The 57,525-nt window shown below is 70.9% G+C and carries 48 protein-coding genes (1 of these 48 only partly in view); 30 read left to right on the plus strand and 18 right to left on the minus strand.

What is annotated here, in order from left to right; all coding sequences use genetic code 11:
• Positions 1-26 precede the first annotated feature (26 nt).
• The 3 genes from ACWFR3_RS24255 to ACWFR3_RS24265 are packed head-to-tail and all read right to left on the minus strand — an operon-like array spanning position 27 to position 3,059.
• The gene (locus tag ACWFR3_RS24255; RefSeq protein WP_453736717.1) at positions 27-1,160 is read right to left on the minus strand and encodes an Mrp/NBP35 family ATP-binding protein; all 1,134 of its coding nucleotides are present in this window, start codon (positions 1,158-1,160) and stop codon (positions 27-29) included.
• 44 nt (positions 1,161-1,204) lie between these two features.
• A complete protein-coding gene (locus ACWFR3_RS24260; RefSeq protein WP_453736718.1) occupies positions 1,205-1,786 on the minus strand; it encodes a DUF1003 domain-containing protein in 582 nt (193 codons plus the stop codon).
• Positions 1,773-3,059 (minus strand): magnesium transporter MgtE N-terminal domain-containing protein, encoded by a 1,287-nt coding sequence (locus tag ACWFR3_RS24265; protein ID WP_453736719.1) that lies wholly within the window; start codon positions 3,057-3,059, stop codon positions 1,773-1,775. Before ACWFR3_RS24265 ends, ACWFR3_RS24260 begins: the two co-directional genes overlap by 14 nt.
• Positions 3,060-3,306: 247 nt before the next feature.
• On the opposite strand from ACWFR3_RS24265, the gene ACWFR3_RS24270 reads away from it, so the two are divergent.
• Positions 3,307-4,026 (plus strand): hypothetical protein, encoded by a 720-nt coding sequence (locus ACWFR3_RS24270; RefSeq protein ID WP_453736769.1) that lies wholly within the window; start codon positions 3,307-3,309, stop codon positions 4,024-4,026.
• Positions 4,027-4,050: 24 nt separating this feature from the next.
• Here ACWFR3_RS24270 and ACWFR3_RS24275 read toward each other — a convergent pair whose 3' ends face one another.
• Together ACWFR3_RS24275 and ACWFR3_RS24280 are read right to left on the minus strand one after the other, a co-directional pair.
• Positions 4,051-4,563: a hypothetical protein gene (locus tag ACWFR3_RS24275; protein WP_453736720.1), complete on the minus strand. Its 513-nt coding sequence runs from the start codon at positions 4,561-4,563 to the stop codon at positions 4,051-4,053.
• A gap of 23 nt (positions 4,564-4,586) precedes the next feature.
• Positions 4,587-5,708: a magnesium and cobalt transport protein CorA gene (locus tag ACWFR3_RS24280; RefSeq protein ID WP_453736721.1), complete on the minus strand. Its 1,122-nt coding sequence runs from the start codon at positions 5,706-5,708 to the stop codon at positions 4,587-4,589.
• A gap of 482 nt (positions 5,709-6,190) precedes the next feature.
• Here ACWFR3_RS24280 and ACWFR3_RS24285 point away from each other — a divergent pair, with 482 nt between their 5' ends.
• The gene (locus ACWFR3_RS24285) at positions 6,191-6,775 is read left to right on the plus strand and encodes a suppressor of fused domain protein (RefSeq protein WP_453736722.1); all 585 of its coding nucleotides are present in this window, start codon (positions 6,191-6,193) and stop codon (positions 6,773-6,775) included.
• 62 nt (positions 6,776-6,837) lie between these two features.
• On the opposite strand, the gene ACWFR3_RS24290 is transcribed toward ACWFR3_RS24285, so the two are convergent.
• The gene (locus ACWFR3_RS24290; protein WP_453736723.1) at positions 6,838-8,091 is read right to left on the minus strand and encodes an MFS transporter; all 1,254 of its coding nucleotides are present in this window, start codon (positions 8,089-8,091) and stop codon (positions 6,838-6,840) included.
• 184 nt (positions 8,092-8,275) lie between these two features.
• Between ACWFR3_RS24290 and ACWFR3_RS24295 the strand changes: the two genes are divergently transcribed.
• The 3 genes from ACWFR3_RS24295 to ACWFR3_RS24305 all read left to right on the plus strand — a co-directional run bounded on the left by ACWFR3_RS24295 (position 8,276) and on the right by ACWFR3_RS24305 (position 10,797).
• Positions 8,276-8,917, plus strand: a complete 642-nt coding sequence (locus tag ACWFR3_RS24295; protein WP_453736724.1) for a DUF6758 family protein — start codon at positions 8,276-8,278, stop codon at positions 8,915-8,917.
• 316 nt (positions 8,918-9,233) lie between these two features.
• Positions 9,234-10,100, plus strand: a complete 867-nt coding sequence (locus ACWFR3_RS24300; protein ID WP_453736725.1) for a PHP domain-containing protein — start codon at positions 9,234-9,236, stop codon at positions 10,098-10,100.
• A gap of 91 nt (positions 10,101-10,191) precedes the next feature.
• Positions 10,192-10,797 carry a MarC family protein gene (locus ACWFR3_RS24305; protein ID WP_453736726.1) on the plus strand — a complete coding sequence of 202 codons (606 nt, stop codon included), beginning with the start codon at positions 10,192-10,194 and terminating at the stop codon, positions 10,795-10,797.
• 153 nt (positions 10,798-10,950) lie between these two features.
• Here ACWFR3_RS24305 and ACWFR3_RS24310 read toward each other — a convergent pair whose 3' ends face one another.
• Positions 10,951-11,103 (minus strand): hypothetical protein, encoded by a 153-nt coding sequence (locus ACWFR3_RS24310; RefSeq protein WP_167829028.1) that lies wholly within the window; start codon positions 11,101-11,103, stop codon positions 10,951-10,953.
• Positions 11,104-11,311: 208 nt separating this feature from the next.
• On the opposite strand from ACWFR3_RS24310, the gene ACWFR3_RS24315 reads away from it, so the two are divergent.
• On the plus strand, positions 11,312-12,208 hold the full coding sequence (locus ACWFR3_RS24315) for an NYN domain-containing protein (protein ID WP_453736727.1): 897 nt from the start codon (positions 11,312-11,314) through the stop codon (positions 12,206-12,208).
• Positions 12,209-12,235: 27 nt separating this feature from the next.
• Here the strand turns inward: ACWFR3_RS24315 and ACWFR3_RS24320 are convergent, their stop codons facing one another.
• Together ACWFR3_RS24320 and ACWFR3_RS24325 are read right to left on the minus strand one after the other, a co-directional pair.
• Positions 12,236-13,168, minus strand: a complete 933-nt coding sequence (locus ACWFR3_RS24320; RefSeq protein ID WP_453736728.1) for an alpha/beta fold hydrolase — start codon at positions 13,166-13,168, stop codon at positions 12,236-12,238.
• 883 nt (positions 13,169-14,051) lie between these two features.
• Positions 14,052-16,265 carry a DEAD/DEAH box helicase gene (locus ACWFR3_RS24325; protein ID WP_453736729.1) on the minus strand — a complete coding sequence of 738 codons (2,214 nt, stop codon included), beginning with the start codon at positions 16,263-16,265 and terminating at the stop codon, positions 14,052-14,054.
• Between the two features lie 463 nt (positions 16,266-16,728).
• Here ACWFR3_RS24325 and ACWFR3_RS24330 point away from each other — a divergent pair, with 463 nt between their 5' ends.
• The gene (locus tag ACWFR3_RS24330; RefSeq protein WP_453736730.1) at positions 16,729-17,466 is read left to right on the plus strand and encodes a ferritin-like fold-containing protein; all 738 of its coding nucleotides are present in this window, start codon (positions 16,729-16,731) and stop codon (positions 17,464-17,466) included.
• A 217-nt stretch (positions 17,467-17,683) separates the two neighbouring features.
• Here the strand turns inward: ACWFR3_RS24330 and ACWFR3_RS24335 are convergent, their stop codons facing one another.
• The 4 genes from ACWFR3_RS24335 to ACWFR3_RS24350 all read right to left on the minus strand — a co-directional run bounded on the left by ACWFR3_RS24335 (position 17,684) and on the right by ACWFR3_RS24350 (position 19,604).
• Complete coding sequence (locus ACWFR3_RS24335; protein ID WP_453736731.1) at positions 17,684-17,956, minus strand: hypothetical protein; 273 nt, start codon at positions 17,954-17,956, stop codon at positions 17,684-17,686.
• 232 nt (positions 17,957-18,188) lie between these two features.
• A complete protein-coding gene (locus ACWFR3_RS24340) occupies positions 18,189-18,416 on the minus strand; it encodes a DUF3107 domain-containing protein (protein WP_055565193.1) in 228 nt (75 codons plus the stop codon).
• 177 nt (positions 18,417-18,593) lie between these two features.
• Positions 18,594-19,235, minus strand: a complete 642-nt coding sequence (locus ACWFR3_RS24345) for a TetR/AcrR family transcriptional regulator (protein ID WP_365860495.1) — start codon at positions 19,233-19,235, stop codon at positions 18,594-18,596.
• 144 nt (positions 19,236-19,379) lie between these two features.
• Positions 19,380-19,604 carry a hypothetical protein gene (locus ACWFR3_RS24350; RefSeq protein WP_453736732.1) on the minus strand — a complete coding sequence of 75 codons (225 nt, stop codon included), beginning with the start codon at positions 19,602-19,604 and terminating at the stop codon, positions 19,380-19,382.
• A 200-nt stretch (positions 19,605-19,804) separates the two neighbouring features.
• On the opposite strand from ACWFR3_RS24350, the gene ACWFR3_RS24355 reads away from it, so the two are divergent.
• From ACWFR3_RS24355 to moeZ, 12 genes are all read left to right on the plus strand, one after another.
• Complete coding sequence (locus ACWFR3_RS24355) at positions 19,805-20,794, plus strand: alpha/beta fold hydrolase (protein WP_453736733.1); 990 nt, start codon at positions 19,805-19,807, stop codon at positions 20,792-20,794.
• Positions 20,795-20,802: 8 nt separating this feature from the next.
• The gene (locus ACWFR3_RS24360) at positions 20,803-22,302 is read left to right on the plus strand and encodes a DUF3152 domain-containing protein (RefSeq protein WP_453736734.1); all 1,500 of its coding nucleotides are present in this window, start codon (positions 20,803-20,805) and stop codon (positions 22,300-22,302) included.
• A 91-nt stretch (positions 22,303-22,393) separates the two neighbouring features.
• Positions 22,394-22,486 (plus strand): Ms4533A family Cys-rich leader peptide, encoded by a 93-nt coding sequence (locus ACWFR3_RS24365; RefSeq protein ID WP_344520500.1) that lies wholly within the window; start codon positions 22,394-22,396, stop codon positions 22,484-22,486.
• Positions 22,487-22,634: 148 nt separating this feature from the next.
• Positions 22,635-24,362 carry an ABC transporter substrate-binding protein gene (locus ACWFR3_RS24370; protein WP_453736735.1) on the plus strand — a complete coding sequence of 576 codons (1,728 nt, stop codon included), beginning with the start codon at positions 22,635-22,637 and terminating at the stop codon, positions 24,360-24,362.
• A 20-nt stretch (positions 24,363-24,382) separates the two neighbouring features.
• Complete coding sequence (locus tag ACWFR3_RS24375; RefSeq protein WP_453736736.1) at positions 24,383-25,375, plus strand: ABC transporter permease; 993 nt, start codon at positions 24,383-24,385, stop codon at positions 25,373-25,375.
• 38 nt (positions 25,376-25,413) lie between these two features.
• Complete coding sequence (locus ACWFR3_RS24380) at positions 25,414-26,403, plus strand: ABC transporter permease (protein WP_453736770.1); 990 nt, start codon at positions 25,414-25,416, stop codon at positions 26,401-26,403.
• Entirely contained in the window at positions 26,400-28,058 is a 1,659-nt protein-coding gene (locus ACWFR3_RS24385; RefSeq protein ID WP_453736737.1) for a dipeptide ABC transporter ATP-binding protein, read from the plus strand. The genes ACWFR3_RS24380 and ACWFR3_RS24385 overlap by 4 nt, the downstream gene beginning before the upstream one ends.
• Before the next feature lie 201 nt (positions 28,059-28,259).
• Entirely contained in the window at positions 28,260-29,951 is a 1,692-nt protein-coding gene (locus ACWFR3_RS24390; protein WP_453736738.1) for a DUF3492 domain-containing protein, read from the plus strand.
• Positions 29,948-31,168 carry a hypothetical protein gene (locus ACWFR3_RS24395; RefSeq protein ID WP_453736739.1) on the plus strand — a complete coding sequence of 407 codons (1,221 nt, stop codon included), beginning with the start codon at positions 29,948-29,950 and terminating at the stop codon, positions 31,166-31,168. Before ACWFR3_RS24390 ends, ACWFR3_RS24395 begins: the two co-directional genes overlap by 4 nt.
• A 211-nt stretch (positions 31,169-31,379) precedes the next feature.
• Positions 31,380-32,333, plus strand: coding sequence for an NAD-dependent epimerase/dehydratase family protein (locus tag ACWFR3_RS24400; protein WP_453736740.1), 954 nt, complete (start codon positions 31,380-31,382; stop codon positions 32,331-32,333).
• Positions 32,321-33,070, plus strand: coding sequence for a spherulation-specific family 4 protein (locus ACWFR3_RS24405; protein ID WP_453736741.1), 750 nt, complete (start codon positions 32,321-32,323; stop codon positions 33,068-33,070). The genes ACWFR3_RS24400 and ACWFR3_RS24405 overlap by 13 nt, the downstream gene beginning before the upstream one ends.
• A 63-nt stretch (positions 33,071-33,133) precedes the next feature.
• A complete protein-coding gene (gene moeZ / locus ACWFR3_RS24410) occupies positions 33,134-34,312 on the plus strand; it encodes an adenylyltransferase/sulfurtransferase MoeZ (protein ID WP_453736742.1) in 1,179 nt (392 codons plus the stop codon).
• 140 nt (positions 34,313-34,452) lie between these two features.
• Here moeZ and ACWFR3_RS24415 read toward each other — a convergent pair whose 3' ends face one another.
• The 3 genes from ACWFR3_RS24415 to ACWFR3_RS24425 form a co-directional block, all read right to left on the minus strand.
• Complete coding sequence (locus ACWFR3_RS24415; protein WP_453736743.1) at positions 34,453-36,012, minus strand: alpha/beta hydrolase; 1,560 nt, start codon at positions 36,010-36,012, stop codon at positions 34,453-34,455.
• Positions 36,013-36,100: 88 nt separating this feature from the next.
• Positions 36,101-37,645, minus strand: a complete 1,545-nt coding sequence (locus ACWFR3_RS24420; RefSeq protein WP_453736744.1) for an alpha/beta hydrolase — start codon at positions 37,643-37,645, stop codon at positions 36,101-36,103.
• A gap of 134 nt (positions 37,646-37,779) precedes the next feature.
• A complete protein-coding gene (locus ACWFR3_RS24425) occupies positions 37,780-40,692 on the minus strand; it encodes a lysylphosphatidylglycerol synthase domain-containing protein (protein ID WP_453736745.1) in 2,913 nt (970 codons plus the stop codon).
• Positions 40,693-40,844: 152 nt separating this feature from the next.
• Between ACWFR3_RS24425 and ACWFR3_RS24430 the strand changes: the two genes are divergently transcribed.
• From ACWFR3_RS24430 to nudC, 6 genes are all read left to right on the plus strand, one after another.
• Positions 40,845-41,306 carry an MGMT family protein gene (locus ACWFR3_RS24430; protein ID WP_453736771.1) on the plus strand — a complete coding sequence of 154 codons (462 nt, stop codon included), beginning with the start codon at positions 40,845-40,847 and terminating at the stop codon, positions 41,304-41,306.
• A 503-nt stretch (positions 41,307-41,809) separates the two neighbouring features.
• Positions 41,810-45,169: an ATP-dependent helicase gene (locus ACWFR3_RS24435; protein WP_453736772.1), complete on the plus strand. Its 3,360-nt coding sequence runs from the start codon at positions 41,810-41,812 to the stop codon at positions 45,167-45,169.
• Positions 45,170-45,342: 173 nt separating this feature from the next.
• Positions 45,343-46,044: a hypothetical protein gene (locus ACWFR3_RS24440; RefSeq protein WP_453736746.1), complete on the plus strand. Its 702-nt coding sequence runs from the start codon at positions 45,343-45,345 to the stop codon at positions 46,042-46,044.
• A 96-nt stretch (positions 46,045-46,140) separates the two neighbouring features.
• On the plus strand, positions 46,141-49,716 hold the full coding sequence (locus tag ACWFR3_RS24445; RefSeq protein WP_453736747.1) for an ATP-dependent DNA helicase: 3,576 nt from the start codon (positions 46,141-46,143) through the stop codon (positions 49,714-49,716).
• A 10-nt stretch (positions 49,717-49,726) separates the two neighbouring features.
• Positions 49,727-51,148 (plus strand): dipeptidase, encoded by a 1,422-nt coding sequence (locus ACWFR3_RS24450; protein WP_453736748.1) that lies wholly within the window; start codon positions 49,727-49,729, stop codon positions 51,146-51,148.
• Between the two features lie 58 nt (positions 51,149-51,206).
• On the plus strand, positions 51,207-52,154 hold the full coding sequence (gene nudC / locus ACWFR3_RS24455; protein WP_453736749.1) for an NAD(+) diphosphatase: 948 nt from the start codon (positions 51,207-51,209) through the stop codon (positions 52,152-52,154).
• An 84-nt stretch (positions 52,155-52,238) separates the two neighbouring features.
• Here the strand turns inward: nudC and ACWFR3_RS24460 are convergent, their stop codons facing one another.
• A complete protein-coding gene (locus ACWFR3_RS24460) occupies positions 52,239-52,493 on the minus strand; it encodes a glutaredoxin domain-containing protein (protein ID WP_361181665.1) in 255 nt (84 codons plus the stop codon).
• A gap of 45 nt (positions 52,494-52,538) precedes the next feature.
• Here ACWFR3_RS24460 and ACWFR3_RS24465 point away from each other — a divergent pair, with 45 nt between their 5' ends.
• The 5 genes from ACWFR3_RS24465 to ACWFR3_RS24485 all read left to right on the plus strand — a co-directional run bounded on the left by ACWFR3_RS24465 (position 52,539) and on the right by ACWFR3_RS24485 (position 56,579).
• Positions 52,539-54,857, plus strand: a complete 2,319-nt coding sequence (locus ACWFR3_RS24465; RefSeq protein WP_453736773.1) for an ATP-dependent DNA helicase UvrD2 — start codon at positions 52,539-52,541, stop codon at positions 54,855-54,857.
• 167 nt (positions 54,858-55,024) lie between these two features.
• Positions 55,025-55,411: a hypothetical protein gene (locus tag ACWFR3_RS24470; RefSeq protein ID WP_453736750.1), complete on the plus strand. Its 387-nt coding sequence runs from the start codon at positions 55,025-55,027 to the stop codon at positions 55,409-55,411.
• Positions 55,412-55,578: 167 nt separating this feature from the next.
• Positions 55,579-55,950, plus strand: coding sequence for a WhiB family transcriptional regulator (locus tag ACWFR3_RS24475; RefSeq protein WP_344522157.1), 372 nt, complete (start codon positions 55,579-55,581; stop codon positions 55,948-55,950).
• On the plus strand, positions 55,947-56,270 hold the full coding sequence (locus ACWFR3_RS24480) for a hypothetical protein (protein WP_453736751.1): 324 nt from the start codon (positions 55,947-55,949) through the stop codon (positions 56,268-56,270). Before ACWFR3_RS24475 ends, ACWFR3_RS24480 begins: the two co-directional genes overlap by 4 nt.
• Before the next feature lie 117 nt (positions 56,271-56,387).
• The gene (locus tag ACWFR3_RS24485) at positions 56,388-56,579 is read left to right on the plus strand and encodes a hypothetical protein (protein WP_453736752.1); all 192 of its coding nucleotides are present in this window, start codon (positions 56,388-56,390) and stop codon (positions 56,577-56,579) included.
• 45 nt (positions 56,580-56,624) lie between these two features.
• On the opposite strand, the gene ACWFR3_RS24490 is transcribed toward ACWFR3_RS24485, so the two are convergent.
• Positions 56,625-57,525 carry the 3' portion of an ABC1 kinase family protein gene (locus ACWFR3_RS24490; RefSeq protein WP_453736753.1) on the minus strand. Its footprint extends 467 nt past the window's final position, so the window shows 901 of its 1,368 coding nt (coding positions 468-1,368); the start codon falls outside the window, past its right edge; the stop codon is at positions 56,625-56,627.

The following is a 57,525-nucleotide window of genomic DNA, read 5'->3' on the forward strand; positions in this document are numbered from 1 at the left end:
GCGTACGGAAGAAGCCCCGGAAGGCCTCAGAACTTGTTGCGCGGGGTGATCCCCAAGGTCATGCCCGCGAGGCCGCGCTGACGGCCGCCCAGCTTGCCCGCGATCGCGCGCAGCGCCGAGCCCGCCGGGGACTCCGGGTCGGTCAGGACGACCGGCTTGCCCTCGTCGCCGCCCTCGCGCAGGCGGACGTCGATCGGGATGGAGCCGAGGACCGGGACCGTGGCGCCCGTCGTCTTCGTCAGGCCCTCGGCGACGCGCTCGCCGCCGCCCGTGCCGAAGACGTCGACCATCTCGCCGCAGTGCGGGCAGGGCAGCCCCGCCATGTTCTCGACGACGCCGACGATCTTCTGGTGGGTCTGTACGGCGATGGAGCCCGCACGCTCGGCGACCTCGGCCGCCGCCTGCTGGGGAGTCGTCACGACGAGGATCTCGGCGTTCGGGACGAGCTGGGCGACGGAGATCGCGATGTCGCCCGTGCCCGGCGGCAGGTCGAGGAGCAGGACGTCCAGGTCGCCCCAGAAGACGTCCGCGAGGAACTGCTGGAGGGCGCGGTGGAGCATCGGGCCGCGCCAGACGACCGGGGCGTTGCCCGGCGTGAACATGCCGATCGAGATGACCTTCACGCCGTTCGCCGACGGCGGCATGATCATGTCTTCGACCTGGGTGGGCTTGCCGTCCGCGCCCAGCATCCGGGGCACGGAGTGGCCGTAGATGTCCGCGTCCACGACGCCGACCTTCAGGCCGTCCGCCGCCATCGCGGCCGCGAGGTTCACCGTCACCGAGGACTTGCCGACGCCGCCCTTGCCGGACGCGACGGCGTAGACACGGGTCAGCGAGCCGGGCTTGGCGAAGGGGACCTCGCGCTCGGCGGTGCCGCCGCGCAGCGCGTTCGCCAGTTCCTTGCGCTGCTCGTCGCTCATCACGTCGAGGGTGACGTCGACATGCGTGACGCCCTCGACGGCGGCGACCGCGTCGGTCACGTTCTTCGTGATGGTCTCGCGCATCGGGCACCCGGAGACCGTGAGGTACACGGTGACCGCTACCGCCCCATCAGGGGAGATATCTACCGATTTGACCATCCCCAACTCGGTGATGGGTCGATGGATCTCGGGGTCGTTCACCGTCGCCAGTGCTTCACGCACCGCGTCTTCCGTAGCCATAAGACCGATAGTACGGCGCGGTAACCCTGCCCCGGAAAGAGCCGTCAACGGTCGCCTACATCACGCCCGCCGCTTTCCTCGGCGGGGAATACGACGCGGCCGCCCCTGCGCTGCTCCTCCAGCTCCCTGACCAGGTCCTGGAGTTCGGAACGGATCCAGTCGCGGGTGGCGACCTCGCCAAGGCCCATGCGCAGCGAGGCGATCTCGCGGCTCAGGTACTCGGTGTCCGCGATCGCGCGCTCGTTCTGCTTGCGGTCCTGTTCGAGGTTGACCCGGTCCCGGTCGTCCTGCCGGTTCTGCGCGAGCAGGATCAGGGGCGCCGCGTAGGAGGCCTGGAGGGACAGCGCCAAGGTCAGGAACAGGAAGGGGAACGGGTCGAAGCGCAGCAGGGCCGGGACCGTGACGTTCCAGACGACCCACACGGCGATGATGACCGTCATCCAGACGATGAAGCGCCCGGTGCCCAGGAACCGCGCGATCCGCTCCGAGAGCCGTCCGAAGGCCTCCGGGTCGTACTCCGGCAGGAGCCTGCGGCGCGGCGGTCGCGGCTGGTCGAGCCGGAAGCGGGGCGCGGGCCGCTGCTCGGCGCGGGTGTCCCGCTCCCGCTCGCGGTCAGCCGGCGGCACGCGGCGCCTCCTCTTCCTGCTCTTCCTGGTGGAACTCCGTCTCGCGCCAGTCGTCCGGCAGCATGTGGTCGAGCACGTCGTCGACCGTGACCGCGCCGAGCAGCGAACCGCCCTCGTCGACGACGGGGGCCGCCACCATGTCGTACGTGGCGAAGAACCCGGCGACCTGCGGCAGCGCGGTCTCCGGCGCGAGGGTCTGCAGATCGTCGTCGAGGACCGAGCTGACCAGCGTGTACGGCGGATCGCGCAGGAGCCGCTGGAAGTGCACGGTGCCCAGGTACTTGCCCGTCGGCGTCTCGTCCGGCGGGCGGCACACGTAGACCTGCGCGGCGAGCGCGGGGGAGAGGTCCTGCTGGCGCACCCGTGCGAGGGCGTCCGCGACCGTCGCGTCGGGCCGCAGCACGATCGGCTCGGTCGTCATCAGACCGCCCGCGGTGCGCTCCTCGTACGCCATCAGGCGCCGCACGTCCGCCGCGTCGTCCGGCTGCATCAGCGTGAGCAGCCGCTCCTTGTCGTCCTCGGGCAGCTCGGCGAGCAGGTCAGCGGCGTCGTCCGGGTCCATCGCCTCCAGGACGTCGGCGGCGCGCTCCTCCTTGAGCTTGCCGAGGATCTCGATCTGGTCGTCCTCGGGGAGCTCTTCGAGTACGTCGGCGAGCCGGTCGTCGTCGAGCGCGGCCGCCACCTCGGCCCGCCGTTTCGGCGAGAGGTGGTGCAGGACGTTGGCGAGGTCGGCGGGGCGCAGCTGTTCGAAGGTGGCGAGCAGGCTCTCGGCGCCCTGGCCGTGCTCCTCCACGGCGAAGCCGTCCACGGCCGACCACTCGACGGTGAGCGTCTCGCCCTTGCGCCGGAACGCGCCGCCCTTCCCCTTGCGCACGAAGACCCGGTCGATCTCCCAGTCGCGCCGGGCCGGCAGCTGCTGCACCGCCACGTCGAGGACGGTCACCTCCTCGCCCGTCTCGATCAGGCGGACCCGCCGGTCGAGCATCTCGCCGAGCACGAGCCGCTCGGTGGGCCGCTGCTCGAAACGGCGTACGTTCAGTACGCCCGTGGTGATGACCTGTCCCGACTCGATGCCGGTCACCCGGGTCATGGGCAGGAAGATGCGGCGCCGCGTGGACAGCTCGACGACGAGGCCGAGGAGCCGGGGCGGCCTGCGCTGCACCCGCAGCGTCGCCACCAGGTCGCGCACGCGGCCGACCTGGTCGCCGTTCGGGTCGAAGACGGCGATGCCGGCCAGATGCGAGACGAAGACCCGGGAGGCGCTTGCCGCCATCACACCCGCCTCCCTCACTCGTAGCGTCTATGCCGTTCTGTCCCGTAATGCGGGCTTCAGGCTAGCCCGTCCCGGTCGGATACGCCCCGGCGGAGGGTCCGGCCACACTGGCGCCGACCCAACTGGTCAGCACGGGTACGCTGCCGTACTGCCGTAGCCGTAGCCGTCGTCCCCACGAGAGGCAGCGCCCCCTGTGTCAGCGATTTCCCCGATCCGCCGCACCCGCAGAGCAGCACTCGTGAGCGCGATGTGCGCGGGTCTCGTCGTGGGGGTCACCGGTCTCACCGGGTGCAGCAGCGAGGAGGACCCGGACGCGGGCACGAACGGCATAGGAAAGCTCTCCGCCGCGAAGATCCAGAGCAAGACCCGCGCGACCGCCGACACGGCGCCCGCGGTACGTCTCTCGGGCACGCTGGTCAGCAAAGGCCACACGTACAAGCTCGACATGCGCCTCAAGGAAGAGGGCGGCACCGGCTCGGTCACCTCGAAGGGTGAGACCTTCCAGCTGCTGCGCGTCGGCAAGCACCTCTTCCTCAAGGCCGACTCCGCCTTCTGGACCCACGAGGAGGCCAAGGGCGGCGAAAAGCCCGGCCAGGCGGACGACCAGGCCGCGGCCAAGCTCGACGGCAAGTACGTGAAGGTCCCCGAGGAGGACGCGTCCTACCGGCAGCTGAGCGGCTTCACGGACAAGGACAGCCTCCTTGCGGGCATGCTCGCCCTGCACGGCAAGCTCGCCGTCGGGGAGCGCGGCACGACGGACGGCAACCCCAGCATCGAGATCAACGGCGACAAGGGGGCCGGCGGCACCCTGGACGTCTCCCTCGAGGGCAAGCCCTACCCGCTGCGCCTGAAGCGCGCGGGCGACGCGGGCACGCTCAGGCTCAGCGACTGGGGCAGGGACTTCACGCTCAGCGAGCCGGACAAGGAAGAGATGGTCGACTACGGGGAGCAGCTGCCCCAGTCGTAAGCCGCGGGAAGCGCTGCGGCCGGTCTAGCCGCGCCGCTTCTTCCGCTTGAACAGCAGCCGGGGAAGCCCTTCGGGCACCGGCTGCCGGGTGGTCGCCGGGGTCGGCAGGGGCGGGGCCGCGAGGGACGCGTCGGGCAGGTCGGTGCTGATGTCGCGCGGGGTGAGCCGGACGACCCGGCACTCGTCCGCCCAGCGCTGCGGCATCCGCTCGCCGTCCGGTGCGTTCAGGCGCTTGCCCTTGAGCTCGGCGACGGCCGCCTCCCACTCCTCTGAGCGCGGCGCGAGCTCCGTGACCTGCGCGGTCCAGGCGATCAGGCGGCCGCCCTTGTCCTTGCTGCGCACGGTCACCTCGGCGGTGCCGCCGTCGACGAGACCCGGCAGCGGCTGCTCGCCGGGGCCGTCGCCGATGAGATGCGCCGCGCCCTCGTGCCATACGTGCCACAGGGCGCGCGCCGGTTCCTCGCCGCGCACCCAGATGAGGCCCGACTTCTTGGTGGCCTCCTCGACGAGGGCCCGGGCGAGCAGCGTTTCTGTCATGCGCGCAGCCTATCGACCGCTGTCTACAGCCAGCCGTTGCGCTTGAGGGTGCGGTGGATGGTGTAGCAGGCGCCGGCGATGAGGCCGAGGACCATCGGGTAGCCGAACCGCCAGTGCAGCTCGGGCATGTGGTCGAAGTTCATGCCGTAGACCCCGCACACCGCCGTCGGCACGGCGATGATCGCCGCCCAGGAGGTGATCTTGCGCATGTCCTCGTTCTGCGCGACCGCGGCCTGCGCGAGGTTGGCCTGCAGGATCGAGTTGAGCAGTTCGTCGAAGCCGACGACCTGCTCCTGGACGCGGGCCAGGTGGTCGGCGACGTCACGGAAGTACTTCTGGATGTCCGGGTCGACAAGACGCATCGGCCGCTCGCTCAGGAGCAGCATGGGCCGGAGCAGCGGAGAGACGGCCCGCTTGAACTCCAGGACCTCGCGCTTGAGCTGGTAGATCCGCCCGGCGTCGACACCGCGCGCGGAGCCCTTGCCCTTGCTCGGCGCGGAGAACACCTCGGTCTCCACCTCGTCGATGTCGTCCTGCATGGCGTCGGCGACCGCCAGATAGCCGTCGACGACGTGGTCGGCGATGGTGTGCAGGACGGCGGACGGGCCCTTGGCGAGCAGTTCGGGCTCCTCCTGGAGCCGGCGCCGCAGCGCGCGCAGCGAGCCGTGGCCGCCGTGCCGCACGGTGATGAAGAAGTCCCGCCCGGTGAAGCACATCACCTCGCCGGTCTCGACGATCTCGCTGGTGGCGGTGAGTTCGGCGTGCTCGACGTAGTGGATGGTCTTGAAGACGGTGAAGAGCGTGTCGTCGTAACGCTCCAGCTTGGGCCGCTGGTGCGCGTGCACCGCGTCCTCGACGGCGAGGGGGTGCAGCCCGAACTCGGCGGCGATACCGGAGAACTCGGCCTCGGTCGGCTCGTGCAGACCGATCCAGGCGAAGCCGCCCTCGCGGCGCACCTGGAGCATCGCCTCGTGCGGCGTGAGCGTGTCGTCGCAGGCCGCGCGGCGGCCGTCGCGGTAGACGGCGCAGTCGACGACGGCGGAGGCGGCGGTGGGGTCACGGGTGGTGTCGTACGAGCTGTAGGCGCTGCCGTCCTTGCGGAGCGAAGGACGTACGGCGGCGCGAAGGTCACGGATCATCGACATGGGCAGGCTCCTTTGACGGAGGCCGCCGGCGACGGGTGGAACTACCCGGAATGGGGACGTCCTGCTGGGGATGTTTGGCACGTCCACAAAGCGGGGAGCACCGCACCATCGCGGTGGCAGCTTCGCTACTGACTCAGATCAGATAACTCAGAGAGATCAGGTGGAAACGAAGTGCTCTTCCGTCGCACGCAAGCACGGGGAGTACAGACGCACAGTGGCAGCTACAGGGCTGCGTGAGGTGTCAGACGGAAGAACGGGTGGTACTGCACGGTCGACTTCGATCCATGGCAGCCCCACCTCCTCCGGCCGGTCCCCCGTAGGGGAAGTCCCAAGCGCGTAGCGCGCGAAGTCATCTGCCCGGGCTTGAGAGCGCGCTCAGAGTGCTGACTGCGTGCTGCCCGGAACCAGCGGCCAACACTATCAGCCGACTGAAGTGTCAAGCCCCGTCTTTACCCGCCACTGACGAGTTCTATGCTCGCGGGATGGCTGATGTTCTTGCTCTGGTCGAGGCCCGCCTCCGTAGCGGCCTCGGTGAACCGGACGCCCGCGCCGCGGTGACCTTCCTCGGCACCGACCGCGTCGAAGTGCTGCGCTTCACGGACGGGGACGTGGTCAGATACGCCACGCTCGGCATGTCGGCCCAGCCGATGGCCGACCCGACCGCCGCCCTGGCCGACCCGGTCAAGGGCCCGCGCGCGGAGCTGATCCTCTCGGTGCGAGGTGGCGTCGCCGACACGGACAAGGTGCTGCGCCCGCTGGCCGTACTGGCGGCTTCGCCGCAGGTCGAGGGCCTGATCGTGGCCCCCGGCGCCTCGCTCGACGTGGGCGAACCGCTGTGGCCCGGCGCGCAGTTCACGTCGGTGCTCGTCGCGGAGCCGGGCGGCCTGGTGGAGGACCTGGACCTTGACGAGCCGATGGAGCCCGTACGGTTCCTGCCGCTGCTGCCCATGACGCCGAACGAGGGCGCGTGGAAGCGGGTGCACGGCGCGCAGGCCCTCCAGGAGCGCTGGCTGAACAGCGGAACGGACCTGCGCGATCCGCTGCGCAAGTCCGTTTCCCTGGACTGAAGTTCCCTACGGGCCGGGCTGGAATCCCGTACGGGCCGGACTGAAATCCCTTACGGGAGAGATCAGTTGGCGAAGACGGTGACGCTGTCCTCCGTCGCGTGCTTCGGTTCCAGCTCCTCGGCCTCGTGGTTCAGGGCGTCCTTGCGGACCCAGACCACGACCGCGCCGAGCACCGCCGTGACGGCCGCGACCACGAACGGGATGTGGATGTTGCTCCACTCCTCGATCTTCGGCGCGAAGAACGGCGCGGCGGCAGCGGCGAACCACCGGACGAAGTTGTAGCCGGCGCTCGCCACGGGGCGCGGCGCGTCCGACACGCCGAGCGCGAGCTCGGTGTAGACGGTGTTGTTCACGCCGATGAAGGCGCCGGACAGGATCGTGCAGACGATGGCCGTGGCGTGGTTGCCGTACCCGAGGACCAGCACGTCCGCGGCGAGCAGCACCAGTGAACCGCCGAGCACCTTCAGCGAGCCGAGCTTCGCCTGCAGCCGGGGCGCCACGAGTACCGAGAAGACCGCGAGCAGCAGGCCCCAGGCGAAGAAGATCGCACCCGACTTGTACGGGGTCATGTTCAGCACGAACGGCGTGAAGGCCAGGACCGTGAAGAACGTGTAGTTGTAGAAGAACGCGGAGGCGGCGGCCGACGCGAGCCCGCCGTGGCCCAGGGCCTTGATCGGGGCGAGCAGCGAGGTCTTCTGCGCGGGCTTCGGCTGTTCCTTCAGGAACGCCGTGATGCAGAGGAAGCCGACCGCCATCAGGACCGCGGTGCCGAAGAACGGGTAGCGCCAGCTCGCGTTGCCGAGGACCGCGCCGAGCAGCGGCCCGCACGCCATGCCGAGGCCGAGCGCCGACTCGTACAGCAGGATCGCCGCGGCGCTGCCGCCGGCCGCGGCGCCGACGATGACGGCAAGGGCCGTCGACACGAAGAGCGCGTTGCCGAGCCCCCAGCCCGCGCGGAACCCGACGAGCTCACCGACCGAACCCGAGGTGCCCGCGAGCCCCGCGAAGACCACGACGAGCGCGAGCCCCAGGAGCAGGGTCTTCTTGCCGCCGATCCGGCTGGAGACGAACCCGGTCACCAGCATCGCCACGGCGGTGATCAGGAAGTACGAGGTGAAGAGCAGGGAGACCTGGCTGGCGGAGGCGTCGAGGCCCTTGGCGATGGAGGGGAGGATCGGGTCGACGAGCCCGATGCCCATGAAGGCGACGACGGACGCGCCCGCGGTGGCCCAGACGGCCTTCGGCTGCCGCAGGAGGCTGGTCGCCCCCTTGTCCAATGGGTCCCCTTCGGCGGGTCCTCCTGTGCTGCTGTTCATGCCTGCTCCTTAGCGGCTTCCGTAACGGCTTCCGTAACGACTTCCGTCGAGATCGTTGACGTATACACATATTAGTTAGCCAAGCTAAAAGATGCAAGCTACATCTAGTTTCTCCTGGTGACAGGGCCACCGGACGGGTGATCGTCCTTGACGGGGGGACGAGCGGGGAGGACCGTTGGTCGTTATGAGGGGCGAACCCAGTTGCCCGAAGTGTGGTGGCCGGGTCAGGGCTCCCGGTCTCTTTGCCGACTCCTGGCAGTGCGATGTGCACGGGACGGTGCATCCGCTGCAGCCTGTGATCCCGCCAAGCGTCGAGGCCCTCCAAGTGGTGGTGCACCGTGCGCAGGTGCCGGTGTGGATGCCCTGGCCGCTGCCTGTCGGCTGGCTGTTCACGGGCGTGGCCTGCGCCGGCGACGACCGCAGCGGCGGCCGTGCGACCGCAGTGGCCTGCTCGGGGCCCGCGCCGCTCGGCGGCATCGGTGAGCTGGTGCTCGTCGCCGAGGAGCTCGGCGTCGGGCTCGGCGCACGGTATGCGGGCATCGACGGCCCGGACCCCGGTCCGTATCTGAACGTCGAGAAGTCGCCGCAGGCCAAGCTGCTCGCGGCGGGCAGGCCGACCCCGATGTGGCATGTGGCGGGCACGCCGGACGACCGTGCGGTCTTCGCGGGTGAGGCGCGCGGCCTGTGGCTGTGGGCGGTCGCGTGGCCTGAGCAGTCGGGGCTCCTGATGTACGACGAGCTGGTGCTCACCGATCTGCGCGACGCCGGGGCGGAGACGGACCTGCTGCCGTGCGGGGCGCTTTCGCCGCGGATTCTGTCGCCGTAGTGCGGGTTTCGTCGCTGTGACGGGTTTCCCCGTCGTGGTGATGCGGGTTCGTCGGCGTGACGGGGTTTCCGTCGCGGTGATGCGGCTTGCGTCGTCGTGAAGCGGGTTGCGTTGCCGTGAGAGGGCTTACGCCGTCGTGATGCGGCTTCCATCGCTGTGACGGGGTGAGGCGGGAGAGAGGGGGCGCCGTGAGGGGTGTCTCCTCTGTGGCGGGCGGCGGAGCGTTCGGCTCCCGTTATCCTTGAGCGTCCCCTCAGCCCGCCCCTTCCTGCCCGTTCCTGTCCGTTCCCGCCCGTCAGAGCCTGGAGTCCGCGTCGTGCGCATCGATCTGCACACCCACTCCACCGCTTCCGACGGCACGGACACCCCGGCGCAGCTGGTGCGCAACGCTGCCGCCGCCGGGCTCGACGTCGTCGCGCTCACGGACCACGACACCACCCGCGGGTACGCGGAGGCCGTCGCGGCCCTTCCCGCCGGCCTCACCCTCGTCACCGGCGCCGAACTCTCCTGCCGCCTCGACGGCGTGGGCCTGCACATGCTGGCCTACCTCTTCGACCCCGACGAGCCGGACCTCGCCCGCGAGCGCGAACTCGTACGCGACGACCGCGTGCCCCGCGCGAAGACGATGATCGGCAAGCTCCGGGAGCTCGGCGTCCCCGTCACCTGGGAGCAGGTCGCGCGCATCGCGGGCAACGGCTCGGTCGGCCGCCCGCACATCGCCGAGGCCCTGGTGGAGCTTGGCGTCGTGCCCACCGTCTCGGACGCCTTCACCTCCGACTGGCTCGCCGACGGCGGCCGCGCGCACGCCGAGAAGCACGAACTGGACCCCTTCGACGCGATCCGCCTGGTCAAGGCCGCGGGCGGCGTCACCGTCTTCGCGCACCCGGCGGCCGTCAAGCGCGGACAGGTGGTGCCCGAGGACGCGATAGCGGCACTGGCCGCCGCCGGTCTCGACGGCGTCGAGGTCGACCACATGGACCACGCCCCGGACACCCGCACCCGGCTGCGCGGCCTCGCCGCGGACCTCGGTCTGCTTGCCACGGGGTCCAGCGACTACCACGGCAGCCGCAAGACCTGCGTGCTCGGGGAGTTCACCACCGACCCCGAGATCTACGGGGAGATCACGCGCCGCGCGACCGGGGCGTTCCCGGTGCCGGGCGCGGGCGGACGGCCCGCCGCGTAACGCGGGCTTCCCGGCCCCTGCCACCCGCCACCTTTTCCGCCGCCCTCGCGCGGCATTTTCGTACGCCCCACTTCACTGCAAGGCCATCACTGTGTTCGACGTCGCCGTCTTCGGATCCCTCTTTCTCACCCTTTTTGTCATCATGGATCCCCCCGGGATCACCCCGATCTTCCTCGGGCTCACCTCAGGCCGGCCCGCCAAGGTACAGCGGAAAATGGCCTTCCAGGCCGTGTGCGTCGCCTTCGGCGTGATCGCGGTCTTCGGAGTCCTGGGCCATCAGATCCTCGACTACCTGCATGTCTCCGTCCCCGCGCTGATGATCGCGGGCGGTCTGCTGCTCCTGCTCATCGCGCTCGACCTGCTCACCGGCAAGTCGGACGAGCCGACGCAGACCAAGGACGTCAACGTCGCCCTCGTGCCGCTCGGCATGCCGCTGCTCGCGGGGCCCGGCGCGATCGTCTCCGTCATCCTGGCCGTCCAGGACGCCGACAGCGTCGGCACGCAGCTCTCCGTGTGGGCGGCGATCGTGGCGATGCACGTCGTGCTGTGGCTGGTGATGCGCTACTCGCTCCTGATCATCCGGGTCATCAAGGACGGCGGCGTGGTCCTGGTGACGCGGCTCGCGGGCATGATGCTCTCCGCGATCGCGGTGCAGCAGATCATCAACGGCGTGACGCAGGTGATCAACGGCGCCTAGCGCGGCTCTGGTCAACGGCGCCCGGCGCGGCTCGCCCGGGGTCGTGACGTCCGGGCATGCCAAGGGCCCCCGTACCAAAGGTGTACGGGGGCCCTTCAACCTGTGCGTGCAACCTATATGTGCATCTTGCAACCTATATGTGCAACATGTGCGTTACGAGGCCGGGGATTCGGCCGGGCGGATATAGATGCGCTGGCCGATCGCTGCGGCCTGCTGCACGATCCGATTGACGGAGGCGGCGTCTACGACGGTCCGGTCCACGGCAGCACCGTCGACGTCGTCGAGTCGCATGATTTCGAAGCGCATAAGGCTTCTCCCTTCGTCTGGTCATCCTCCTGAAGGAGAACTACTGGTGTGTGGCCGCCGGGACAGCTGTGTCCGGCGTTCCATACGGGTACAACGAGTTGCCCCCAGCAAACATTCCCTACGCTAAGGAAATTTTTCGACAGACTAATTACTCACGAGTAGCGAGATCGGTTGTGTTCGCTGCGTGACCGGCGGGACAATGGACCCGATGAACGACGACATCGAGATCAGCGCCCAGCTGGAGCGCGCCAACGGACTCCTCGAGCGCGTGCTCGCCGAGGTCGCGAAGACGCCGTCCACGCACGCGATCTTCGTCGACGCCGGTTATGTGTACGCGGCGGCCGGACGGCTCGCGGTCGGCACCGAGGACCGGCGGGCCTTCGACCTGGACGCGGAGGGGCTGATCGAGGCGTTCATCGACAAGGCGCGCACGATCTTCGCGGACAGCCGGCTGCTGCGCGTCTACTGGTACGACGGTGCGCGGCGCCGCATCCACACCGTGGAGCAGCAGTCGATCGCCGAACTGCCCGACGTCAAAGTGCGCCTGGGCAATCTCAACGCGAACAACCAGCAGAAGGGCGTGGACTCCCTCATCCGGACGGATCTGGAGTCACTGGCCCGGCACCGCGCGATCAGCGACGCGGCGCTGATCGGGGGCGACGAGGACCTGGTCTCGGCGGTGGAGGCCGCGCAGGGGTACGGCGCGCGGGTGCACCTGTGGGGCATCGAGGCGTCCGAGGGCCGCAACCAGGCGGAGCCGCTGCTGTGGGAGGTCGACAGCCAGCGCACGTTCGACCTCGACTTCTTCAAGCCGTACGTGTCCCGGCGCAGCGTCGCGGTGTCGTACGAGACGGCGGGTACGCCCCGGCCTCCCCGCGAGAACGTGCGCTTCGTGGGCGCGCAGATCGCCGCGAAGTGGCTGGCCGCGCGGGGGCGCGAGGCGCTGGTGGATCTGTTGCCGGGCCACCCCTACCTGCCGGGATCGGTGGACCAGGAGCTCCTGGTGGAGGCCGAGAAGCTCCTCGCGTACTCGTTGCGGGGGCAGTCCGATCTGCGGCGGGCGCTGCGGGACGGGTTCTGGGAGCATCTGCAGACGCAGTACTAGGGGTGCTGGCGGGGTGCTGGCGGAGCTCTAGTGGGTGGCGCTGTCCGGTTGGTCCCGGAAGGCGATCCGGTCCCAGAAAGCGATGAGGGCGGCTGCGGTTTCCGCGGGGCGGTCGGTGTTGGGGGAGTGCTCGGCGCCGGTGATGATCGTGCGGTGGGCTCGCAGACGCTCGGCCATCTCGTCGAGCCAGGGGATGGGCCAGGTGTCGTCGCGCTCGCCGGAGATGACGTGCTTGGGCAGGGGCAGGGCGGTGAGCTCCGTGACGCGGTCCGGCTCGACGCAGAGCTGCTTGCCGGTGGCGATGAGCTGGGCGGGGCTGTGCCGCAGCCAGCGCTCGCGCAGGGCGTCACCGTCGACGTCGGTGTCCGCGGGCGGATCGAAGGCCTGTATGGCGGCCCAGGCCTCGGCCATCGACATGACGGTCAGCGCGTCCGTCAGCATCTTGGCGCGGGCCTGCTGCGGGGGTGAGATGGCGGCGGGGCCTGATGCCATGAGGGTGAGCGAGGCGAAGGTTTCCGCGGGGGTGCGGAGGGCGGCGGCGCGGAGGGTTGCGGCGCGGGCGATCTGGCCTCCGAGGGAGTGGCCTAGGAGGTGAGGGGTGGTGGTGCCGGTGGTTGCGTCGGCCCGGGTGAGTGCGTCTGCTTGAGCGAGTGCGTCGGCCTGAGCGAGTACGTCCTGGGCCAACTCGGCTTGGGCGTACGGTGATTCGTCCTTCTCGGGGCCCTGGGTCTCGTACTGTCCGCGGCCGTCGACGGCTACCGCTCGATACCCGGCATCTGCGATGGGCCTGAGCAGGGCGATGAAGTCTTCCTTGCTCCCGGTGAAGCCGGGGAGCAGCAGTACGGTGCCTCTGGCCTCGCCGGCCGGGCGGGCGTCCAGGGAGGCGAAGTCGCCGCGTGCGGTCCTCAGGGGCCGCGCGTCGACGCCGGGGGGCGGGGTGAAGGTAGGGGGCCTGCTCATGCCTCCGAGGCTATCCGGGGGGCGGGGTCTTGGGCGGGTTCTCGCCGGGGGCGTTGAGCGGTTGCCCTGCGGTGGGCTTGGGCGGGCTCCGGGGCGTCACCCTGCGGGGGCCTTTCCCGCGCTTCGCGCGGATGCTTCCCCACCCACCCACCCGATTACCCCGCGCTGCGGGGGATTGAGGCTGGGGCGCTGGGTCTCCGTGCGGGTGGTCTGCCTTCCCGCGCTTCGCGCGGATTCTCCCGCCCGCCCACCCGATTGCCCCGTGTTGCGGGGGTGGGGCTGGGGGCGCTGGGTTTCCGTGCGGGTGGTCTGCGGTCCCGCGCTTCGCGCGGATTTTTCCCACCCCGCCCACCCGATTACCCCGCGCTGCGGGGGATTGAGGCTGAGGGCGCTGGGTTTCCGTGCGGGTGGTCTGCTGTCCTGCCTTCCGCGCGGATTCTCCCCGCCCACCCACCCGATTGCCTCGTGCTGCGGGGGAATGGGGCTGGGGTTGCTGCGTTTCCGTGGGGGTGGTCTGCGGTCCCGCGCTTCGCGCGGTTTCTGCCCGCCCACCCACCCGATTGCCCCGTGTTGCGGGGGTGGGATTGGGGGCGCTGGGTTTGCCCCGTGCTTCGTGGCGCATGCTTCCCGCGTGCCCACCCGTTCGCCCTGTGGCGCCGAGTAACGGGTGGGTGGGTGGGAGACATCCGCGCGGAGCGCGGGAAAGTTACGGCTGGGGCTCTCGATGGGCCGAGTGTCAACGCGGGCGTTCCGCGCGCGGCGCAGCGCGGGGTGTGAGGCGGTTGGGCCTCATGCCTGGCGCCGGGTGGTGCGACGGGACGCAGAAGGCCCGGCTCCCCCGTAGGGGACCGGGCCTTCTGGTGTCAGGACTCAGCGGAGCGTCTTAGCTCTCCTCCGCCGGCGCCGCCACCGCCTTGCGGGTCCTGCGGCGCGGCTTGGTGACCGTGGGCTCGTCCTCGGCGACCGCCGGGACCGCAGCCGCGGCCTTGCGCGTGCGACGGCGGGGCTTGGCCTCCTCCGTCGGCTGCGCGGGGATCTCCGCCTCGGCCACCGGCTCGGCCGCCTTGCGGGTGCGGCGGCGGGGCTTGGTGGCCGGGGCCTCTGCCTCGGCGGCTTCGGCGGCGACCTCGGCGACCGGCTCGGCCGCCTTGCGGGTGCGGCGGCGCGGCTTGGTGGCCGGGGTTTCTGCCTCTGCCGTCTCCACCGCCTCGACCGTGTCCACGACCGCTTCCGCTGCCTTGCGCGTGCGGCGGCGGGGCTTGGTGGTCGGGGTCTCTGCCTCGGCGGCCTCGGGGGCCTCGATGGCGACCTCGGCTACCGGCTCCGCTGCCTTGCGGGTGCGGCGGCGCGGCTTGGTGGCCGGGGTCTCTGCCTCTGCCGTCTCCACCGTCTCGACCGCCTCGACCGCTTCCGCTGCCTTGCGGGTGCGGCGACGGGGCTTGGTGGCCGGGGCCTCTGCCTCGGAGGCCTCGGGTGCCTCGGTGGCGACCTCGGCTACCGGCTCCGCTGCCTTGCGGGTGCGGCGGCGCGGCTTGGTGGCCGGAGCCTCGGCGGGCGCGGGCTCGGGCTCGGCGGTCACCACGGCCTCGACCGTGTCGACGACTGCCTCCGCGGCCTCCGAGCCGCTCCGCGTCCGGCGACGTCGGCGCGGCGTACGCGGCTCCGTCGGCTCAGCCACGGCAACTGCGGGTGCTGCCTCGGTGGTGGCGGCCTCGGCCACCGGCGTGGCGGGAGCCTCCAGCGGCGTGCCCGAACGCGTGCGGCGGCGACGGCGCGGCGTACGCGCCTCACGCGGCTCGCGCTCCGCCTCGGGGGCGCGCCCCCGGTCACGGTCACGGCCGCCGTCACGGCCGCCGTCACGACCACCACGGTCGCGGTCGCGTCCGCGCGAGCCACCCTTGCCGCCGGTCTCGCCGAGGTCCTCGATCTCCTCGGCGCGGAGCCCGGCGCGGGTCCGCTCGGCGCGCGGCAGGACACCCTTCGTGCCCGCCGGGATGCTCAGCTCCTCGTACAGGTGAGGGGAGCTGGAGTACGTCTCGACCGGGTCGTTGAAGCCGAGGTTCAGCGCCTTGTTGATCAGCTGCCAGCGCGGGATGTCGTCCCAGTCGACCAGCGTGATCGCGATGCCCTTGGCGCCCGCGCGGCCCGTACGGCCGATGCGGTGCAGGTACGTCTTCTCGTCCTCGGGGGACTGGTAGTTGATGACGTGCGTCACGCCACCGACGTCGATGCCGCGTGCGGCGACGTCGGTGCAGACGAGTACGTCCACCTTGCCGTTGCGGAACGCGCGCAGCGCCTGCTCACGGGCGCCCTGCCCGAGGTCACCGTGCACGGCGCCCGAGGCGAAGCCGCGCTTCTCGAGCTGCTCGGCGATGTCGGCGGCGGTCCGCTTCGTACGGCAGAAGATCATCGCGAGTCCGCGGCCCTCGGCCTGCAGGATGCGCGAGACCATCTCGGGCTTGTCCATGTTGTGCGCGCGGTACACGTGCTGCTTGGTGTTCGCGACGGTCTGGCCCTCGTCGTCCGGCGCGGTGGCGCGGATGTGCGTGGGCTGCGACATGTACCGACGGGCCAGGCCGATGACCGCGCCCGGCATGGTCGCCGAGAACAGCATCGTCTGACGCTTCGCCGGCAGCATGTTGATGATCCGCTCGACGTCGGGCAGGAAGCCCAGGTCGAGCATCTCGTCGGCCTCGTCGAGGACCAGGCACTTGATGTGCTTGAGGTTGAGCTTCTTCTGGCCCGCGAGGTCGAGGAGACGACCCGGCGTGCCGACGACGATGTCGATGCCCTTCTTGAGGGCCTCGACCTGCGGCTCGTACGCACGGCCGCCGTATATGGCGAGGACGCGGACGTTACGGGCCTTGCCGGCGGTCAGGAGGTCGTTCGTGACCTGCTGGCACAGCTCACGCGTGGGGACGACGATGAGCGCCTGCGGGGCGTCGGTCAGCTGCTCGGGCTTGGCCCGGCCCGCCTCGACGTCCGCGGGGACGGTGACGCGCTCCAGGAGCGGGAGTCCGAAGCCGAGCGTCTTGCCGGTGCCGGTCTTGGCCTGGCCGATGACGTCGGTCCCGGAGAGCGCCACGGGGAGCGTCATCTCTTGGATGGGGAAAGGGCTGATGATGCCGACGGCCTCAAGGGCCTCGGCCGTCTCGGGAAGAATTCCGAGATCGCGGAAAGTCGTAGTCAGGGCATTGCCTCTTCTGTGAGACGCAGTCCGAGGCGAACGCTGGGGGTCGTGACCGTGCCACTACCGCCGGCTGCTTGGGGGGCGGGGCCGGGGGCGCGGGACCACTGCCTGCGCTCGAGCGCTCGTACCGCTGAGGTTCCCTCCTCGTGCCGTCCGCACTTCGCGGGCCGCCTGGAGGGCTGTCGGGTCGGAGCCGATCGGGCCTCCGACCGGGCATCCTCATTCGTACGGCCCGACGAATATTCGGCGGGCGCATTACCACTGTACCCCGGAATCTCGCAGCCGTGTCTGGCGAATTCGTCACGTAGTCGTCGTCACAGTCACTGACCAGGCCCTTACACGTTGCTGCGAGCGGGCTATTGTGCGGTTTATGGAGACGCCTGACACCGCCGCTGACACACCTGCCGAACCCACTGGAATCGCCGCCCTGGACTGGAAGGCCGCTGCCGACGAGCCGCACTACCGCGCCGCGGTCGTGGACCTGCTCGGAGCGCTCGCCTACGGAGAGCTCGCGGCGTTCGAGCGGCTCGCCGAGGACGCGAAGCTGGCGCCCACGCTCGGCGACAAGGCGGAGCTGGCGAAGATGGCGTCGGCGGAATTCCATCACTTCGAGCAGTTGCGGGACCGGCTCACCGCGATCGGCGCGGACGCCACCGAGGCGATGGAGCCCTTCGTGGCCGCGCTCGACGGCTTCCACCGCCAGACGGCGCCGTCCGACTGGCTCGAGGGTCTTGTCAAGGCGTACGTGGGTGACTCGATCGCCAGTGACTTCTACCGCGAGGTGGCGGCGCGGCTCGACGGTGACACCCGTCGTCTCGTCCTCGGTGTGCTCGACGACACGGGGCACGCGAGCTTCGCCGTGGAGAAGGTGCGGGCCGCGATCGAGGCGGACCCGCGGGTCGGCGGGCGGCTCGCGCTGTGGGCTCGACGCTTGATGGGGGAGGCGCTTTCGCAGTCGCAGCGGGTGGTCGCCGATCGTGACGCTCTGTCGACCATGCTGGTCGGGGGCGTTGCCGATGGGTTCGACCTTGCCGAGGTCGGGCGGATGTTCTCTCGGATCACTGAGGCGCATACGAAGCGGATGGCTGCGCTCGGGCTCGCCGCGTAGTCGCGGGGCTCCGGGGAACGGGGGGCGCCTTTTTGCCGCGGGCCCGCTGTGGCTTGCCGCGCAGTTCCCCGCGCCCCTTGTGGGCCTGTGCGGGTTCGTTGTGGCCGGTCCCGCCGTTCCCCGCGCCCCTTACGGGGCTGATCGCTGGTGTTCGTCTTTGCGGTGCGTGGTGGCCGGTCGCGCCGTTCCCCGCGCCCCTTGCGGGGCGCCCCCGCCCCTACGCCGTCGCTGAGCGACGGCGTACGCGGCTGCGGGTGGGGCGGAGCAGGAGTGAGAGCAGGGCCGCTGCTACGGCTACCGCGCCCGCCAGTGTGCCGGGGGCGTGGCCCGCGCCGAGGGCCATGTGCGCGACGATGGCGCCGATCACGCCGCCCGCCGCGCCGGTCGACAGGACCAGACTGCGTGCGGGGAGCCGGTGGGCCAGTCGGTGGGCCGCTGCCCATGCCAGGGCGAAACCGAGCAGTGCAGAGCCGAGTGCTTCCAGAATCACAGGGTGTTCCTCCCTCGCGGCCAGGTGCAAAACGGTCGTAGCCGGTCTTACCCCCGGCGGCCGGAATGCAATCCTCCAAGCCCACTCCGAGCCCGTTTCGGGTCCACTTCGAGCGCTCGCGGAGCTCCTCCCCGTAAGGGGGGTTAGGGGGCGCTTCAACGCACGGGAACGGCCCGGTGGTTCATGACCACCGGGCCGTTCCCGTTGTTCGTCCTGCGTGCAGCGCCCCGGACTACAGGGCGCTGAAGCCCACCTTGCGTGCGGTCGGCTCGCCGAGCTCGACGTACGCGAGGCGGTCGGCCGGAACCAGGACCTTGCGGCCGTGGTCGTCCACGAGGCTCAGCAGCGGCGACTTGCCGGTCAGCGCCTCGGACACCGCGTGCTCGACTTCCTCGGCACTCTGGCCGCTCTCCAGCACGATCTCGCGGGGCGCGTACTGCACGCCGATCTTGACCTCCACGGCTTTGTCCCTCCGACGGTCAGTGATGTGCGCGGCCGTCCGCGCCGTACTCAGCACACATTAGCCCGGTGCGGCGATGCGTATGCTTCCGCCGCTGCACGCCAGTAGCGAACAGAGATCGGGAACAGAATGCCGGAACGGAGAACCGGGCCGGAGAGCCGGACCGGAGAATCCGGGTCAGTGGCCGTCCACGCCGTGCAGCGGGAAGCCCGCGATGCCGCGCCAGGCCAGCGAGGTGAGCAGTTCCACCGCCTTTTCGCGCGGGACCGTGCTGCCGCTGGCGAGCCAGTACCTGGCGACCACCTGTGAGTAGCCGCCGAGGCCCACGGCGAGCAGCATCGCCTCGTCACGGGGCAGCCCCGTGTCCTCGGCGATGACCTCGCAGATCGCCTCCGCGCACTGCAGCGTCACCCGGTCCACGCGCTCGCGGACCGCGGCCTCGTTCGTCAGGTCGGACTCGAAGACCAGGCGGAAAGCGCCGCCCTCGTCCTCCACGTACGCGAAGTAGGCGTCCATCGTGGCCGCCACGCGCAGCTTGTTGTCCGACGTCGACGCGAGTGCCGTACGGACGGACTGCAGCAGTGATTCGCAGTGCTGGTCGAGCAGGGCGAGGTACAGGTCGAGCTTGCCGGGGAAGTGCTGATACAGCACCGGCTTGCTGACTCCGGCCCGCTCGGCGATGTCGTCCATCGCCGCCGCGTGATACCCCTGCGCGACGAAAACCTCCTGCGCCGCGCCCAGCAACTGATTGCGTCGGGCACGACGCGGCAGGCGTGTGCCCCGCGGGCGCGCTGCCTCTGTCTGCTCGATGGCTGTCACGCCGCCTCCCATGATCGTGAATGTGCGGTGTGCGCCGCGCGGCCATCGTACTTTTCGGTAACCCTGATGTGCGCGGTACGAGCTGAGAATTTCACGGACTGGATAACCGGGAAAGCCGTGCGTAGCAGGGCAAACACGGGCAGCTCAGCGATAGTCGTCTTCGTCGATGCTGACGACGCGGGCCTGTTCGGCAAGGTCGGCCTCGTTGGCCGCGTCCGTGTTCGCGTCCTGCAAGGAGTCGTCCTCGCGCGGCGCGAGATCGGTCTGCTGCTCCGCGGCATCGGCCTCCGGTGCCTCGGGGCTCTGGTCGGCGATATCGGGGGTCTGTTCGACCTCGAAGGTCTCGGGGTCGGACGGGTCGACGGTCATCGTGGCTCTCTTCCCTAGCGGACTAGTGATGCGAGTGCCCTGTTCGTCCTCTTCTATCTCTCTGCCATCTCTCTGTCATCCCTCTTCTACGAGCCTAGGAGAGAGCCGGAGCGGGCGCTACGCGATCTCTGTGCGACTTCGGCTGGATCTGTGACGGCGAACACATGAACCACCGTGTGATCGTCTCGTAACATTGCCGCATGTCTTCGACCGACCTGCCGCATGTGATCGCCGCTTCCGTCGCACCCAAACCGGGTGCCGTCGCGGTCGCTGCGGGCGAGCGGCTGGACTCGGTCACGCTCCCCGGGCTCACGCTTTCGGTGCGTTCCAGGCCGTCGGTCCGCGAGGGACTGCCGCCCGCGCTGTTCGTGCACGGGCTCGGCGGCTCCTCGCAGAACTGGTCGGCCCTGATGCCGCTGCTCGAGGACGTCGTCGACTGCGCGGCGATCGACCTTCCGGGGTTCGGCGACTCGCCGCCGCCGGACGACGGCAATTATTCGGTCACGGGGCACGCGCGCGCGGTCATCCGTTATCTGGACGCACGCGACGACGGGCCCGTGCACCTGATCGCCAATTCGCTGGGCGGCGCGGTCGCCACCCGCGTGGCCGCCGTCCGCCCCGACCTGGTGCGCACCCTGACCCTGGTCTCGCCCGCGCTCCCGGAGCTGCGGGTGCAGCGCACGGCACTGCCGACCGGGCTGCTCGCGGTGCCCGGCGTGGCGAGTCTGTTCACCCGGCTCACCAAGGACTGGACGGCCGAGCAGCGGGTCAGCGGCGTCATGGCGCTCTGTTACGGCGATCCGGGCCGGGTCTCGCCCGAGGGGTACAGCGCGGCCGTGCGGGAGATGGAGCGCAGGCTCGCCCTCCCGTACATGTGGGACGCGATGGCCCGCTCGGCGCGCGGCATCGTGAACGCGTACACACTGGGCGGGCAGCACGGCCTGTGGCGGCAGGCCGAACGGGTGCTCGCGCCGACCCTCCTGATCTACGGTGGCCGGGACCTGCTCGTCTCGTTCCGCATGGCCCGCAGGGCCGCCGCCGCGTTCCGTGACTCACGGCTTCTCACGCTGCCGGAGGCGGGGCATGTGGCGATGATGGAGTATCCGGATACGGTGGCCACGGCAATCCGCGAACTGCTCGCGGACACGGACGAATTGCAAGCATCCGGTCAGTCGGACGCAGGGAGCTGAGGCGGCGAGTGGGACGTCATAGCCGCCGGGGTTCGACCGACCTCGCAGACAACACGGGCAGCACGGATACCACCGACATAACGTCGACACAGGGCGCACGACCGCCCGGTCCCGGCACGGGGCGCCGCAGACGAGCTCCGGGGGACGGCGGCACGCCCGCGCACGGCATCCCGCAGGCCACGCCTCCGCACGGCATCCCGCAGGCCACGCCTCCGCGCGGAGTTCCCCAGGCCACCCCGCCCCGCGGAGTCCCGCAGGCCACCCCGCCGCACGGCTCGCCGCACGTCCGTGGCGGGCATCCCGAGCAGCGTGAGCCCGGTGGTGGATGGGGATCAGGGCCGCGGCCGGGTGCCGTCTACGGAACGCCGGGTGCGCGGACCGCGCCGCCCCGCATGCCGGGGCCCCGCCGTGAGTACGTGGACGCGTTCGGCGACGAGTCGGCGGAGGATGACCTCTTCTCGACCGGCGCGATCAACACGACCGGCATGGCCGGCAGGACCGGTACGGCCGCCGCGTCCGCCCCCGCCCCCGCGTCGGCAGGCGCCCCGCCCCGCGACCCGTACGCCTCCGTCACCGACTGGGACCGCGCGGTCGACGAGGACGAGGAAGCGCACGGAGAGCTCTGGTCCGCCGCCGACGGGTCCGACGGTCCCGGCGGTCCCGGCGGCATCGCGGACGACGAGGCCGAGGCCGAAGCCGGCAAGGGAGGCGGCAAGGGCCGCACCTTCACCGGGATCGCGGCCGCCGCCGTCACCACCGTCCTCGCGGTCGTCGTGGCCGGTCAGGTGACCGACGGGCCCAAGGATTCCGCTCCCCGGACGCAGGCCGCGGAGGGTCAGGAGAAGCGCGCCGCGGGTGAGGACGCGTCCCGCTCTGACGACCGGCCCACGCCTCCGGAGTCCGCCCCGGCGACATACGAGGCGAAGATGGCCAAGAAGTACCCGCTCGACGCCAAGCTCACGGCGTCCGGCGACTTCGACGCGATGGCAGGGTTCGACAAGGCGCCCGGCAAGGGGCAGAAGTTCCGCTACCGCGTCGACGTCGAGAAGGGCATGGGTCTGGACGGCGAGCTGTTCGCCTCGGCCGTGCAGAAGACCCTGAACGACGACCGGAGCTGGGCGCACGGCGGCGGCCGGACCTTCGAGCGGATCTCCTCGGGGAAGCCCGACTTCGTCATCACGCTCGCGAGCCCCGGGACGACCGGCAAATGGTGCGCGAAATCAGGGCTCGACACCCTTCAGCAGAACGTTTCCTGTGACTCCGCGGCCACCGACCGCGTCATGATCAACGCCTATCGGTGGGCGCAGGGCGCCAAGACCTACGGCGACCGCATCTATCCGTACCGGCAGATGCTGATCAATCACGAGGTCGGTCACCGGCTCGGCTTCAACCACACGGACTGCACGAAGGACGGCCAGCTCGCGCCGGTCATGCAGCAGCAGACGAAGTTCCTCGACCACGACGGAATCAAGTGCAAGGCCAACCCCTGGGCGTTTCCCAAAAGTTGAGCCCACGAGTTGAGACAGAAGTGACCGGCATGCGGTCATTTCTGGATCACAAGCTTTGACATCTGCCGAAAGTTCGTTCATATTTCTCCGCATGTCGCCTCGTCACGCCTCCTCGCGCGCCGCCCTTGAGCTGGCGCTCTTTGGCGTGACCGCGCTCTGCGTGTCCGACATTCACTGTTGCTGACGCCCGCCCCTGGCGTGTGCGTCGCTTTCTCTCGGGACCCTCTGCTGCACCTTCCGCACCCTCTGCGGTCCTGACTGACCCTTTTCGGCGACCCCGGGGCGAGCTCTGCGCTTTTTGCCCCATTTGGTTCTCCGAGAGGCCCCTTCCCATGCGTCAACCGTCCGTCATAGCCCGCCGCGTGGCAGCGGCATCCGTCAGCCTCGTCCTGGCAGCGGGCGCCGCCGCCTGCGCGGGCCCCGAGGACAACGACGCCGGGAACGGCGGCGCCGAGGGCAAGCCCGCGAAGGGCGGCACGCTCACTGTCCTCAACAGCCAGCCGCAGGTCGACTTCGACCCGGCGCGGCTCTACACCTCCGGCGGCGGCAACGTCCCCTCGCTCGTCTTCCGCACCCTGACCACCCGCAACCGCGAGGACGGCGCCAAGGGCTCGGAGGTCGTGCCGGACCTCGCCACGGACCTCGGCAAGTCGTCCAAGAACGCCACGGTGTGGACGTACACCCTCAAGGAAGGGCTCAAGTACGAGGACGGATCGCCGATTACCTCCGCCGACATCAAGTACGGCATCGAGCGCTCCTTCGCCGGTGAACTCTCGGGCGGCGCGCCCTACTTGAGGGACTGGCTGATCGGCGGCGACAAGTACGCCGGGCCCTACAAGGACAAGAGCGGCAAGGGACTTGAGTCGATCGAGACGCCCGATGAGCGCACGATCGTCTTCCACCTGAACAAGCCCGAGGGCGAATTCCCCTATCTGGCGACGCAGACGCAGTTCACGCCCGTCCCCAAGAGCAAGGACAAGGGCACCAAGTACGAGGAGCACCCGGTTTCGTCCGGCCCGTACAAGGTCGTCAGGAACGAGAACGACGGCGAGCGCCTGACCCTGGAGCGCAACCCGCACTGGTCGGCGAAGACCGACCCCGAGCGCAAGGCCTACCCGGACAAGATCGACGTGCGGTCCGGCCTCAACTCCTCGGTCATCAACCAGCGGCTCTCGGCCGGCCAGGGCGCGGACGCCGCCGCCGTGACCACCGACACGAACCTCGGCCCCGCCGAACTCGCCAAGGTCACCGGCGACAAGGCACTGGCGTCGCGCGTGGGCACCGGGCACTTCGGATACACGAACTACCTCGCCTTCAACCCCAAGGTGAAGCCCTTCGACGACCCGAAGGTGCGCCAGGCCATCTCGTACGCCGTCGACCGTTCGTCGGTCGTCAACGCGGCCGGCGGTTCGTCGCTCGCCGAGCCCGCGACCACGTACCTGCCCGACCAGAAGTCCTTCGGATACACGAAGTACGACCACTTCCCGGCGGGCAAGTCCGGCAACGCGAAGAAGGCCAAAGAGCTTCTTGAGGAAGCCGGTCACAAGGACGGGCTCACCATCACGCTGACCCACTCCAACGCCAAGGACTTCGAGACGAGCCCGGAGATCGCCACGTCGATCCAGGACGCCCTGAAGAAGGCCGGGATCACCGTCAAGCTCCAGGGTCTCGAAGACAACGACTACAAGGACAAGGTGCACAGCGCCAAGGACGAGCCCGGCCTCTTCCTCGCCCACTGGGGTGCCGACTGGCCCTCCGGCGGTCCCTTCCTCGCCCCGATCTTCGACGGGCGGCAGATCGTGAAGGACGGCGCCAACTTCAACACCGGCTTCCTGGACGACAAGTCGGTCAACAACGAGATCGACGAGATCAACAAGCTCACCGACCTCGACGCGGCCGCGAAGCGCTGGGGCGCACTCGACAAGAAGATCGGCGAGCAGGCCCTGACCGTGCCGCTCTTCCACCCGGTCTACAAGCGCCTCTACGGCAAGGACGTCAAGAACATCGTGATCAGTGACTGGACGGGCGTCCTTGACGTCTCGCAGGTCGCGGTCAAGTAAGGGCTACTGGTCACATCACCATGAGCGAGGCCCTTCTGGCCTCGGAAGCGGGGACGGGCGTCACGGCGCCCGCCCCGACTTCCGGTGCCCGTCAGTTCTGGCGGCGGCTGCGTACGCAGCGCGCCGCCCTCGTCGCGGCGGTCGTCGTCGCGCTGCTCGTCCTGGTCGCGCTCGCCGCGCCGCTGCTCACCGCCATCGAGGGCCAGGACCCCAGTACGTACCACCCCGACCTCATCGACTCCGGGCGCGGCGGCGTCCCGATCGGCTCGTTCGGCGGGATGAGCGCCGAACACTGGCTCGGCGTCGAGCCGCAGACCGGACGCGACCTGTTCGCCCGTCTCGTGTACGGCGCGCGGGTCTCCCTCGGCGTCGCCTTCGCCGCGACCTTCGTGCAGGTGCTGCTCGGCGTCACCATCGGCATCGCGGCCGGGCTCGGCAACCGCCTGGTCGACCAGGTGCTCAGCCGCGCCACCGACGTCATCGTCGCCATGCCGCTGATGGTCCTCTCGCTCGCCCTGATGGCGATCGTGCCCAGCGGATTCCCGCGTCCCGTCCTGGTCGCCCTGGTCATCGGGCTCGTCGCCTGGGGCAGTACGGCCAAGATCGTGCGCGCGCAGACCATCACCCTCAAGGAGCTCGACTACGTGGCCGCCGCCCGGCTCAGCGGCTGGAGCACCTGGCGCATCGCGCGCCGCGAACTCCTGCCGGGGCTCGCCGCCCCCGTCATCACCTACGCGGCGCTGCTCGTCCCGCTGAACATCACGGTGGAGGCCGCGCTCTCCTTCCTCGGCGTCGGCGTCAAACCGCCCACCGCTTCCTGGGGACAGATGCTGACCTCGGCCGACATCTGGTACCAGGCCGCGCCGCAGTACCTACTGCTGCCCGCGGGGGCGCTGTTCGTGACGGTGCTCGCGCTGACCGTCCTCGGCGACGGCGTGCGGACCGCGCTCGATCCGCGGGCCGCGTCGCGGCTGCGGATCGGCACCGGGCAGAAGCGGGAGGGCAAGGCATGACCGGCCTCTCGCAAGGCGTGACCGGCCTTCTGCACGGCATGACCGGCTTCCTCCTGAGGCGCGCGATCGGCGCCCTTGTCACCCTGCTCGCCATCTCCGTGATCATCTACGCGGTCTTCTACGTCGCTCCCGGCGACGTCGCCCAGATCACCTGCGGTCCGCGCTGCTCACCGGCCCAAGTGGCGCAGGTGAGCGAACAGTTGCGGCTCGACGATCCGGTGTACGTCCGCTACTGGGACTTCCTCCAGGGCATCTTCGCCGGCCAGGACTACTCGACGGGCACCGGCACGGAGCACTGCGACGCCCCCTGCCTCGGGCTCTCCTACCAGAGCGACCAGCAGGTCACCCAGCTGATCCTGGCGAAGCTGCCCGTCACCGGGTCGCTCGCGCTCGGCGCCATGGTGATGTGGCTGATCCTCGGCGTCGGCACCGGCGTCCTGTCCGCCTGGCGGCGCGGGCGCGTCACCGAGCGCGTCCTGACCGGCGTCACCCTCGCCGGCACGGCCACGCCCGTCTTCGTCATCGGCCTGCTGCTGATGATCGTGGTCTGCGGCCAGCTGAACTGGCTGCCCTTCCCGCAGTACGTACCGTTCACCGACGACCCCCAGCAGTGGGCCTGGAACCTGCTCCTGCCCTGGCTTTCCCTGGCGCTGATCGAGGCCGCCAAGTACGCGCGCCTCACCCGCGCCTCGATGCTGGAGACCCTCGCCGACGACCATGTGCGGACGTTCCGTGCGTACGGCGTCGGGGAGCGCTCGATCATCGGCAAGCACGCCCTGCGGGGCGCGATCGCCCCGGTCATCGCGATGAGCGCCAACGACTTCGGGTCGATGTTCGGTGGTGCCGTGCTCAGCGAGACGCTTTTCGGCCTGCCCGGCATGGGGCGCGAACTCGTGCACGCGGTCAAGGAGGTCGACCTGCCGGTCGTGGTCGGCATGGTCCTGGTGACCGGCTTCTTCGTGGTGCTCGCCAACGCCGTCGCGGACGTTCTTTACGCGGTGGCCGACCGAAGGGTGGTCCTGTCATGAGCCCGGTCCCCGGCAAGGTGCAAAGCCTCGTCCAAGTGACCGATCTGGTGGTCGACTTCGGGGAGACGCGCGCCGTCGACCGGCTCTCCTTCACGCTGGAAAAAGGCGGCGCGCTCGGCCTCGTCGGCGAGTCGGGGTCCGGCAAGAGCACGGTGGCCTCCGCGCTGCTCGGGCTCCACCGGGGCACCGGCGCGCACGTCGGCGGTGAGGTGCGGGTCGGCGGCATCGACGTACAGGAAGCGTCCGGTGCCGAGCTGCGGCGGCTGCGGGGCGGGAAGGCGGCGATGGTCTTCCAGGACCCGCTGTCGTCCCTGGACCCGTACTACGCGGTGGGCGACCAGATCGCCGAGGTGTACCGCGTGCACACCGGGGCCTCGCGCAGGGCGGCACGCGCGCGTGCCGTCGACGTGCTCGACCGGGTGGGCATCCCGGACGCGGCGCGCAGGTCGCGGTCCCGGCCGCACGAGTTCAGCGGCGGCATGCGGCAGCGCGCGCTCATCGCCATGGCGCTCGCCTGCGAGCCCGAGCTCCTGATCGCCGACGAGCCGACGACCGCCCTGGACGTCACCGTGCAGGCCCAGATCCTCGACCTGCTGCACGTGCTGCGGGCCGAGACCGGAATGGGCCTGCTCCTGGTCACGCACGACGTGGGTGTCGCGGCGGAGAGCGTCGACGACGTCCTGGTCATGCGGTACGGGCGGGCCGTCGAACGCGGGCCCGTACGTGAGGTTCTCGGAGCGCCGCGCGAGGCGTACACGCGCGAGCTGCTCGGGGCGGTGCCCCGGGTGGACTCGCCGCGGGAAGCGGCCGCCCCCGCGCAGGGCGACGTCGTACTCGAAGCGGTCGGTCTGCGGCGGGAGTTCGGGCGCGGCAAGCGTGCGTTCGCCGCGGTGGACGGGGTGTCGCTCACGGTCCGCCGGGGGGAGACGCTCGGGATCGTGGGGGAGAGCGGCAGCGGCAAGACGACCCTCGGGCGGATGCTGGTGGGACTTCTCGAACCTTCGGCGGGGGAGATCCGGCACGGGGGCGCGGCGAACGGGGGTGCGGACCGCGGTGGTGGGTCTGCGCCGTCGGGCCGTGGTGTACGGGCGGGCGTGCAGATGGTGTTCCAGGACCCCGTCTCCTCGCTCAATCCGCGCCGCGGCATCGGGGAGTCCATCGCTGATCCGCTGCGCGCGCGGGGCGAGCGCGACGAAGCCGTCGTGCGCGCACGCGTGAGCGCCCTCATGGAGCGCGTCGGGCTCGATCCGGCGTACTACGGGCGCTATCCGCACGAGTTCAGCGGCGGCCAGCGGCAGCGCGTCGGGATCGCGCGGGCCCTTGCCGCCGAGCCCCGCGTCATCGTGTGCGACGAGCCGGTGTCGGCGCTCGACGTGACGACGCAGGCGCAGGTGACCGCGCTGCTCGCCGAACTGCAGGAGGAGCACGGGCTCGCCCTCGTCTTCATCGCGCACGACCTCGCGGTGGTACGCCAGGTCAGCGACCGGGTCGCGGTGATGCGGCAGGGGCGGATCGTCGAGCAGGGCTCCGTCGACGAGATGTACGAAGCGCCGCGACAGGCGTACACCAGGCAGCTGTTGGCCGCCGTGCCCGCGCTCGATCCGGAGGCCGCGGCGCAGCGCCGCACGGCCCGCAGGGAGCTGGCCGCAGCTTAACGTTCCGTAGCCAAAGAGCGCTCTCCGGGCTTCATAGCGCGACAGAACGCTACCGGCGCGGGAAAGTTACGGGCGTTCACCCCTTTTGGTGGCGTGATGGACAACCGTCCATCACGCCACCTGCATGTCCGCATACGTTCGTCCCGCTGCGAGCCGCCGGCCCAACGGCGGCTCTCCATATGGGAGATCGGGGGTGTACGCGTGCGCATCGGACTGCTTACGGAGGGTGGCTATCCGTATGTGAGCGGTGACGCCAGGCTCTGGTGTGACCGGCTCGTGCGCGGGCTCGGGCAGCACGAATTCGACATCTACGCACTCAGCCGCAGCGAGCGGCAGGAGGCGCAGGGCTGGATCGAGCTGCCGCCCCAGGTGGAACGGGTACGGACGGCGCCCCTGTGGACGGTCGACGACGACACCGCCTCCGAAGCCGGGTACGGACGGCGGGCGCGGCGGCGCTTCACGGAGTGCTTCGGCGAGCTGGCCTCGGCAGTGTGCGACTGTGCCCCCGGCACCTCCAGCGTGGTGGCGGACCGTTTCAGCAGTGCGCTCTACGGCCTCGCCGAACTCGCCCGCGACGAGGGCGGCCTCGTCGGTGCCCTGTGCTCCGAAGCGGCCGTGCGCGCCCTGGAGAGCGCGTGCCGCGCGCCGGGCGCACTCCGCGCCGCACGCACCGCACGGGTACCCGACCTGCTCACCGTGGCTGGCCTCCTGGAGCGTGCGCTTCGCCCGCTCTCCCTCGACTGGTACGGCGACGACGGCCTCGGCGCGGTGGACCTGTGCCACGCCACGTCCGGCGGCCCGGCGGCGCTCCCCGGCCTCCTCGCCAAGCACTTCTCCGGAGTGCCGCTCCTCGTCACCGAGTACGGCGTGCAGCTGCGTGCGCACTACCTCGCGACCGGCGACGAGGCCCTGAGTGCGCCGGCGCGGGCATTGCTCACCTCCTTCCACGGCAAGCTCGCCGCCGAGGCGTACCGCCGGGCCACGTTCATCACGCCCGGCAACACGCACGCCCGCCGCTGGCAGGAGCGGTGCGGGGCCGAGCGGGCCAAGCTGCGCACGGTCTATCCGGGCATGGAGGCGTCCCGCTTCGCGGAGGTCGGCGAGCGGGAGGACCCGGGCGACCCGGACACCCTCCTCTGGGTCGGGCGCATCGAGCCCGCAAAGGACCTTGTCTCCCTGCTCCACGCCTTCGCGGAGGTCCGCAAGGAGGAGCCGAAGGCGCGCCTTCGCATCGTCGGCGCGACCGCGGAAGGCCCGGAGGCGGCCGCGTACCTCACGCACTGCCGGGCCCTCGCAGCGCAGCTCTTCCCCGACGAGGCGCAGGGCGCGCACGCCGTCGGCGACAACCCCGTGTCCTTCGAGGAGATCGGCGCACCCGAGGTGCCCGAGCTTGCGGACGCGTACGCCGCGGGGAGTGTCGTCGTCCTGTCGAGCGTCATAGAGGGCTTCCCGATCAGCCTGGTCGAGGCGATGTTCTGCGGGCGCGCGACGGTCTCCACGGATGTCGGCGCGGTCGTCGAGGTCATCGGCGGCACGGGGCTCGTGGTGCCGCCGCGCAACCCGCGGGCGCTCGCCGAGGCGTGCGTGACGCTGCTGCGCGACGCGGGGCGGCGCGAACGGCTCGGGGCGGCGGCGCGTGCGCGGGCGCTCGAACTGTTCACCGTTGAGCAGAACATCGAGGCATTTCGCGGCATTTACCTGGAGATCGTCTCGCGCTGCCCGGTGCGCAGGGAGGCGCTCGACGACGCGGGCGAGCCGGTGCCGTTCGGCAACCCGGCGGAGGCCCGCATGCCGGGCCGGTGGGCGGGAGCCGCGGGCGGCGGGGACGCGGGCGCGCCGAGTTGGGCGCACGAGACCGACGGGCCGCAGCAGTTGAAAGGGGCGGGCGTATGAGCAAGGAGCAGCAGGTCGACGCGCCTCGGGCTCCGGTGAGTCCCGGCGGGTGGGACGTGCGGTCGGAGGAACTGGTCGCCGACGCGGCACTCGTACGGGAGCCCGCGGCCTGGCGCGGGGCGGCATCCGGTGCCGAGACCGGTGCCGGTCCCGTGCGGCGCGGTGGCGTCGACCCGGTGAAGGCGCTGATGCACCGGCACAAGGAACTGTGTGCGCGGGCCGTAGACCCACTGGAGATCGCCGCCGGACTCGAGGCGCACGGAGTGACCGACCGGACCGCCGCGCGGTTCAGGCACCGGGACGTGTTCGCGCTCGCCGAGGAGATGTACGCGCGCGTGCCGCGCGACGAGGAGGAACGCGCCGTCCCCGTGGCGCCTCCCCCGGGGAGCGTGCCCGAAGTACCCGCCGGTTGGGCGCTGTTCGCACTGTTGCCGGGTGCCGCGTGCGGGCTCGCTGTCGCGGGGCTTGAACTGACTCAGGGTCGTGCGCGGCTCGCGGTGGGGCTCGGCGGAGCGCTCGCCGTGGCCGTCGCGCTGCGGATCGTCCTCCGTAGGGGCCCGCTGCGTTCCGCGCACCAGATCCTGCCCGCCACGCGCGCGTGGGCGTGCTTCCTCGTCGCGTACGCACTCTTCGGCGACGGGCTGCTGCGGGCCGCCGTCTCCGGCGGGCCCGACGGCCCCTGGGCGCCGTCGACCGCCGCCGCCCTTGGCCTCTCGCTCGCCGTCGCGCCCGCGGCATGGTGCGTGCGGCTGTTCGCCGTGGGTGCACAGGGAAGGCTTTCCCTCAGCCGGGGGCTCACCGAATTCACCGCCTCCGTAAGGCCGTTGCTCCTCGGCGTGATCGCGCTCTACCTCTGCGCCCTGGCGGCCCTGCTCGTGGGGGCCGCGGCCCTGCGGGCGGCACCTGTCTCCGCCGGTGCAGGGGCGCTGGGCGCACTGCTGCTGCTCTCCCGGCTGCTCTCCTCGTACGGGTTCACGCGTGCGCCCTCGCTGATGCTGGGGGCCGCGGGTGCCGCGGAGGCGGCCCTGGTCGCCTGCGTGTTCGCGGGGCGGCTGCCGGGATGCGCGTGGCTGGCCGCTCCGGTGGAGGGCGCGATGCGGGCCTGGGGGCCCGGTGTCGTCCCCGTCGTCGCGTGCGGCGCCGCCGCGGGCGTGCTGCTGCTCCATTCCCTGCGGGTGCTCAGCCGGGCCTCCGCACACGCGGGCCGGACGTCTTGAGCGTGCGCGCCGCCGGCCGCGGCTCACCCGACGCCACGCACTCGAAGCCCTCCATGCCCTCCATGCCTCCCACGCCTTCGATGCCCTCGAAGGCCTTCTCTCCCGCGGGGCCGACACCGCGGGCCTTACCCCGTGAATTACGGCAACCCTCTGAAGGAGACAGCCAGATGAGCACCCCCAGTATCCGCGCAACCGACCCGGGAGCCGCCCGATGAGGGTGCTGCTGATCGGAGCCAACGGATACCTCGGCCGGTTCGTCGCCGACCGGCTGCTCGCCGACCCGGCGGTGCAGCTCACCGCGCTCGGCCGCGGAGACGACTCGGACGTACGGTTCGACCTCGCGAGCGGCAGCCCCGGCGCGCTCACCCGCTTCCTGGACGCCGTGCACCCGGGCGTCGTCATCAACTGCGCGGGCGCCACACGCGGCGGTGCCCGCGAGCTGACCCGGCACAACACCGTCGCCGTCGCCACGATCTGCGAGGCCCTGCGCCGCAGCGGATGCGGGGCGCGGCTCGTACAGCTCGGATGCGGCGCCGAATACGGGCCGAGCCAGCCGGGATCCTCCACCGCTGAGGACGCCGTGCCCAGGCCCGGCGGACCGTACGGAGTCAGCAAGCTCGCCGCCACCGAGCTGGTCCTCGGGTCGGGACTCGACGCCGTCGTCCTGCGGGTGTTCTCGCCCGCGGGGCCCGGCACCCCGGCCGGATCGCCGCTCGGGCGGCTCGCCGAGGCCATGCGGCGCGCCATGCAGTCCGGTGACGGCGAGCTCAAGCTCGGGGGCCTGGGCGTGCAGCGGGACTTCATCGACGTACGCGACGTGGCGCGCGCCGTGCACGCCGCCTCGCTCTCCGCGGCCCAGGGCATCGTGAACATCGGCGCGGGCCGTGCCGTACGACTTCGTGACGCGGCAGCCGTCCTGGCGCGCGTCGCCGGGTACGGCGGAGCCCTGCACGAGCTCGACCAAGGGGCCCTGCGGCAATCCATCGGGCACCCCCGCGCCGAATCCGAGCACGGGAACCCCGCCGCCTACCCCTACCCGGACGGCTGCGGCAGCTGGCAGCAGGCGGACGTGCGCACCGCGCGCGACCGGCTCGGCTGGCGCCCCCGGATCAACCTCGAAGAGTCACTCGCCGACATCTGGATGGAGGCGGCATGCCGCATCTGACCAGCACAGCCACCGGAACCGCACACACCGACGTACGTCTGGGCTTCGGCATCCCCGGCTTCGCGCACCCCCTCGTCGCGCCGGGCGAATGGTCCGAACTGACCCGGCCGGGGACCCCTTTGGACTGGGTCGTCCTGAATGTGAGCAGGGGTCCCGGGGACCGGCCCGACCCGCACTGCCTGGAGGCGGCGGGACGGCTGCGGAACGCGGGCGTACGTGTTCTCGGTCACCTCGACGTGACGTACGGGGCGCGCAGCTTCGGAGAGATCGTCTCCGACGCCCACCGCTACCTCGACTGGTACCAGGTCGACGGCTTCTCGCTGGACCGCTGTCCCACGGAGCGGGCGGCGCTCCCCGAGGTGCGCAGGACGGTCACGACGCTGCGCGCGCTCTGCGACGACGCCCACATCGTCCTCGGACACGGCACCCACCCGTATCCCGGATACGCCGAATCCGCCGACCAGTTGGTGACCTTCTCGGGTCCCTGGAGCGATTACCGCTGGTCACAGGTGGCCGAGTGGACCGCCGACTACCCGCCCGAGCGCTTCTGCCACTTCGTGCACGGGATGCCGCGCGGCCATCTCGACGAGGCGCTGCGCATCGCACGCTGGCAGGGCGCGTCGACGATCTACTTCACCGACCGGGTGGACGTCGGGGGAGCCGGTGACCCCTGGGAGTCCATGCCCGGGTACTGGGACGAAATCGTCTCGCGCATCGGAACGGGTGTCTCGGAATGAAGAGGGGCGTGGCAGTGTTACGGACAGAACAACCGTTTCCACATACCGACCAACGGAGTCTCCGTGTCGCTGCCACCCCTGGTCGAGCCAGCATCTGAGCTCACCGTCGACGAGGTCCGCAGGTACTCCCGCCACCTGATCATCCCCGACGTCGGGATGGAAGGGCAGAAGCGGCTGAAGAACGCCAAGGTGCTGTGTGTCGGCGCCGGCGGCCTCGGGTCACCGGCGCTGATGTACCTCGCCGCGGCGGGCGTCGGCACGCTCGGCATCGTGGAGTTCGACGAGGTCGACGAGTCGAACCTGCAGCGCCAGATCATCCACAGCCAGGCCGACATCGGCCGCTCCAAGGCGGCGTCGGCGAAGGACTCCGTCCTCGGCATCAACCCGTACGTGAACGTGATCCTCCACGAAGAGCGGCTCGAAGCCGAGAACGTGATGGAGATCTTCGGTCAGTACGACCTGATCGTCGACGGCACGGACAACTTCGCCACGCGGTACCTGGTCAACGACGCGTGCGTGCTGCTCAACAAGCCGTACGTGTGGGGTTCGATCTACCGCTTCGACGGCCAGGCCTCCGTCTTCTGGAGCGAGCACGGCCCGTGCTACCGCTGCCTCTACCCGGAGCCCCCGCCCCCCGGCATGGTCCCGTCCTGCGCCGAGGGCGGCGTCCTCGGCGTGCTCTGCGCGTCGATCGGCTCCATCCAGGTCACCGAGGCGATCAAGGTCCTGGCCGGCGTGGGCGACCCGCTGGTCGGGCGCCTGATGATCTACGACGCCCTGGAGATGCAGTACCGCCAGGTCAAGGTCCGCAAGGACCCGGACTGCGCGGTCTGCGGCCCGAACGCCACCGTCACCGAGCTCATCGACTACGAGGCCTTCTGCGGCGTCGTGTCGGACGAGGCCCAGGAGGCGGCGCTCGGCTCGACGATCACTCCCAAGCAGCTCAAGGAGTGGATCGACGGGGACGAGAAGATCGAGATCATCGACGTGCGCGAGCAGAACGAGTGGGAGATCGTCTCGATCCCCGGCGCCAAGCTGATCCCGAAGAACGAGTTCCTCATGGGCACCGCCCTTGAGGGCCTTCCGCAGGACAAGAAGATCGTCTTGCACTGCAAGACGGGTGTCCGCTCCGCGGAGGTGCTCGCCGTGCTGAAGTCCGCGGGCTTCAGCGACGCGGTGCATGTGGGCGGCGGCGTGATCGGTTGGGTCAACCAGATCGAGCCCGAGAAGCCGATTTACTAGGCGTAGCGCTTGAACGGAAAGGGGCCCGCACCTACTGGTGCGGGCCCCATTTCCATGGCGGGGCGTTTCGGGCCGGGGGCAATGCGTCGCCTTGACGGCTCGTCCTCAAACGCCGGACGGGCTGAAACCCCCTGGCCCTCTCACGTCTCGCAGACCTTGCCGTCCTTCGGAGCCTTGCCGTTCAGGAGGTAGTCGTTGATCGTGGCGTCCACGCAGTCGCTGCCTCTGGCGTACGCCCCGTGGCCCTCGCCCTTCCAGGTCAGCTGGACGCCGACGCCCTTGCCGAGCTCGTCCGCCATCTTGCTGGCGCCTTCGTAGGGCGTCGCCGGGTCTCCGGTGTTGCCGACGACCAGGACCGGGTCCGCACCCGGAGCGCTCACGTCGGGGGAGTCGTGCAGCCCGGCCACCGGCCACTGATGGCACCAGCCCGCCGTGTCCCAGCCCATGAACTCGCCGAAGACCGGCGATATCCGGCGGAACTCGCCGAGCTGCTCCTTCGCCTGTGCGGGCGTCGTCCGGTCCTTGGCGTCGAGGCAGGCTATCGAGCGCTGTGAGTGGCTCTGCGTGCTGTAACGGCCGGACGGAGAGCGTTCGTTGTAGGCGTCGGCCAGCTCCAGGAGCGCCGATCCTTCGCCCTTCTCGGCCTGCTCCAGGCCGCGGGTCAGGGCGGGCCAGCTGTCCTGGCTGTACAGGGTGACCGTGATGCCGGTGGTCGCAAGGGACTGGGTGAGCTTGCGGTCGCCCGAAGCGGGCAGCGGCCGGGCGTCGAGGCGCTTGAGGAGGCGCACTATCTTCTGCGAGCCCGCCTTCGGGTCCTGGCCCGATGACTTCAGGTAGTTCTCCAGGGCGCGCTGGAAGCCCCGCGCCTGGTTCTTGGCGTGGCCCACCGAGTCCGCGGACGGGTCCACGACGGCGTCCAGGGTGAGGCGTCCGGCCTTCTTGGGGAACAAGTGGGCGTAGACGCCGCCCAGTTCGGTGCCGTACGAGACGCCCATGTAGTGCAGCTTCTCGTCGCCGAGCACCTGGCGCATCACGTCCATGTCCTGAGCGGCCTCGACCGTCGAGACATGGCCGAGGAACTTGCCCGCGTCGCGCGCGCAGCCCGCGCCGAAGTCGGCCGCGTCCTTGAAGTACGCCGCTTCCTCGGCCGGAGTGTCCGGGGTCATGTCGACGGACTCCGCGGCCTCCGTCTCCTTGTCGCTGCGGCAGCGCACACCCTCGCTGCCGCCGACCCCGCGCGGGTCGAAGCTCACCAGGTCGTAGCGCTCGCGCAGCTTCTCGTAGTCGTCGGCGAACGACGGCAGCATGGAGACGCCGGAGCCGCCGGGCCCGCCGAAGTTGAACAGGAGCGAACCGATGCGATCGCCCTTGCCGGTGGACCTCAGGCGGATCAGCGCGACGTCGATCGTCTCGCCGTCCGGCTTCTCGTAATCCATGGGGACCTTGAGGGGCGAGCACTGCCACTCGGAGCCGGGCGCGGGGTCCTCGCCGGTCGCCTTGCAGCCGCCCCAGTCGAGCCGCTGGCTCGTGAGCGAGGAGGGCAGGGTGGAGGAGGGGGCGGGTCTCGGCGACTGCTCGGGGCCGGTCGGCGCGGGCTTCGCGTCGTCCTTGCCCTCGTCGGGACCGCCGCAGCCGGCGGCGAGCCCCGCCACCAGTATTCCTGCGGCGGCCAGAGCGGCTGACCGTACGAGACGCGGCATGGAGCGCTTCCCCCCTCGGAAGACAGTCAAGCCATGGTAAGTGGGGTCACCGACAGTGGCCCCGGGGGGTCGTGCGGCCTCCGCCGCGTCACGAGCAGACAGTGCCCTCCTTGGGCACCGTGCCGTCCAGGAGATAGTCGTTCACCGCGTTCCGCACGCACTTGTTCTTGCTGTCGTACGCCCCGTGCCCCTGGCCCTTGTACGTGAGCTCGACGCCGACGCCCTTGCCGAGCGCGTCCGCCATCTTCTTCGCGCCCTCGTACGGGGTGGCCGGGTCGCCGGTGTTGCCGATCACGACGATCGGCGGCGCGCCCGGTGCGCTGACGTCCGGGTGGTCGGCGGCGCCGTCCACGGCCCAGTCGGTGCAGCCGACCATGCCCCAGGCCAGGTAGTCGCCGAACAGCGGTGATGCCTCGCGGAACTCGGGGAGCTTCTTCTCGACGTACTCCGGCGAGTAGCGCGCCTTGTCGTCCGCGCAGTTGACGGAGATGTTGGCGGCCTGGAGGTTGCTGTACGTGCCGTCCTCGTTGCGGCCGTTCATGGAGTCGGAGAGCGTCATGAGCAGCTTGCCGTCGCCGTCGTACGCCTGGTCGAGCCCCTCGGTGAGGTACGGCCAGAAGTCCTGGGAGTACAGCGCCTGCGCGATGCCGTTCGTGGCGGCGGTCTGCGTCAGTTCGCGCGAGGGCTGAGCGGGCAGCGGCTTGGAGTCCAGGTCCTTCAGAAGCTTCGCGATCTTGTCCTTGACGTCCTGCTCGGTGTCGCCGACGGGGCAGTCCTCGACCTTCGACGTGCAGTCCTTGGCGTAGTTGTCGAGCGCGAGCTGGAAGCCCTTCGCCTGGCCCAGCGAGCCCTGTTCGGCCGGCTCCGTGGGGTCCACCACCGCGTCGAAGACGGCACGGCCCACCTTCTTGGGGAACAAGTGGGCGTAGACGCCGCCGAGTTCGGTGCCGTACGAGATGCCGAAGTAGTGCAGTTTGTCGTCGCCGAGTACCTGGCGCATCAGGTCCATGTCGCGGGCCGCGTCGGTGGTGCGTACGTGGGGGAGTACCTTGCCTGAGTTCTTCTCGCAGGCTCCGTTGAAGCCCTTCACGTTCTTGACGAGCTTCTTCTGCTCGGCGTCGTCGTCGGGCGTGGAGTCCTCCTGGAAGTACGCGTCGAGCTTCTCGTCGTCCTCGCACTTCACGCCCGCGCTGCGGCCGACGCCCCGGGGATCGAAGCTCACCAGGTCGTAGCGGGTGCGCAGTTTGGCGTAGTCCTGTCCGAAGGCGGGCAGCGTGGTGATGCCCGAGCCGCCGGGGCCGCCGAAGTTGAAGACGAGCGAGCCGATCCGCCGGTCCTTCTCGCCGCTCGCCGCGGCGCGGATCAGGGCGATGTCGATGGTGTCCGACTTGGGCTTGTCCCAGTCGAGGGGGGCCTTCATGGTGGCGCACTGCCATGCGGCGCCGCCGGGGAGCGGGGAGGGGGCCTCACCGCCGCCTTCGGCGGCGTCGGGCGCGGGGCAGTCCTTCCAGCTGAGCTCCTGGGCCGACAGATCCGTGTCCTTGGAGTCCTTGGAACCGTCACCGCCGCAGGCCGCGAGGGTTGCGGACAGCAGGACGAAGGTGGCGGCGGCACGCGCCTTGAGGTTGGGCATGCTCCCCATCCTGCGGGGGGCGCAGACGGGGCGCACGGCTTGCTCGCCCTTCCGTGGCTTGCTCGTCCTTCCGTGAACGGGCGGCCTTCTTCGAAGCGTGAACGGGCGGCCTTCTTTAAAGAAGGCCGCCCGTTCTAAAGAAGGCCCTTCCTTGTCAGGTGGTTGAAGAACAGCCACCCCGGAAGCACAGGCAGCCACAGCGTGAGGAGACGGAACAGCAGCACCGCGGGCGCGGCCACGTCCTTGGGCACGCCCACCGCGATCAGACCGAAGGTGAGCGTCGCCTCGACCGCACCGACACCGCCGGGCGTGGGCGCCGCAGAGCCGAGCGCGTTGCCGGCCAGGAAGACCACGGCGACGCTGGCCAGGGTCAGCGGCTTCATCTCCGAAGTGGTGAAGGCGCGCACCGAAGCGTCGAGACAGAGCACGAACATCAGCGTCAGGAGCAGCATGCCGCCGATGCCGGTGAGCAGCTTCTGGGGGCGTTGCAGCACGTCGAGCATGCGCGGCACGACGCCCGCGAAGAGCGACCGCACGCGCGTGACGACGAACTTGCGCAGGAAGGGGATCGCGGTCACCACGAGCACGAGCACCGCGACCGAGAGGAGACCGGCGATGACGGTACGGGACGGCGACAGGGACGGCGTCTTCTCCGTACCGGTCACATAACCGAAGATCATCAGCAGCATGATGTGCGAGCCGAGCCCGAACAGCTGCGAGGCCCCGACGCTCGCCACCGCGAGGCCGGAACGCACTCCGGAGCGCTGCAGGAAGCGCGTGTTGAGCGCGACGCCGCCCACCGCGGCCGGTGCCACGATCTTCACGAACGACCCCGCGACCTGGGCCTGGACCGCCCGCAGGAACGGCACGCGTTCCGGCACGAAGCCGAGCAGACTCATCGCCGCCGCGAAGTAGCTCAGCGCCGAGCACGCCACGGCCACGGCGACCCAGCCCCACTCGGCCTCGGCGACGATCGTGTTGAAGTCGACGTGGGTGAGCTGCGAGAGCAGGAAGTACGCGCCGATGGCACCGGCGATGAAACTGATCAGCGTGCGCGGCCTGATCCGTTCGAGCTGAGCCGGCTCGACGGGCGCCTGCGGCCTGATGAGCAGCACCTGGTGACGGATCTGGGTGAGCAGATCCTCCTCGCGGGCCTGGTCCAGCGCTACGTCTATCGCCTGCTTCTCGGCCTGCTTCTCCGCGCGCACGGTCTTGCGGTCGGGGCCCTTGGCGCCGTCGGCCGTCTCAGCCGCCTGCTCCGCCGCGTTGGCTTCCGCTTCTTCCGCGCGGGCCAGCTTGTCCTTGCGGGACGCCTCAAGGACCGCCTCGCGCTCGCGCTGCGAACGCTCCCTTGCCAGCTTGCGCAGGGTGCCGCGGGTGGAGCGGGTCAGGGCGATGGGCTGGAGCAGCGGCAGACAGTCGGCGACCGTGTCGGGGCCGAGTACGTCGAGGGCGGTGGCGACCGCGCGCTCGGCGCCCACGCGAAGCCCGAAGGCGGTCAGGAGCTGCGCGATGTCCATCCGCAGGACCAGGTCACCGGCGGCGATCTCGCCGCCGCGCAGGTCGGTGAGGATCACCGTGCCGGAACGATCCACCAAGATCGCGTCACCTGCGAGCCTGCGGTGGGCGATCCGCCGCGACTGGAGCGCCTGCACCTGCCGCCAGGTGTCGCACAGCAGTTCATCGGTGATGACGTCGTCGGGCAGGGAGTCGAGGGTGCGGCCGCCCGTGTGCTCGTAGACGAGCATCACCGCGTCGGGGCCGAGCTCGGAGGTGGCGATCAGCTTGGGTGCGTTGGCCCCGGCCGCGATGGCCGCGTACGCGAGGAGTGCCTCCTGCTCCAGGGCCTGGCGCAGCGACTGCAGGCTGCGGCGCTGGGTGATGCCTCGCAGGGTGAGTCTGCGCCACACGCGGTAGAAGAAGCCCTGCGCCTGCTGCTCGCGGTCGATGACCGTGACGTCCAGGGGCGGGCCGTCCTCGAGGGTGACGAAGTAGCGGCGGCCGCGGTCGCCGTGCTCGCTGTCGGGGGCGTCCTCGCGGGCCGCGCTCACCGGGTGGAAGCCGACGTGCCGCAGGCCCGCGAGGAGCGTCTGGCCGGTGGGGCGGACGTTCGGCGAGCCGACCGCGTAGAGCGTTCCGTAGGCCACGCTCCAGCCGAGCAGGACCGTCAGGATGATCGAGAACGGCGTCGTGTAGCCGGTGACCAGCATGGTGAAGGCGTCGAGCAGCAGCACCACCCACAGCACCACGCGCCAGCGCGGTCTGCGGGACATTCCCACGGCTGTCATGTACGCGATGACCGGTGCGAGATAGCCGTGCACGGGGTCGGTGAGCGCGTGCAGATCGCCCGGCGACGGGCGGGTCAGCGCCTCCTGGATGGAGCCCGGGGCGGCCTTGGCGACCCAGAGGTCGGTGGCGAGCGTCACGCCGTGCGCGAGGACGGCCGCCAGGACGCCGTCGGCGATGCGCAGACCGTCCCGCTTGACCAGGCGCTCGATGGCGAACGCGACGGGGACGAGCAGGACGCCGATGCTCGCGGTGAGGCCCGCGAACTTGATCAGGAGGTCGGGCGCCTGGTCCGTGCCCTTGTCGATGTCCTGGGCGAGCCCCGACGTCGTGCCGTGCGCGAACGCGGCGATGGCGAGGACCACCACGATCCCGAGGACGCCGACGAGCAGCCGCATCAGGTCCGAGGGGCGGTGCACGCGCGCGGCGAGCAGCGGTTCGTCGCCGGCGACGCGGTCGGTGTGCGATTCGACTTCGTCTACGCAGGTGCCGGTGGGGTTGTCGGTGGGATCGCCGGTCGGGTTGCCGGGGGCGAGGGCGTCGGGTGCGTCCTGACCGCCCTGACCGCCCTGTGCGTCCTCGGTCCTGCCGGGCTCCCTGTCCGTGCCGGGCTCTTCGTCCTTGCCGTGCTTCTCGAACTTCTCGCGCTTCGTCAGGGAGTGCCCACCGGTGTCCGGGTGCGCCTCGGCCGCAGGGGTGCCCGCCGTCTCATCGGGGTACACATCCTGCTGCTCCGTCGCCTCTTCTTGATCTCGTATCACCAGTCACCGCCCGCACGATGGTGGCATGTCCCACCGACAGAGGGGGGCATCAGGGTGCAATGCGGGGTCGCAAAGTGTTCACCGAGCACCAGTTTGTCTCCTACCGCACACTCTGTCGCGGGCCCGTCACAGTGTCGGTGGCGTACGGCAGGATGGTCCGGATGAGCGAGGAGAGCGGATCGGAGCAGGGGCTCACGACGTACCCGGAGTACGCCGAGCGGGTCTTCGAGGTCGCGGAGCTGATCCCTCCGGGGCGGGTGATGACGTACGGGGACGTCGCGGAGTGGCTGGAGGAGGGCGGCCCCCGACAGGTCGGCCGGGTGATGGCCCTCTACGGGGACGCGGTTCCGTGGTGGCGCGTGGTCCGCGCGGACGGCCGGCTGCTGCCGGGCCACGAACTGCGGGCGCTTGGCCACTACCGCGCGGAGGGCACGCCGCTGCGTGAGGCGGGCCGCGCGTCCGAGGGCCATGTGCCGCGCCTCGACATGCGGCGGGCGCGCTGGGACGGCGCCGGTGCGCGCGAGGGCGGGGCGGCGGGTGGCGACGCGCCTTGCGGCGACGCGGCGGGGAGCGGCGGTGCCGCTCTCCGGCAGGCTCCGGGGGCTCACACCTGACAGCTTCGGCCATCTCGGGGCGTCGCGGGGGGCCGGTGGCCCGTACGGGGGAGGCCTTACGTTCCGCACGTCGGCTGGTTCGTATGAGCGAAGCCGTACGTCTCGCGGGCCGGCTGGTTCGTGTGAGGGAGGCCGTTCGTCTCGCGTGCCGGCTGGTTCGTATGAGGGAAGCCACTTGCCCCGCACCGGGGTCGGTTCATACGAGAGGAGCTGTACGTCCCGCACACTGGTTGGCTCGTACGAGGGAAGCCACACGTCCCGCACGCCCGCTGGCGTAGCGTCGACAGCACGCATTTCCCTCACCCCGCATCTCATCTCGCTTCTCACCCCCGCACCTCACTCCGCTTCGTACCGCGCACTTCACCCGCACCCGTCGCGCAGCCGTTTTTCACCACGTACACCCACCAGGACCGGCGACCCACGTGAGCTCCACTTCTTCCGCCCGGCACACCCGGCACCCGTCGCACCCTCAGGTGCGACAGGGGGCCCGGGGTGCCTATCGGCTGGTGCGCACTCCGCCGGTGCACGTGGATCCCCCTCGTCTTGACGCACCGCAGCGTGCCGTGGTTGACCATCCGGGAGGGCCGCTGCTCGTCCTTGCGGGGCCCGGCACGGGCAAGACGACGACGCTCGTGGAGTCCGTCGCCGCGCGGATCGCGAAGGGCACGGAGCCGGAGCGGGTCCTCGTCCTCACCTTCAGCCGCAAGGCCGCGGTGGAGCTGCGCGACCGCATGGCGCTGCGCATAGGCGCGGCCAACGCCCCGCAGGCGACGACCTTCCACTCCTTCTGTTACGCCCTCATCCGCGCGCACCAGGACGCGGATCTGTTCGTCGAGCCGCTGCGGCTCCTCTCGGGTCCCGAGCAGGACGTGGCCGTACGGGAACTCCTCGCGGGCCAGATCGACCTGGCGGGGGAGGGGCGTTCCCACGTCCGCTGGCCGGACGAGCTGCGGGCCTGCCTGACGACGCGGGGCTTCGCCGACGAGGTGCGCGCGGTGCTCGCCCGGAGCCGTGAGCTGGGCCTCGGCCCCGACGCCCTGGACGCCTTCGCCCGCCGGGCGGGGCGCCCGGACTGGGGTGCCGCGGCGGCGTTCCTCGCGGAGTACCTGGACGTGCTCGACATGCAGGGAGTGCTCGACTACGCGGAACTGGTGCACCGCGCGGTGCTGCTCGCTCGGCGCCCCGAGGTCGCGCGGGCGCTCGGCGCGCAGTACGACGCGGTGTTCGTGGACGAGTACCAGGACACGGACCCCGCGCAGGTGCGGCTGCTCCACGCGCTCGCCGGGGGCGGACGCTCCCTCGTCGCGTTCGGCGACCCGGACCAGTCGATCTACACCTTCCGGGGCGCCGACGTGAACGGCATCCTGGAGTTCCCCGCCCGCTTCCCGCGCGCGGACGGCGCCGAGGCGCCGGTCGAGGTCCTGACCACGTCTCGCAGGTCGGGAGCCGGTCTCCTCGTAGCCACGCGCCTGCTCACCCGGCGCATGCCGCTGACCAGGCTGCCCGCGGAGAAGGTACGGGCCCACCGGGAGCTTTCGGCGGTCCGGGACGGCGGGCGCGTCGAGGCGTACACGTATCCCACGTCCGGCGCCGAGCTGGACAACATCGCGGACATCCTGCGCCGCGCGCACCTGGAGGACGGCGTCCCCTGGAGCGAGATGGCGGTCCTGGTCCGTGCGGGAGCCCACACGATCCCCGCGTTCCGCCGCAGCCTCACCGCGGCGGGCGTCCCCCTGGCCATAGACGGCGACGACATCGCCCTGCGCCACGAGCCGGCGGTGACGCCGTTGCTGACGGCGCTGCGGGCGGTGGCGATGTCGGTGGTGTCGCAGCCCGCGACAGCCGCCTCTGACCTCCAGGCGGAGTCTGAGGCAGCTTCCGGCCCGCATGGGGGCGAGCCCGAGCATGGGCCTGAACCCGAGCCCGAGCATGGGCCTGAGCATGGGCCCGAGCCCGAGCCCGAGCGCGCGCCCGCAGCCGCAGCCCCCGTCTGGCTAGACACCGAGACCGCCCTCACCCTCCTCACGTCCCCCCTCGCCGGCATGGACGCCGCCGACCTCCGTCGGCTCGGGCGGGCCCTTCGCGCGGAGGAGCGGGCCGCGGGGAATCACCTTCCGCCGCCCTCCGATGAGCTGCTGGCCAGAGCTCTCGCTGAACCGGAGCGGCTCGTCGCGCATGATCCCGCCTACGCGCGTGGCGCCCAGCGGCTCGGTGCGCTGCTTCGCAAGGCCCGGGAACGTCTCGCGGGCGGCGGAACCGCGGAGGAGGCGCTCTGGGAGCTGTGGGACGGCACGCCGTGGCCGCGCCGCCTGGAGCGGACCGCACGCCGAGGCGGTGCCGCGGGGCGCAACGCGGACCGCGATCTCGACGCGGTCTGCGCCCTGTTCGCGTACGCCTCCCGTGCCGAGGAGCGGACCGGAGGCCGCGGCGCCCTCAACTTCCTGGAGGAGACCGAGGCGCAGGACATCGCCGCGGACACCCTCAACCGCAGGGCGGTACGCCCCGATGCCGTACGCCTGATGACGGCGCACCGCTCCAAGGGCCTCGAATGGCGGCTCGTGGTGGTCGCCGGTGTCCAGGAGGGCCTCTGGCCCGACCTGCGCCGCCGCGGCTCCCTCCTGGAGGCCGACCGCATCGGGAGCGACGGCCTCGCCGAGCCCCTCACCCCCGGAGCGCTCCTCTCCGAAGAGCGCCGGTTGTTCTACGTGGCCGCCACGCGCGCGCGTGAACGCCTCGTCGTCACCGCCGTCAAGGCGCCTGCGGACGACGGCGACCAGCCTTCCCGCTTCCTCACCGAACTCGGCGTGGAACCCAAGGACGTCACGGGCCGCCCGCGCCGCCCGCTGTCCGTCTCCGCGCTTGTCGCCGAGCTGCGCTCCACCACCGTCGACCCCCGCGTCTCGGAGCCCTTGCGCGAGGCTGCCGCCCACCGTCTGGCCAAGCTCGCCGCGCTGAGCGACGCCGACGGGCGCCCCCTGGTGCCGTCCGCGCACCCGTACCGCTGGTGGGGCATGTACGAACCGACGGCGAGCGAAGTCCCCCTCAGGGACCGCGACAAGCCTGTCGTCCTCTCCGGCAGCGCCCTGGACCAGCTCGCCAACACCTGTTCCCTGCAGTGGTTCCTGGGCCGCGAGGTGAAGGCGGACGCCCCCTCCACCGCCGCGCAGGGCTTCGGCAACGTGGTGCACGTCCTGGCCGACGAGGTCGCCTCCGGCAGGACACCCGCCGACCTCGCCGTCCTCATGGAGCGCCTCGACTCGGTCTGGGACGCGCTGGCCTTCGACGCCCCCTGGAAGTCGTCGCAGGAGAAGGAGCACGCGCGCGTGGCGCTCGAACGCTTCCTCCAGTGGCACGTGATGGACCGCGCGACCCGCACCCCCGTCAGCAGCGAGCACGACTTCGACGTGACCCTCGAAGCGGGGCCCTACGAAGTACGCGTACGCGGCTCCATGGACCGCGTCGAACAGGACGCGCAAGGCCGGGCCTACGTAGTCGACTTCAAGACCGGAAAACAGACCCCCACCGCCGCCGAGGTGGCCCGCCACCCGCAGCTCGCCGTCTACCAGCTCGCCCTCCGGGAGGGCGCGGTCGACGACGCCTTCGAAGGCGTACGCCCGGAGACGGGCGGCGCGGAACTGGTGCAGCTGCGCCAGGGCGCCGCCAAGAAGGACGGCGGCGAGGCCCTCCCCAAGGTGCAGGCCCAGGAGCCGCTCGCCGGGGAGTGGGTGGGCGACCTGCTCGCCACCGCGGCCGGCAAGGTCCTCGACGAACGCTTCTCGCCCACCACGGGCCAGCACTGCACGCACTGCTCCTTCCGCGCCTCGTGCAGCGCGCGGCCGGAGGGCAGACAAGTGGTGGAGTGAGCGGTGTGCGGCGGGTGGTGAAGTGGCAGGGGAGGCACCAGTGCGGTTCGTGGCCAACCTCACGTCACGGCGCACGCGTTCATAGCAGCCTCACAGGCCATCTAAAGTCTCGGTAAAGCTGATTTGTGCACCAGCGAACCCTCCGATCGTGCACCTTCCGAGGAGATACAGACATGGCAGCCAACCGGAAGCTCCTGGCCGCGGCAGTCGCCTGTGCCGCCGCCTTCGTCGGCATCACGGGATGCTCCAGTGAGGACAAGGACCCCTTCGAGGGGATGAGTGCCGACAAGATCGCCAAGAAGGCGGCCGACGCGTCCAAGGGCGCGGGCTCCTTCAAGGTGACCGGCGAGGGCAAGCAGGAGGGCAAGCCGATCAAGGTCGACTTCTCCGTCGCCAAGTCCGGTGACTGCGAGGGGAAGATGGACGGTGGCGCGGGCGGCACCGCCGAGTTCCTCATGTCGGGCGGGACCCAGTACATGAAGGGCGACGCTGCCTACTGGAAGAACTCCATGGGCGGCAGCGGCGGCCAGACCTCGCGCTTCGAGGACAAGTGGGTGAAGACGCCGCCGAACGGCGGGGGCGGCGGCATCTGCGAGGCGGACGCCATGTTCCAGTCCAAGAACCTGAAGAAGCTCAAGCGTGAGGACGACGCCGACGTCGACGGCAAGAAGACGGCCGTGCTCACCAAGAGCGAGTCGGGCAAGAAGACGACCTTCTACGTAGCGGCCGAGGGCAAGCCGTACTTCCTCAAGGTCGTCACGGAGGACAAGTCGGACCCGGGCACGATGTACTTCTCCGACTACGGCAAGTCGGTCGCGATCAAGGCCCCGGCGCCGGACGAGGTCGTCGACCTGGAAGAGCTCATGAAGTCCTGACGCCCGGGACCTCCGACGTCCTGACGCTCTGAGCGGCGGCGGTCACTGAAAGCCGGGACGCCCCGATTGTCAGTGGCCGCCGCTAGCCTCTCTGACGTGCCACCTCGTATCACCGACCCCGAGCAGCTCAAAGAGCTCCTCGGCATCCCGTTCACCCCGGAGCAGACGGCCTGCATCACCGCGCCGCCCGCCCCGCAGGTGATCGTGGCCGGAGCCGGGTCGGGAAAGACGACGGTGATGGCGGCCCGCGTGGTCTGGCTGGTCGGCACCGGCCAGGTCGCCCCCGAGCAGGTCCTCGGCCTGACGTTCACGAACAAGGCGGCGGGCGAACTCGCCGAGCGGGTGCGCCAGGCGCTGATCAAGGCCGGGGTCACCGACCCCGAGGCGCTTGACCCGGACCACCCTCCGGGCGAGCCGGTCATCTCCACGTACCACGCTTTCGCGGGCCGCCTCCTGACCGATCACGGCCTGCGCATAGGGCTGGAACCCACCGCCCGGCTGCTCGCCGACGCCACCCGCTTCCAGCTCGCCGCACGCGTCCTGCGCGAGGCGCCGGGCCCGTATCCCGCGCTGACGCGTTCCTTCCCCGACCTGGTCAGCGACCTCCTCGCGCTCGACAGCGAGCTCGCGGAACATCTCGTACGGCCCGAGAAGCTCCGCGCGTACGACACCGAACTGCTGCACGCCCTGGAGGGTGCCAAGCTCTCCAACGCCGACCTGCGCAAGGTGCCGGACACGGCGGCGGCCCGGCTCGAACTGTCCGAGCTCGTCGGCCGCTACAGGGAGGCGAAGCGCTCCCGCGACCTCCTCGACTTCGGCGACCAGATCGCCCTCTCGGCGACGCTGGCCCGCACCCGCGCGGAGGTCGGCGAGATCCTGCGCGAGGAGTTCCGCGTCGTCCTGCTCGACGAGTACCAGGACACGTCGGTGGCCCAGCGCATCCTCCTGGCAGGCCTCTTCGGAGGCGGCACGGGCCACCCCGTGACGGCGGTCGGCGACCCCTGCCAGGCGATCTACGGCTGGCGCGGCGCGTCCGTGGCGAACCTGGACGACTTCCCCGAGCACTTCGCGCACGCCGACGGCAGCCCCGCCGCCCGCCATGCCCTCAGCGAGAACCGCCGCAGCGGCGGCCGCCTCCTGGACCTCGCGAACGGCCTCGCGGAGCCGCTGCGCGCGATGCACGCGGGCGTGGAGGCCCTGCGGGCCGCACCCGGCGCCGAACGCGACGGCATGGTCCGCTGCGCCCTCCTGCGCACGCACACCGAGGAGATCGACTGGCTCGCCGACTCCATCGCGCACCTCGTGCGCACCGGAAAGGCCCCCGGCGAGATCGCGGTCCTGTGCCGCACGGCCACGGACTTCGCGCAGATCCAGGGCGCCCTTGTCGCCCGCGACGTCCCCGTGGAGGTCGTCGGCCTCGCCGGACTTCTGCACCTCCCGGAGGTCGCCGACCTCGTCGCCGTCTGCGAGGTGCTCCAGGACCCCGGCGCGAACGCCTCCCTGGTGCGCCTCCTGACGGGCCCGCGCTGGCGCATCGGCCCGCGCGACCTCGCCCTCCTGGGCCGCCGCGCACGCCTTCTCGTACGCCATGGGCACGCGACCCCGGACGACCCGGACCGGCGGCTCGCCGAGGCGGTCGAGGGGGTCGACCCCGCCGAGGTGATATCGCTCGCGGACGCGCTCGACACGTTCCTGGAGACGCCCCTCGACGAGGACACGGAGGACGACGGGCTGCCCTTCTCGCCGGAGGCGAGGGTGCGGTTCGCCCGGCTCGCCGCCGAACTGCGCGATCTGCGGCGCTCGCTGGCCGACCCGCTGATGGACGTGCTGCACCGGGTGCTCGCCGTCACGGGCCTCGAGGTCGAGCTCTCCGCCTCACCGCACGCCCTCGCGGCCCGCCGCCGCGAGACGCTCTCGAACTTCCTGGACGTCGCCGCGTCCTTCGCCGCGAACGACAGCGGGGCGAGCCTGCTGGCCTTCCTCGCCTTCCTGCGGACGGCCGCGCAGTACGAGAAGGGCCTGGACAACGCCCTGCCCGGCGGCGAGAACACGGTCAAGGTGCTCACCGCGCACAAGTCCAAGGGCCTGGAGTGGGACGTCGTGGCCGTCCCCGGCCTGGTCACCGGGACGTTCCCCAGCACCCAGGGCCGCGAGAAGTGGACGGCGCAGGGCAAGGTCATCCCGCACGCGCTGCGCGGGGACGCGGCGACCCTGCCCGACATCGAGGTGTGGGACTCCCGGTCCATGAAGGCGTTCCACGAGGACATGAAGGAGCACCAGCGCACCGAGGAGCTCCGCCTCGGCTATGTGACCTTCACCCGCCCCCGCTCGCTGCTCCTGGGCTCCGGCCACTGGTGGGGCCCTTCGCAGAAGAAGCCGCGCGGCCCCTCGGACTTCCTCCGGGCGCTGTACGACCACTGCGCGCTGGGGCACGGGGAGATCGAGGCCTGGGCCGACGAGCCGGAGGAGGACGAGGAGAACCCCGCCCTGGCGGAGGCCGCGGCCGAGCACGCGTGGCCGCTGCCCCTTGACGACACGTCCCTGGCCCGCCGCCGGGCCGCCGCGCAGACGGTCCTCACGCATCTGGCCGGCCTGACGGGGGAGGGGGACCCGGTCGGCGACGCCCGTTCGCACGAAGAGCCCCACCCGTCGGCGTACGACGACGTGCCCCCTGCCGAGGACCCGGACTGGCCGCCCCCTCCGGAGGAGGACGAGGAGCCGTCTTACGGAGAACCGCCCTACGGAGAGGCCGGGCCGTCCGACGCCGACCCCGATGACTGGGACTCCTGGACATCGGCCCGCCCGGCGATCCCGCACCAGGTCGCCGCACCGCCCTCCGCGACCGCCCGCCCGCACCCCGCCGACGCCGCCCCTGCCGCCGACGCCGCCCCTGCCGCCGACGCCGCCCCCGAGGAGCCCCGCCTCACCCCGGAGGAGGCCCGCACGCTCGCCTCCTGGGACCGGGACCTGGACGCCCTCACCGGCGAACTCCTGCGCGCACGAGAGGCGATCAGGGACATTCCCGTACCGCCGTCGCTCACCGCGTCCGAAGTGCTGCGCCTGGCCGCCGATCCGGAGGGCTTCGCGCAGGAGCTCGCGCGCCCCATGCCGCGCCAGCCGCAGCCCGCGGCCCGGCGCGGCACCCGCTTCCACGCCTGGATCGAGACCCGCTTCGAAGAGCTGCGTCTGCCGCTGCTCGCCCCCGAGGACCTGCCGGGCGGCGGCCCCGGAGAGGCCGAGATCGCCGACGAACGCGATCTGGACGCCCTCAAGGAAGCCTTCGAGCGCACCGAGTACGCCCACCGCACCCCCCACCGCGTCGAGGTGCCCTTCCAGCTGACGCTCGCGGGCCGTGTGATCCGCGGCCGGATCGACGCGGTCTACAAGGAGGTCGACGGCGACGACGTGACGTACGAGATCGTCGACTGGAAGACCAGCCGCACCCGCACCGCCGACCCCCTCCAGCTCGCCGTCTACCGCCTGGCCTGGGCCGAGCTGCACGACGTAGCCCCGGAGTCCGTCAAGGCCTCGTTCCTGTACGTGCGCAGCGGCGAGATCTCCCGCCCCGCGCGCCTGCCTGGCCGGGCGGAACTGGAGCGGATCATGCTGGAGGAACCGGGTGGGCAGCCGGGTGACGAACCACCGGACGAATCGGCTCCCGCGGGCGGCTAGGCTCGTGACCATGAGCCAGTCCGTTGACAGCGACGTCAGTGGCGGCAGCGCCGTCCGTACGTTCATCCAGACCCACCGTGCCGCCTTCCTCGACGATCTCGCCGAGTGGCTGCGCATCCCCTCCGTGTCGGCGCAGCCCGACCACGCACAGGACGTACGACGCAGCGCGGACTGGCTCGCCGCCCAGCTCAAGGAGACCGGCTTCCCGACCGTCGAGGTCTGGGAGACGGCGGGCGCTCCCGCCGTCTTCGCCGAGTGGCCCTCCGGGGACCCCGAGGCGCCCACGGTCCTCGTCTACGGCCACCACGACGTGCAGCCCGCGGCCCGCGAGGACGGCTGGCACACCGAACCCTTCGAGCCCGTCGTCAAGGGCAACCGCCTCTACGCGCGCGGGGCCGCCGACGACAAGGGTCAGGTGTTCTTCCACACACTCGGCGTCCGTGCCCACCTCGCCGCCACCGGCCGCACCGCCCCCGCGGTGAACCTGAAGCTCCTGGTCGAGGGCGAGGAGGAGTCGGGCTCCCCGCACTTCCGCGCGCTGATCGAGGAGCACGAGGAGCGCATCGCGGCCGACGCGGTGATCGTCTCGGACACGGGCATGTGGTCGGAGGACACCCCCACGGTCTGCACCGGCATGCGCGGCCTCGCCGACTGCGAGATCGAGCTGCGCGGACCCGACCAGGACATCCACTCCGGATCCTTCGGCGGCGCCGTCCCGAACCCGGCGACCGCGGCCGCGCGCCTCGTCGCCGCGCTGCACGACGAGCACGCGCGCGTGGCCGTCCCCGGCTTCTACGAAGGCATCACCGAACTCACCGAGCGTGAGCGCGAACTCTTCGCCGAGCTGCCCTTCGACGAGGAGAGCTGGCTGCGTACGGCCAAGTCGCACGCGACCCACGGAGAAGCGGGCCACACCACCCTGGAGCGCATCTGGGCCCGTCCCACCGCCGAGGTCAACGGCATCGGCGGCGGTTACCAAGGACCGGGCGGCAAGACGATCGTCCCGTCGTCCGCCTTCCTGAAGCTCTCCTTCCGCCTGGTCGCGGGCCAGGATCCGGACCGCATCGAAGAGGCCGTCCGCACCTGGGTCGCCGAACAGCTGCCGAACGGAATCAGCCACACGATCACCTTCGGATCCGCCACGCGCCCGTGCCTGACGCCGCTCGACCACCCCGCCCTGCAGTCCGTCGTACGGGCGATGGGCAAAGCCTTCGAGCAGCCGATCCGGTTCACCCGTGAGGGCGGTTCGGGACCGGCGGCCGACCTCCAGGACGTACGCGCCGCCCCCGTGCTCTTCCTGGGCATCTCCGTGCCGTCCGACGGCTGGCACGCACCGAACGAGAAGGTCGAGCTCGATCTGCTCCTCAAGGGAGTCGAGACGACGGCCTACCTGTGGGGCGATCTCGCCGAGCACTGGCGCGACGCACACTGAGCCCCGCCTTGTCGACCTTGCCGCACCACCCATTCCATCGGGGGAGTTGGAAGCACCTGTGACCACCTGGACCGACCGCACCGCTGACCGTCCCGTCTCGCTCACCGCACCGAGCGGCATCGATCGCGCAGCCCACCACCGCCTCGACGAGGCCTGGCTCGCCGCCGCCTGGAGCCACCCCACGACACGGGTCTTCGTGGTCTCCGGCGGCCAGGTACTCATCGACGAGACGCCCGAAGGCACCACCGAACTGGTGATGACGCCGACCTTCGAAGCGCCCCTCACCGAGGCCCACCGCTACTTCCTGGGCACGGACGACGACGGCGTCAGCTACTTCGCGCTGCAGAAGGACTCCCTGCCCGGCCGCATGGACCAGCAGGCGCGCCCCGCGGGCCTGCGCGAGGCGGGCCTCCTTCTGTCGCCCCGTGACGCGGGCCTGATGGTGCACGCCGTCGCCCTGGAGAACTGGCAGCGCCTGCACCGCTTCTGCTCGCGCTGCGGCGAGCGGACCGTCATCGCCGCGGCAGGACACATCCGCCGCTGCCAGGCGTGCGGCGCCGAGCACTACCCGCGTACGGACCCGGCCGTGATCATGGCGGTGACGGACGACGAGGACCGCATCCTGCTCGGCCGCCAGGTGCACTGGCCCGAGGGCCGCTTCTCGACCCTCGCGGGCTTCGTCGAGCCCGGGGAGTCCATCGAGCAGTCCGTGCGCCGCGAGGTCTGGGAGGAGGCGGGCGTGACGGTCGGCGCCGTCGAGTACGTCGCCAGCCAGCCCTGGCCGTTCCCCTCCAGCCTCATGCTGGGCTTCATGGCCTCGGCGACCTCTTCGGAGATCAACGTCGACGGCGAGGAGATCGAGGAGGCCCGCTGGTTCTCCCGGGAGGACCTGCGGGCGGCATTCGAGTCCGGAGAGGTCCTGCCGCCCTACGGGATCTCGATCGCGGCCCGACTGATCGAACTCTGGTACGGAAAGCCGCTGCCGAGGCCGGGCAGCGTCGGCTGAGTCCTGCCTCGCGCCACCACCCGCGCGCACGCAGAAGACCCCCGCACCGTGAGGCGCGGGGGTCTTCTGCGTGGAGCGGGAGACTCAGGCGGCGATGGCCTGCTTCACCTGGGCGAGGCTCGGGTTCGTCATCACGGACTCGGTGCCCGCGTCGGAGATGACCAGCAGGGTCGGGACCGTCTGGTTCCCGCCGTTCGCCTTCTCGACAAAGGCCGCGGAATCCGGGTCGTGCTCAATGTTGATCTCGTTGTACGTGATGCCCTCGCGGTCCATCTGGCCCTTGAGCCGGCGGCAGTAGCCGCACCACGTGGTGCTGTACATCGTCACAGTGCCCGGCATGTGTCTCGCGCTCCTTTGTTGCTCGGGGTGCGTCATCGCAATGACCTGAACGTACGTGACCCGGCCACCATTCCCGCATTAGTACGACTGCACGGGCCTCCCTGTGGACAACCTGCTCATGCGCCTCCGGCGACCTGGCAGCATGGCGGGGTGACAGCAGCAACGCACTCCACCCTCTTCCCGCAGGTTCCGGACTCTGCCGACGCGGTGCTCGCCGGGCTCGACCCCGAGCAGCGCGAGGTGGCCACCGCCCTGCACGGGCCGGTGTGCGTCCTGGCGGGTGCCGGGACGGGCAAGACACGGGCGATCACGCACCGGATCGCCTATGGCGTGCGCGCCGGAATCCTGCAGCCCGCCAGCGTGCTCGCCGTCACGTTCACCAACCGCGCGGCGGGCGAGATGCGCGGTCGTCTGCGCCAGCTCGGCGCCTCTGGCGTCCAGGCACGCACGTTCCACTCCGCGGCCCTGCGCCAGCTCCAGTTCTTCTGGCCGAAAGCAGTCGGTGGCCAGCTGCCCCGGATCGTCGACCGCAAGATCAAGCTCGTCGCGGACGCGGCGGCCGCCTCCCGCATCCGCCTCGACCGCAATGAGCTGCGTGACGTGACGAGCGAGATCGAGTGGTCCAAGGTCACCCAGACTGTCCCCGCCGACTATGCGGCCGCCGCCGCGAAGTCGGGCCGCCTCATCCCCCGCGACGCGGCGGAGATCGCCCAGATCTACGGCGCGTACGAAGATCTCAAGCGCGACCGCTCCGTCATCGACTTCGAGGACGTCCTGCTCCTGGCCGTCGGCATCCTCCAGGACCGCCACGACATCGCCGACCAGGTCCGCGCCCAGTACCAGCACTTCGTGGTCGACGAGTATCAGGACGTCAGCCCGCTCCAGCAGCGCCTCCTGGAGCTGTGGCTCGGCGACCGCGACAGCCTCTGCGTCGTCGGCGACGCCAGCCAGACGATCTACTCCTTCACCGGCGCGACCCCCGACCACCTGCTGAACTTCCGCAACCGCCACCCCGGAGCGACGGTCGTCAAGCTCGTCCGGGACTACCGCTCCACGCCCCAGGTCGTCCACCTCGCCAACGGCCTGCTCTCCCAGGCCCGCGGCCGCGCCGCGGACCACCGCCTCGAACTGATCTCCCAACGCGACGCCGGAGCCGAACCGGTCTACACGGAGTACGCGGACGAGCCCGCCGAGGCCGAAGGCGCCGCCCGCCGCATCAGGACCCTGATCGCCGACGGCGTCCCGGCGAGCGAGATCGCGGTCCTCTTCCGCACGAACTCCCAGTCCGAGATCTACGAACAGGCACTCGCCGACGCCGGTGTGCCCTACCAGCTGCGCGGCGCCGAGCGCTTCTTCGAGCGCACCGAGGTCCGGGAGGCGGGCGCGGCCCTGCGCGGCGCGGCCCGCTTCGGGGGCAACGACTCCCTCCTCGACGACGTCGTCGACCTGCCCTCACAGGTGCGTGCCGTCCTCTCCACGAAGGGCTGGACGACACAGCCCCCGGCAGGATCCGGCGCGGCCCGCGACCGCTGGGAGTCCCTGGCGGCCCTGGTGCGCCTCGCCGAGGACTTCGAGCGGGCCAAGCCGGGAGCGACGCTCTCCGACCTCGTGGGGGAGCTCGACGAGCGCGCGAACGCCCAGCACGCGCCGACCGTCGAGGGCGTCACCCTCGCCTCGCTGCACGCCGCCAAGGGCCTGGAGTGGGACGCCGTCTTCCTGGTCGGCCTCGCCGAGGGCATGATGCCGATCACGTACGCCAAGACCGACGAGCAGGTCGAGGAAGAGCGCCGCCTCCTGTACGTGGGGGTCACCCGCGCCCGTCTCCACCTCTCCCTCTCCTGGGCGCTGTCCCGCTCACCGGGCGGTCGCGCCGGACGCCGTCCGAGCCGCTTCCTGGACGGGCTGCGCCCCGGCTCGGGGGCGGGCACCGCAGGGCGCGCCGCGGGCGGCGGACCCGGCGGCATCGAGCGCGGCAGCGGCAGTGGCGGCGAGGAGAGCGGCGGCGGCAGGAGCCGTCGGCGGACGAGCAGGTCCCCGGCCCGGTGCCGGGTCTGCGGGCGGTCCCTGACCGACGCGGGCGAGATGAAGCTGATGCGGTGCGAGGACTGCCCGTCGGACATGGACGAGGGGCTCTACGAACGGCTGCGGGAGTGGCGCTCGGGCCAGGCGAAGGAGCTGGGACAGCCGGCGTACTGCGTGTTCACGGACAAAACTCTGATCGCCATCGCGGAGGCCGCGCCCGACGAGGAGGGCGAGTTGGCCCGGATCCCCGGCGTCGGTGTGCGCAAGCTCAACCGCTATGGATCTGATGTGCTCGCTATTTGTGCAGGTGGAGAGCCTGTAAGGGGCGCCGATGGCAACTGATTCAAACTCGTCGAAAAAATAGTTTGCGCATGCGCAAGGAAGACCCATAGGTTCTTAAGCACGGGAACGGCGGCTTCTCCGAAGCCCTCGCCCCGTGCTGTACTTAATAGTCCGCCCGCAGGATCGGTTCCGGCCGATCCCATAGACGCCGAGAGGAGGCGATTCCAGTGATCAGCATCAACGAGAGCTTCACCAGCACCGTGAAAATGACCGATCGCTCGGTCGTCGCTTCCTGCCTGCTCGGCTTCTCGAACCCGGGCACCGGTCTGTCCGGTGGCATCGCTGTCGCCGCCGCCCGTCCGGAGTCCTCTGTCCTGCCTCTGTCCCTCCCGCGTCGCACCGCTCTCAACGTGCTCCCGATGCGTGAGGTCAATGAAGGCAGCGAGCGAGCGACCAAGGCACCGGAAGCAGTAGTGACGGCACAGGCGCAGGCCTATGCCTTTGCCGCAGCCGGTGCCGGATCCAAGAAGCAGACGACCCAGCAGCAGACGCAGCACCAGCACCACACGATGTGGGCCTTCCGTGGGCTCGAACCCTGGAGTGATCCAGTCTGATCCTCGATCAGACCGGCGCCTTCAGGGCCGCGGAACCCCACCCGGGATCCGCGGCCCTTCTGTTTTCCCCAAAACGGGATGACGGAGCGAAGGGGCCGAGCAAGACCCGGTACCAGCCGCCAACCGGCCGAACCAGGCCGGCACGACCAGACGAGGAAAACACCACCGTGCAACTCGAAGCGCACGCCCCGTCCGTACCGCCTTCAGAGACTCTCCCCCCGCCCGCTCCCACGGAGGACCCGACCTTGACTCCCCTCACCGCGCTCACCGCGCTCGACGACGCCATCGAGAACCTCGGCGTACCCGTCCCCTGCCGTGCCTACGACCCGGAGGTCTTCTTCGCCGAGTCGCCGGCTGACGTCGAGTACGCCAAGTCCCTCTGCCGTACCTGCCCGCTGATGGAGGCCTGCCTGGCCGGCGCCAAGGAGCGGCGTGAGCCGTGGGGCGTCTGGGGCGGCGAGCTCTTCGTCCAGGGTGTCGTCGTCGCCCGCAAGCGGCCGCGTGGCCGTCCGCGCAAGAACCCGGTTGTTGCCGCATGAACGCCATCGGAACGATCGATCGCCCCCTGACGCACGACCCCAAGAAGCAGGCCCCGATGAAGGCAGCCACCGCTGAGCCCGCAGGCTCCGCCACCACAGACTTCTCCACCACCGGCGCGAACGACTCGCGCCAGAACAGGACCCGCGAGATGCAACTCATCCCAGAAGCCATGGCTCGTGCGCATATGCACGAACGCATGCGTGAGGCCGAGGCCCAACGCCCGGCCGCCCGTCTGATGGCGGCCCGCCGGATGCAGCGCCGCGCCGAGCGCGCGTCGCTGCGCGCCAGGCGCGCGCTCGCCATGGCCGTCATGCAGTGACGAGCCGACGCACTGCATGAGCCACACCACTAAGCCCGCGGGGGCCGGTCCGAACGGACCGGCCCCCGCGGTGCGTTGTGCCGGACGAACCCCCGGGCGCGGCGATAGGCTCGCCAGGTGGACCAGCAGACTCCTCAGCCCGCGGACGCCGAGAATCTCGTGTGTTCCCGCTGCGGCAAGGTCGCCGAAGGCGCGCCGCTCACCTGGACCTGCTCCGTGGAGAACGGCGTTCGCCGCTACTTCTGCGACTCCTGCGCCCGCGAGAACATCAGGGCCATCGAGGGGCGGCTCGACTCCCCCTGGTGGTGAGAACGCGCCGGGAGGGGTCGGGAGGGCTGAGGACGCGTCACCGTCTCAGGCGCCGGCCGCCGGATCGTCCGCCTCCTGCTCCTGCGGCTCCTCCTCCACGAAGCCCGGCAGCCACTCCTCCAGTTCATCCCGCATCCGGACCGTCGCCCCGAGCTGACAGAGCACCCCGATCGTGCTCAACGTCACACGGTGGATCAGCAGATACGACGGCGGGAGGTTCAGCCGCTTGCCCAATTGGTAGGCGGGGGACCGGGGATCGGCCACCCGCGCCGCCTGGCCGCGCATCCAGCCGCGGGTGAAGGTGAACTCCTCCACCAGCATGGGTTCGATGATCGGCAGCAGATAGTCGAGAACCGCGTCCGGTTCGAGCTCCACGGACTCCTGGACGAAGCCCTCCTCGCACAACATCGCGTAGACCGCGTCGGCCTCGCCGTCGAGCGTCATCCGCAGTGAGCGGCCGATGGTCGGGGGCAGCCCGCCGGGCAGCCGGTCCACCGTGCCGAAGTCGAGGACCCCGAGCCGCAGGCCGCCCTTCTCGTCGGGCAGCAGACGGAAGTTCCCCGGATGCGGATCGGCGTGCAGCAGGCCGGTGCGCGCCGGACCCGAGAAGAGGAAACGGGCAAGGAGCTGTCCCGCCCTGTCCCGCTGCTCCTGCGTGCCGTCGGCGATCACGTCCGACAGGGGTATCCCGTCGATCCACTCGGTCACCAGGACCTGCTCGCTCTGGTGCACCACATCGGGCACCACTACGTCCGGATCGTCCGCGAACTCCTCGGCGTGCGCGTGCTGCGCCTGAGCCTCCAGGCTGTAGTCGAGCTCCTCGGAGACCCGGTCGCGCAGCTCCGCGATGAGCGGCTTGATGTCCATGCCCGGAATCAGCGGCCCCAGGAGCCGGGCGAACCGGCTGAGTTGATTCAGGTCGGAGAGCAGTGCCTCGCCCGCCCCC

Source organism: Streptomyces sp. NPDC055189, from assembly GCF_053606765.1.

Coding starts and splice junctions, on each gene's coding strand:
- ACWFR3_RS24255 (WP_453736717.1), bottom strand. CDS start 1,160: ATGGCTACGGAAGACGCGGTGCGTGAAGCACTGGCGACGGTGAACGAC.
- ACWFR3_RS24265 (WP_453736719.1), bottom strand. CDS start 3,059: ATGGCGGCAAGCGCCTCCCGGGTCTTCGTCTCGCATCTGGCCGGCATC.
- ACWFR3_RS24270 (WP_453736769.1), top strand. CDS start 3,307: ATGTGCGCGGGTCTCGTCGTGGGGGTCACCGGTCTCACCGGGTGCAGC.
- ACWFR3_RS24275 (WP_453736720.1), bottom strand. CDS start 4,563: ATGACAGAAACGCTGCTCGCCCGGGCCCTCGTCGAGGAGGCCACCAAG.
- ACWFR3_RS24280 (WP_453736721.1), bottom strand. CDS start 5,708: ATGTCGATGATCCGTGACCTTCGCGCCGCCGTACGTCCTTCGCTCCGC.
- ACWFR3_RS24285 (WP_453736722.1), top strand. CDS start 6,191: ATGGCTGATGTTCTTGCTCTGGTCGAGGCCCGCCTCCGTAGCGGCCTC.
- ACWFR3_RS24290 (WP_453736723.1), bottom strand. CDS start 8,091: ATGAACAGCAGCACAGGAGGACCCGCCGAAGGGGACCCATTGGACAAG.
- ACWFR3_RS24295 (WP_453736724.1), top strand. CDS start 8,276: ATGAGGGGCGAACCCAGTTGCCCGAAGTGTGGTGGCCGGGTCAGGGCT.
- ACWFR3_RS24310 (WP_167829028.1), bottom strand. CDS start 11,103: ATGCGCTTCGAAATCATGCGACTCGACGACGTCGACGGTGCTGCCGTG.
- ACWFR3_RS24315 (WP_453736727.1), top strand. CDS start 11,312: ATGAACGACGACATCGAGATCAGCGCCCAGCTGGAGCGCGCCAACGGA.
- ACWFR3_RS24320 (WP_453736728.1), bottom strand. CDS start 13,168: ATGAGCAGGCCCCCTACCTTCACCCCGCCCCCCGGCGTCGACGCGCGG.
- ACWFR3_RS24325 (WP_453736729.1), bottom strand. CDS start 16,265: ATGACGCTCCCCGTGGCGCTCTCCGGGACCGACGTCATCGGCCAGGCC.
- ACWFR3_RS24330 (WP_453736730.1), top strand. CDS start 16,729: ATGGAGACGCCTGACACCGCCGCTGACACACCTGCCGAACCCACTGGA.
- ACWFR3_RS24350 (WP_453736732.1), bottom strand. CDS start 19,604: ATGACCGTCGACCCGTCCGACCCCGAGACCTTCGAGGTCGAACAGACC.
- ACWFR3_RS24355 (WP_453736733.1), top strand. CDS start 19,805: ATGTCTTCGACCGACCTGCCGCATGTGATCGCCGCTTCCGTCGCACCC.
- ACWFR3_RS24365 (WP_344520500.1), top strand. CDS start 22,394: ATGTCGCCTCGTCACGCCTCCTCGCGCGCCGCCCTTGAGCTGGCGCTC.
- ACWFR3_RS24370 (WP_453736735.1), top strand. CDS start 22,635: ATGCGTCAACCGTCCGTCATAGCCCGCCGCGTGGCAGCGGCATCCGTC.
- ACWFR3_RS24375 (WP_453736736.1), top strand. CDS start 24,383: ATGAGCGAGGCCCTTCTGGCCTCGGAAGCGGGGACGGGCGTCACGGCG.
- ACWFR3_RS24380 (WP_453736770.1), top strand. CDS start 25,414: ATGACCGGCTTCCTCCTGAGGCGCGCGATCGGCGCCCTTGTCACCCTG.
- ACWFR3_RS24385 (WP_453736737.1), top strand. CDS start 26,400: ATGAGCCCGGTCCCCGGCAAGGTGCAAAGCCTCGTCCAAGTGACCGAT.
- ACWFR3_RS24395 (WP_453736739.1), top strand. CDS start 29,948: ATGAGCAAGGAGCAGCAGGTCGACGCGCCTCGGGCTCCGGTGAGTCCC.
- ACWFR3_RS24400 (WP_453736740.1), top strand. CDS start 31,380: ATGAGGGTGCTGCTGATCGGAGCCAACGGATACCTCGGCCGGTTCGTC.
- ACWFR3_RS24405 (WP_453736741.1), top strand. CDS start 32,321: ATGCCGCATCTGACCAGCACAGCCACCGGAACCGCACACACCGACGTA.
- ACWFR3_RS24415 (WP_453736743.1), bottom strand. CDS start 36,012: ATGCCGCGTCTCGTACGGTCAGCCGCTCTGGCCGCCGCAGGAATACTG.
- ACWFR3_RS24420 (WP_453736744.1), bottom strand. CDS start 37,645: ATGCCCAACCTCAAGGCGCGTGCCGCCGCCACCTTCGTCCTGCTGTCC.
- ACWFR3_RS24430 (WP_453736771.1), top strand. CDS start 40,845: ATGGTCCGGATGAGCGAGGAGAGCGGATCGGAGCAGGGGCTCACGACG.
- ACWFR3_RS24440 (WP_453736746.1), top strand. CDS start 45,343: ATGGCAGCCAACCGGAAGCTCCTGGCCGCGGCAGTCGCCTGTGCCGCC.
- ACWFR3_RS24450 (WP_453736748.1), top strand. CDS start 49,727: ATGAGCCAGTCCGTTGACAGCGACGTCAGTGGCGGCAGCGCCGTCCGT.
- ACWFR3_RS24460 (WP_361181665.1), bottom strand. CDS start 52,493: ATGCCGGGCACTGTGACGATGTACAGCACCACGTGGTGCGGCTACTGC.
- ACWFR3_RS24480 (WP_453736751.1), top strand. CDS start 55,947: ATGAACGCCATCGGAACGATCGATCGCCCCCTGACGCACGACCCCAAG.